Below are 55,048 nucleotides of genomic sequence, written 5' to 3'. Positions count from 1 at the left end.
GTGGACCGGACCGACCCCGAGTACCGGGCCTGGCTGAAGGAGGCCGTCCGCCGGGTGCAGGCCGACGCCAACCGGTCCGCCGACACCCACCTGCTGCGCTTCCCGCTGCCCGCCGAGTGGGGCGTCGACCTGTACCTCAAGGACGAGTCGACGCACCCGACCGGCAGCCTCAAGCACCGGCTGGCCCGTTCGCTGTTCCTGTACGGGCTGTGCAACGGCTGGATCCGGCCCGGCGCCCCGGTGATCGAGGCGTCCAGCGGCTCCACCGCGGTCTCCGAGGCGTACTTCGCCCAGCTGGTCGGCGTCCCGTTCGTCGCCGTGATGGCCCGCACCACCAGCCGGGCCAAGATCGAGCTGATCGAGTTCCACGGCGGCCGGTGCCACCTGGTCGACAACCCGGGCGAGGTCTACGCGGTGGCCGCCGCGCTCGCCACCGAGACCGGCGGCCACTACATGGACCAGTTCACCTACGCCGAGCGGGCCACCGACTGGCGCGGCAACAACAACATCGCCGAGTCGGTCTTCGCCCAGCTGCGGTTGGAACCCCACCCCGAGCCCGCCTGGATCGTCGCCACCGCGGGCACCGGCGGCACCTCCGCGACCATCGCCCGGTACGTCCACTACATGCAGTACGACACCCGGATCTGCGTCGCCGACCCGGAGAACTCCTGCTTCTTCGAGGGCTGGGTGCACCACGACCCGGACGCGCACTGTCCCACCGGCTCCCGGATCGAGGGCATCGGCCGCCCCCGGATGGAGCCCTCCTTCGTGCCCGGCGCGATCGACCGGATGATGAAGGTCCCCGACGCGGCCTCGATCGCCGCCGTCCACCTGCTGGCCGACGTCCTCGGCAAGAAGGCCGGCGCCTCCACCGGCACCGGCCTGTGGAGCGCGCTGCGGATCGTCGCCGAGATGCGCCGCGAGGGCCGCAGCGGCAGCGTCGTCACGCTGATCTGCGACCCGGGGGACCGGTACCTCGACAAGTACTACTCGGACGAGTGGCTCGCCGCCGAGCGGATCGACCCCCGACCGCACCGCGCCGCCCTGGAGGAGTTCCTCGCGGGCGGCGACTGGGCGGAGGGCTGAGCGCTCGTCAGTTCTCCTTGTCGGTCCGGCCGCCCCGCTCGGTGAGCAGCAGGACGGCGGTGACCACCACGAACACGGCGGTGGCGAAGTGCACCCCGAAGGCCGTGGCGGTGCTGCCGTGGCGCGCCAGGATGGTGGCGGCGTCGCCGAACGGGGTGACCGACTCGGCGAGCAGCGCCCAGCCGAGCGCCCGGCGGTGCCCGGTCAGCAGCAGGGCCAGCGGGACGAGGCCGGAGACGATGTCCCGGATGCCCTTGAGGTCGAGGAAGGCCGCGGCCTCGCCCTGCGGCCACACCGGCAGGCCGAAGCCGGAGGCGGTGCTCTCCGGGGAGACCAGGAAGCTGATGCCGATGTAGCCGATGCCCAGGGCGACCAGGGCGGTGAACACGGTGGCGAGGTTGACGCGCAGTCGGCTGCTGGCCGGGCGGGCGGTGGTGGCGGTGGTGCCGGTGAGTGCGGACATGGTGGTTCCCCCTGGAGCGGTGTGCGGTGCGGAGCGGTGTGCGCCGCCGTTTTTCTAGCGGCGCTAGCGACAGGAATGATGCTAGACCGACGATTCGTCAGATGTCTAGCGCTGCTAGGATTCCGTTCATGGCTATCAAGGAACGCAGGGCGCGCGAACGCGCCGAACGGGAACGGCTGATCGTCCGGGCCGCCCGCGAACTCGCCGAGGCCGAGGGCTGGGACGCCGTCACCACCCGCCGCCTCGCCGAACGCATCGAGTACAGCCAGCCCGTCCTGTACAGCCACTTCAGCGGCAAGGACGCCATCGTCGCCGCCGTCGCGGTCGAGGGCTGCGCCGAACTCGCCACCCTGCTGCGGGCCGCCGCCGCGGACGTCGCGGACCCGCGCGAGGCGTTCGCCGCCGTCGCCCGCGCCTACCTCGCCTTCGCCGCGGCCAACCCCGCCCTCTACGACGCGATCTTCACCCTCCCCAGCACCCTCCCCTTCGGCACCCCCGAAGCCCCCGCCCCCCTGCACGACGCCTTCGCCGCCATCGCCGAACCCGCCACCCGCAGCGCCCGGGCCACCGGCCACGACCCCGACGGCTACACCGAACTCGCCTGGTCCGCCCTGCACGGCATGGTCACCCTCGCCCGCACCGGCCGGCTGCGCCCCGACCTCGACCGGCCCCGGATCGACGCGTTCAACGCCGTCTTCTGAGCCCGCGGTACGGGCCCGTACCGCCGGGCCCGTGCCAGCACGCTGCCAGCCCCGTACCAGCGGTGCCCCCGAAGGTGGGCACGTCGGTACGCGAGAGCTGGAGGACGCGGTGGTGGAAGCGGTTCGTTCGGCCCGCCGGTGGTGGGCACTGGGGGCACTGGTGGTGAGCGTGCTGGTGGTCGGCCTGGACGGGACGGTCATCAACGTGGCCCTGCCCACCCTCGCCCGCGAACTCGGCACGGACAGCACGCAGTTGCTCTGGATCGGCGGCGGCTACCTGCTGACCTTCAGCGTGGCGATGCTCCCCGTGGGCCGGCTCGGCGACCGGCTCGGCCACCGGCGGGTGCTCACTGCGGGCGTCGCCCTGTTCGGCGCCGCCTCGCTCGCCGGCGCCTTCACCGGCTCCGCGGGCGCGGTGATCGCGGTGCGCGCCGCGATGGGCCTCGGCGCCGCGATGATCATGCCGGTCTCGATGGCGCTGCTCCCGAAGGTCTTCCCCGCCGAGGAGGTCCCCCGGGCCATCGCGGTCTGGACGGCCGCCGCCGCCCTCGGCATGCCCGCCGGGCCGGTGATCGGCGGCTGGCTGCTGAACCACTTCTGGTGGGGCTCGGTCTTCCTGTTCAACGTCCCCGTGGCGGCGGCCGCCCTGCTCGCGGGCGCCCTGCTGCTCCCCGCCGACGGCCCGCGCGACCGGACCCGCAGCGCACCGTTCGACTGGCCCGGCACGCTCCTCGGCACCACCGGGACCACCGCCCTGGTCTACGGCACCATCCTGGTCCCGGCCGACGGCTGGACCTCCCCGACGGTGCTCCTCCCGCTGGCCGCCGCCGCCCTGCTGCTGGCCGGCTTCCTCCGGCAGCAGCGCCGGGCCGCCGAACCCCTGCTCGACCTCGGGCTGTTCGCCGACCGCCGGTTCTCCTGGGGGACCCTGACCGCCGTCCTCGGCAACTTCACCGTGATGGGCATCCTGTTCGTCGTCCCCCAGTACCTGGAGGCCGTCCAGGGCTACGACGCCCTCGGCACCGGACTGCGGGTGCTCCCGCTGATCGGCGGCCTGATGCTGTCCGCCGCGCTCAGCGAGACCCTGGTCCCGAGGATCGGCGCCCGCGCCGTGGTGCCCGCCGGACTGACCCTGCTCGCCGCAGGGGTCCTGCTCGGCACGCGGGCCGCACCCGACAGCGGGTACGGGTCCACCGCGCTGTGGCTGGCCGTGGTCGGCGTCGGCTTCGGCCTGACCGTCGTGCCCGCGACCAGCCTGGTGATGGCCTCGCTGCCCGAGACCCGCACCGGCGTCGGCACCAGCGTCCTGGAAACCCTGCAACAGGTCGGCGGCGTCCTCGGCGTCGCGGCCCTCGGCAGCCTGCTCAGCGCCGGCTACCTGGCCCGGATCGACGTCACCGCCCTCCCGGCCCCCGCCGCGACGGCCGCCCGCGACTCGGTGACCGGCGCGACCGCCGTCGCCGCCGAACTCCACGACGGCGCCCTGCTCTCCTCCGCCCACACCGCCTTCGTCCACGGCATGTCCGCCGTCCTCACCGCCTCCGGCGCGGTCGCCCTCCTGGCGGCGGGCCTGGCGGCGGCCTTCCTCCCGAAGAAATAAGGACGGCGGGAGGCGAAATCAGGGGCTCGGGGAACGGCGAGTCGATGCTGCGCATGGGCCCCGTCAGGGGCCCGGGGAACGGCGGGTCCGTGTTGCTGACGGCCGGAGCCCATCGAAGTGTTCGTGCTGCTGCGTGTCTTTAACGGAACCGGAAGCAGACGCGCGCTCCGGCAGTGCACCGTCAGCAGCCACGGGCTCGCCGTTCCCCGAGCCCCTGGCGGGGGCTCTCGCCGTTCCCCGAGCCCCTGGCGGGGCCCTCTCACTGCTCGCAGCCGGCGGCGGCCGCTCGCATCCAGTGGTCGCCGATCCGCACGAACTCCCTCCGGCTGCGGTCGAGTTGCTCGGCGGCCTCGGCGGGCCGCTCCTCGGCGAGGGCGATCCGGCCGAGTACGAGGCCGGCGGCGGCGGAGGTCCACGGGTCGGGGTGGTCGAGCAGGGCGCGCAGTTCGCGCAGGGCGGTCGGCCGGTCGTCCAGCAGGAGGGCGCAGCAGGGGGCGAGCAGGGGCAGGACGGGGTGGGCGGGGCGGTCCGGCAGGTGGTCGCGGACGGTGGCCGCGGCCTGCCGGAGGGCCGCCGGGTCGTGGTCGGGGCCGGCGCCGAGGGCGGGGAGCAGGACGGCGAGCGCGGTGCAGAGCGCGTGGGCGTCCGCGAGGCCGGGCGGGACGTGGGGGCCGACCAGGTCGCGGACGGCGCGCGTCCAGTGGCCGGCCTCGCCGATGTGGTCGCAGATCGTCCAGAACCAGGCCAGGGCGCCCGCCAGCCGCAGCGCGCCCGCCGTGTCGCCGGTGGCGGTCAGGTGGCCGAGGGCGGCGTGCAGGTCGTCCCGTTCCGCGTTCAACCGGGCCGACCAGTGGGCCTGTTCGGGGCCGCGCAGCCGGGGTTCGGCCCGTTCGGCCAGGGCGAGGAAGCAGGCGGCGTGCGCGTCCCGGGTGGGGGCGGCGGTGCCGGCGGTGGCGGCCTTCTCGGCGGCGTACGCCCGGACGGTCTCCAGCAGGTGGTAGCGGACCCCGCCGTCCGGGCCGTCGGTCGCCGCCCGGACCAGGGACTTGTCGGTCAGGGCGGCGATCACCTCGACCACGTCGGCTCCCGGGGCCCGCGGGCCGCAGACCAGTTCGGCGTGCTCGGGCGTGGCCCCGCCGGCGAACACCGACAGGGCCGCCAGCACCGCGCGTTCGTCGGCGTCCAGCAGGTCCCAGCTCCAGTCGACCACGGCCCGCAGCGTCCGGTGCCTGGGCAGGGCGGAGCGGTCGCCGCCGGTCAGCAGCCGGAAGCGGTCGTCGAGCCGTTCGGCGACCTGGCGCAGCGTCAGGGAGCGGGTGCGGGCGGCCGCGAGTTCGATCGCCAGCGGGATGCCGTCCAGCGCCCGGCAGATGGCGGTGACCAGCGGCGCCGTCCCCGGGTCGATCCGGAAGCCGGGGCGGACGGCGGCGGCCCGGTCCGCGAACAGCCGCACCGCCGGGGAGTCGGCGGCCGCCGCGTCGTCGGCCGGGGGCAGCGGCAGCGAGGGCACCGGGCAGAGCGATTCGCCGGTGACGCCCAGCGGCTCCCGGCTGGTGGCCAGCACCCGGACGTGCGGGGCCCGGGAGAGCAGGCCGGCCGCCAACTCGGCCGCCGCGTCCAGCAGGTGCTCGCAGTTGTCCAGCACCAGCAGCAGCCGGCGCCGCTCCAGGGCCTCCGCCAGCCGTCCGACCGGGGTGGCCAGCGGGGCGAGCGGCTCGCCGACCCGCAGCGCGTCCGGGACGCCGAGCGCCTGCAGCGCGGCCTGCGGGACCTCGGTGGGCGAGGTGACCGGGGCCAGCGGCACCAGCCACACGCCGTCCGGGAAGTCCGCGGCCAGCCCCGCCGCGACCTCCAGCGCCAGCCGGGTCTTGCCCGCCCCGCCGGGGCCGGTCAGCGTCACCAGCCTGGTGGTTGCCAGCAGTTGGCGGACGGTCGCGGACTCCCGCTCGCGGCCGACGAAACTGGTCAGCGCCAGCGGCAGGTGGGAGCGGCGCGCCGACGGCTCCGGCGCGGGTGCTGTGGCCGGACCTGGAGCCGGGGCCGCCGCGGGGGTCTTCGCGGGGGTCTTCGCGGGGGTCTTCGCGGGGGTCTTCGCTGGGGTCAACTCGCCTCGCAACAGGGCGAGGTGGAGCGCGGACAGTTCGGGGGAGGGGTCCACGCCGAGCCGTTCGGCCAGTTCGCGCCGGGTCTCCTCGTACCGCTCCAGCGCGGCCGCCGGGCGTCCCGCCGCCGCCAGGGCCCGCATCAACTGGCCGTGCAGCCGCTCGCGCAGCGGGTGCGCGGCCGCCAGCTCCGCCAACTCGGCGACCAGCGCGGCTCCCTGGCCGAGCGTCAACTCCGCCGCCACCCGTTCCTCGACGGCGGTCAGCCGCAACTCCTCCCAGCGCCGGGCCGCCAGGGACGCGAACGGCTCGTCGGCGAACTCCGCGAGCGCCGGGCCGCGCCACAGCCCCAGCGCCCGCCGCAGCACCGGCAGCCGTTCCGCCGGGGCGGCCAGGCCGCGCGCCGCCGCCAGCAGCCGTTCGAACTCCAGCGCGTCGACCTCGCCCGCCCCCGCCGCCAGCCGGTAGCCGCCCGACCCGGCCGGCACCACGTCCCGTCCGCCCAGCGCCCGCAGCCGGGACACCAGCGTCTGCAGCGCGTTCCCCGGTACGGCGGGCGGCTCCGCGCCCCACAGGTCCGCCACCAGCCGCTCGGAGGAGACCACCCGGCCCGCGTCCACCACCAGCCGCACCAGCAGCCCCCGCAGCCGCGCCCCCGCGACCTCCGCGCCCCGGACCTCCAGCGGCCCCAGCACACCGATCAGCACGCGATCACCCCCGCCGGCCAGTCTGCCACCCCGGCGGCCGGCTCCCCGCCCGTCCCCGACGGCCGGGACGGTCAGGGGACGCCCAGCAGCCCCAGGAGCAGCAGCGGGACGGCGGCGGCGGCCAGCGCGCCCCGGGCGACCGGGGAATCGGGCGGGTGGAGGAGGAGCAGGCCGGCCGCCGCCCCGCCGAGGACGGTCACCGCCACGCTGCCGGCCAGTCCCAGCCCCAGGAGCAGCAGTAGCGCGGTGGCGGCGGCCAGCAGTCCCTGGGCGGTCGCGGCGACCGGCAGGCCGAGGAGGTACAGGCCGGTCGCCACCCCGGCGAGGACGGCCGCGGTGCCCGCCAGCCCCAGCGCGACCCGGTGCGCGGGCGTGGTCTCCCGCCTGCCCTGGAGCACCTCGAAGCTGCCGTGCAGGAACCACCCGGCCACGGCCACGGCCTCGCCCGCCACCAGCAGCAGCGCCAGGCCCGCGTCGAACAGCCACCGCAGCATCCGGGTGCCCCCTCCCGCCGATTCCCGCCGACCATTCAACACCCTTGCCGAGCAGGCCCGGTGGCGGTTGTGGCGGTCCGCACCCCGTCCGCGCGCGGTGGACCCTCAGGCCGACGGCTTGTGCAGGAGTAGGAGTTCGGCGGGCTGCGGCACCGGGCGGGGTGCGGTCCCGGCGTCGGAGAACACGGACGGCGGCCCCGCTCGGGTCGGCTCTCGGTCGGTGTCAGTCGAAGCGGTGCGGGTCGAACCGGGCGACGGGCAGGCGGGTGGAGCCGTCGCAGGCGAAGTCCGCCGCGATCTCGCCGATCACGGTGGCGAACTTGAAGCCGTGCCCGGAGAACCCGCCCAGCAGGGTGAGGCCGGGCAGTTCGCGGCGGCCCCCGACCAGGAAGTGGCGGTCCGGGGTGAGCGAGTACATGCAGGAGGCCATCCGGACCGGGTACGGGTCCACGCCGAGCAGGGTGTCGCCGACCGCCTCCGCGAAGCGCTCGGCGTCCTGCCGGTCGGGTGGGCGGTGGCCGGCCGCCGGGTCGGCGGGCTCGTCGATGCCGGGCCAGGTGTGCAGGCCGACCTTGACGGTCGCGCCGTCGAGGGACGGGAAGCCGTAGCTGCCGTGCTCGCCGCTGGAGTCGGAGCGGGCGAAGATCGGGAACCGGTCGGGGGCGAAGGCGGCCGGGTCCCGGTGGCCGAACCAGCCCATCACCCGCCGTTCGACGGTGAGCAGCCCCGCGGTGCCTGGCAGCAGCTGCCGCAGCCAGCCGCCCGCCGCCACCACCACGTGGCGGGCCGTCAGCTCGCGGTCGTCGAGCACCACCCGCGGGCGCTCCGGGTCGGGCACGACCTCCCGGACGGCCGCCTCGGCGAACACCTCGGCCCCGCTCGCCACCGCGGCCTCCACGGCCGTGGTGACGGCGAGTTCGGGCCGCAGCAGGCCGGCCTCCTCCTCGTAGAAGCCCCGCAGGTCGTCGGTCACCCGGAACTGCGGGAAGTCCCGGCGCAGGTCCTCGGCGGACAGCAGGTCGTACGTGAGCCCGTGCGCCCTGGCCGAGGCCAGCGGCCCGGCGATCACCGAGGAGTCGGTTGGCCCGACCATCAGACCGCCGGTCCGCGCCAGCAGGCTCCGGCCGGAGACCCGCTCCAACTCCTGCCAGAGCTTCCAGGACCGCTTCACCAGCGGCACGTACGCGGCGCCCTCGGCGTAGGCGGTGCGGATGATGCGGGACTCGCCGTGGCTGGCGCCGTGGTCGTGCCCCGGGGTGAACTGCTCGATGCCGATCGCCCCGACCCCGCGCCGGGCCAGCTGCCAGAGGGTCTGGCTGCCCATCGCGCCGAGTCCGACGACGATCACGTCCGCATCCACCGAAGTGGTCATAGTTCGACAGCTCCACACTCGTGCCGGAATCGCCCGGACCGGTCGGTCACGTGCCGGTTCGGCCCGGTCGCGGACGCGTTCGAACACCGGGGCACCGCCGTCCCCCATGCTGCCCGGTCCGAATCGAGTGCACCAGGGCATCAAACATTCTGCTGCGAAAGGAAATTGAGCGAAGCTGCCGGCTACCGGCCGGAGCCCGCCGGGGCGTCGAGGCCGCCGGTGCGGACGGCGGTCACGAAGGCGGACCAGGCGGCGGCGGGGAAGAGGAGGGCGGGGCCCTGCGGGTCCTTGGAGTCGCGGACGGGGACGGTACCGGGGAAGTCGTTTGAGACCTCGACGCAGCTTCCGGCTTCGGCGCTGTGGGAGCTCTTGCGCCAAGCGGCGCTGCGCAGGTCATCCATGTTCGAAATCTCTCCGTACTTTGCGAATGAACTCGATGCTCGCAGCCCGGGACAAAGCCTCGCCCTGCAGGTAATCGTACTCACTGATCCACTCCGCCAGCGTCTCCGGATCGCGTTCGAGGTAGCCGCGACGCTGGGTCTCGCCGTAGCCGATCATGGACCTGTCGGGCATGGTCAGCAACACAATTGGGTGCGCGAACGACCTGGCCTCGGGGAGAGAGAACGGTGCCACCTGGATCCTGAAGCGGGGACGGACGGCCATAGCCTCCAGGTGGTGAAGTTGAGCCACCATGACGTCCCGGCCACCGACCGGTCGCCGTAGTGCTGCCTCGTCGATCACTGCCTGGTAGAGCGGTGCCGGAATGCGGTCGAGGTTCCGCTGCCTGTGGAACAGCAGCTCGCATCGCTGGTCGGCCTGCTCCTGAGTTGCGATGCCTCGATGCACGGCTCCCGCTTGGTAAGCGCGTTCGTAGTCGTGGGTCCGGAGCAGGTTCGGAATGACGCTGTTCTCGAACATGCGAATCGTCGTTGCCTTCGCCTCGTTGCGCACCAGTTCGGGGAAGCCCTCGAACAAGGCGTGCTGGCTCGCCGCGCTCCGCCCCCGGAGGAACTGTTCGCCCGAACCAAACACCCGGTCAAGTGTGGTTGCAATCCGTTGACTTGGTTTCCTCCGGCCGTGCTCGACCGCCGAGATGTACGACGACGTACAGCCGACCAGGGACGCCAAGTGCTCCTGCGTCCACTCGCGCTGCTCCCTTGACGTGCGGAGCAGTGCCCCGATTCCGTCCGCCGGGGACGTCTCGGGGTCAAGTTCCCTCTTGTTCACGGTGATTCGACCTACCAAACAAACCGCTGGAGACAAGTTGAACAGTCTCGAAGCCTAGAGGACAGTGGGCGCTCCCGGTAGCCATTGCGTTACGGAGCGGAACCGCTCGGCAACGTGCTGGTGTCCCGTGCCTGCACGGGTCCGCCGGGTGCTGATCTCGGCCAGCAGAACTGGCCACCGCCCCATCGTGGTTGGGGCGGACGAGGGTGGTGGTGGTCCAGGCGGTCCACCACTCCCACGGGCGAGCGCGCGGAGCGGGCGGGCCGCGCGACGGCGCGTTCGGGGGCGTGCGGGAGAGGAGCGGTGCCGTGGGCAGCGGATCCGATCCGCCCGGGCCGGCCGGAGCCGTGCTCGCCCGTTCCTCCCGTACGAGAATTCGCGAGGTCACAGCCATGCCTGATCACCCGTACCCGGGCCCGAAAGCCAGGTTGACGATCCGGGTCTACCGGAGGCGGCCCGACGGTGGCGAGGTCGAGGTCTCCTCCTGTTTCTCGGACGAAGAAGAGATCCCGCCGCTGGTCTCGGCGCTGAGCTGGCCGGCCTGCGCCTGCCCGCGTTGCGCCGCCGTGGCCGAAGTGGCCTGAACGCACCAAGAAAGGAATCCAAGTGCTGTACACCGGACAACCGCTGGTGGCCGTCGACGTCCTGCAGCGGTTCCTGCGTGGCGGGTTCACCGACTCCGAGCAGGCCGCCGACTCGCTGGAACGGGCGTTCCTGGCGGCCAGGTTGGACCCGCCGGCCGGCCTCTCGCCGGTCTACCGCGACGACGTCCCGCCGGAGCTGGCCGGCCTCGCGCTGGGGTGCGTCGGACTGCCCTGGGCGCAGCGGCTGTCCGAGGCGCTGCTCGAACTGGCGGTGCTGCGCGGTGAGTTCCCCGCTCCCGTCCGGCTCGCGGCCCCGGAGCTGGGCACCGAGGCCCGTTCCGCGCTGGGGGTGGCCTCGTGAGCGGTGACGTGTTGCGGCAACGTGCCTGGGAGATCGCCGAGCAGCTCGCCGAGGCGGGTGGCGGGGAGGCCAGGCTGACCGTCATCCCGGACGGCTACCGCGTCGAGCTGCGGATCTTCCGCCCCGAGGACGGCTCACCCAGCCCCGAGGACCACATGGCGGTGCTCAAGGCCCTCGCCCTGGGCGACCGCTGGGGCCACCGCTACTCCCCGCCCTCCCGCAACAACGGCACCGCCCGCGAACTCGTCTGGAGCGAGGTCCACCACAAACCGTCGGAACAGCAGGGCAGTTGAGGGCGGCAGCCGGGTCCCGTCAGGGGTTCGCGGTGCGGCGGCCGCCGTACGAGGCGGTCAGGGCGTCGGCGACGGTCTCCGCGTCCGCCTGGGCCGGCTCGGCGGGGTACTCGGGGAGCAGGTCGTCCCAGACGGGCAGCCAGGAGCCGAGCATCTGGACCTGGCCGGCCGGGCGGGCGAAGAACCAGAGGTGCAGGTGGGCGGCGCCGTCGCCGAGGCGGTAGACGTGGGCGCGGGCTATGTGCGGCAGGGCCTCGACCAGGCGGACGACCCGGGTGGTGAGCACGCCCAGTTCGGCGGCCAGTTCGTCGGGGAGCGCCGCCAGGTCGTAGTGGTCGCGGGGGTACAGCATCAGGGCCAGCGGCACGCCGACGCCGGTGACCCGGGCCAGCCGCCAGTGCTCGGTGAACCACAGGCCCTCGTCCCGGGCCGCGCACATGTGGCAGTCGGCCGGGTCCTCGCCGTGGCGCGCAGGCTCGGGCAGCACCGGCGGGCGCAGCGGCGAGACGCGCAGCCCTTCCGGTTCGAACGGGCTGACCTCCCAGGCGGTCATCCGGGCCAGCGGGAGCCGGAGTTCGCCGTCGGCGGCCGCGCGGGCGTGGGCGTGGAACTCGTCAGGTGTCATTGCCATGATCGGCAGACTAGTGTCCCGGGCCTAGTGTCCCGGGCCTAGTGTCCCGGGCCCCGGGTTCCGTCCACGCGTGCGGGCCCGGGTCGGGCCGCCGAACGGGCGGCGGCCCGCACCCGCGCGCGGCCCCAGTCGCCCAGGGGGGCCAGCGCCCCGTTGAGCCGGACGCCGTCCTCCGTCAGCGAGTACTCGACCCGCGGGGGCACCTCGTCGTACGACTCGCGGTGCACGACGCCGTCCGCCTCCAGTTCGCGCAGGTGGGCGGCGAGCACCTTCTCGGTCACCCCGGGCAGCATCCGCCGGAGTTCGCCGAACCGGCGGTGCGGCTGCTCGTGCAGGGCCCAGAGGACCAGCACCTTCCACTTGCCGCCGATCACCTCCAGCGCCGTGTCGATCCCGCAGATGTGCCCGTCCGGCGTGCCCGGACGATTGACGGTCGTCATCGCGTCCTCCCCTGACCTGCTCGCTCACCCCGGGGTAACCACCCACTCCGAAGTGCGTACTTGATCACTTCCGGTCCGGCGACCAGCCTAACCGTCATGACAGAGAACGCCGTTGGGCACCGCACCGAGAACCCGGCCGAAGCCGCCACCGGCCACACCCCCGGGAGCGCCCCGAAGACCCCGCTCACCCTGCTCGGCCTCGGCGCGATGGGCACCGCGCTCGGTCGGGCCTGGCTCGCCGCCGGACACCCGCTGACCGTCTGGAACCGCACCGCCGCCCGAGCCGGGACCCTCGCGGCCGAGGGCGCGACGGTCGCCGCGAGCGCCGCCGAAGCGGTCGCCGCCAACGGCCTGGTGGTCGTCTGCCTGCTGGACGACGACTCGGTCGAACAGGCCCTGGCCGAGGCCGACTTGACCGGGCGGGATGTGGTGAACCTGGTCACCGGCACCCCCGGCCAGGCGCGCGACCGGGCCGCCTGGGCCGCCGCCCGCGGCGCCCGCTACCTGGACGGCGGGATCATGGCCGTCCCGCCGATGATCGGGGTGCCGGAGGCCGGCGGGTACGTCTTCTACAGCGGCTCGCCCGAACTCTTCGCGCAGCACCGCGCCACCCTCGCCGTCCCGGCCGGCGCCCGCTGGGTCGGCGAGGACCCGGGGTTCGCCGCGCTGCACGACGTGGCGCTGCTCAGCGCCATGTACGGCATGTTCGCCGGTGCCGCGCACGCCTTCGCGCTGATCGGCCGGGAGTCCGTCGCACCCTCCGCGCTCGCCCCGCTGCTCGCCGACTGGCTGACCGCGATGGCCCCGGCCGTTCACCAGACCGCCGCCCAACTGGAGTCCGGGGACTACGCGTTGGGCGTCGTCTCCAACCTGGGCATGCAGGTGGCCGGCGTGCCGACCTTCCTGCGCACCGCCGAGGAGCAGCGGGTCAGCCCCGAACTGCTCTCCCCCTACTTCGCGTTGATGCGCCGACGACTGGAGGCGGGGAGCGCCGGGGAGGACCTCACCGGCGTGGTCGACCTGCTGCGGCGCTGACCCCGGCACGGCCGGGCCGGGTCGGCGTCCACGGGCGCGGCGGCGGGACGCGCCGCCCTTCCGGTGCGAACGGGCCGGCGTGCCGGTCGGTCACCCGGGCCGGATGACCGCGTCCGCGGAAAGCGGCGACGTGCTGTTCACGGTGAAGTAGCCGACGGCGCCGGTGAGATCGGCGAAACACCCCGTCTGGCCGGACCGCAGCGGGACGTATCCGGGCCGGTCCGGCTGTGTCTCCAGCGCGGCGCCGCACTGGTCGAGCGTCGGCGGGTCCGTCCCGTTCCAGGGGACGAGGAACTCGCCACCGATCACCTGCGGCGAGCACGCCCCGCACAGGTACAGCGCGTTCCTCGGCAGGAGCGTGAAGGCGGGCGCGGCCACCACCGGGAGGTTCTCCAGGCCGGGCTGCGGGGGAAAGGTCAACGTCCCCCGCCACGGTGGCGGGGCGGGCGTGCTGCTGGTCGGCGGGGCGTTCCCCACCGACTGAGCCGGAGCGGGGATGGCGCCGTCAATCTGGCCACCGGAGGTGCTGTCCGGGATGGGCGAGACCGAAGCGGACGGTGCGGGCTGGGTGACGACCGGACGCGAGGGGCGGAGGTTCGTCGATGCGAGGAAACCGACGAGCAGGGCCAGGCAGGCCCCGGCGACGACCCACCTCCGTGACCGGAACCTCCTGCCCGTGGCCACCACGCGGTAGGCCACGACCAGCTCGCCGGAGCTGGAGCGCCTGGGGCGCACGGTGCCCACCGGGCGGATTCCACGCCTCGGTGGCCGTGCAGGCACGGTGCGGGTGCGGGAGGTCGGACCTGGGGTCCGACCTCCCGCACGGACTTCGGTACCGCTCTCCGGCGGAGCGGTCCGGGCCGCGCGCGAAGACGGACCGCCGACCGCCGGGACGTCGAGCAGCGACGCCAGGAAGCGCCGCCACCAGGTGCCGCCGACTGCCCGTCCCGGCAGTGGCTCCGGCTCCGGCTGCGTCCCGGGGACGGGGTGGGGTGCGGCGGACAGGAGGGAGTCCAGGTAACGCCGGGTGAAACTCAACTCCCCACCTTCCCGGTCGCCCCGGCCTGGGGCTGGACGGGCAACGACGGATGTTCCGGAGCGGATGGGACGGTCACCGGGGTGTTCTGGTTCCGTTCACCCGCGTCCGGGCTCCCGCCTCGGACGACCTCCTGCGCCGAGCGCATGGCCCCCAACTGCCGCAGCAGGGCGGGAGCCGAGGCGCCGGCGGCCACGGCCGCGTACAAGCCGGTGATCTGGGAGTGGAGCAGCCAACCCGCCAGGGCCCCGAGCAGCAACCGGCTGACGGCCGCCGCCAGGTCCGCCGACGGATCCACAAAATCGCGCAACTGCGGGAGCTTGCGGCGCTTGGCGTCCCGGGCCCGCCGCCGGGCGGCCTGCCAGGCCAGCACGCGTTCGTTGAACACCAGAGCTTCGATCAGTGCGCCGCCGACCGCCCCGTAGGCTACGCCGTGGATCCAGTCCACCCGGCCCCCATCCGTCGCGGACATGATTCAGCAGCCGGCGGCGCGGATCAACCGGGTCCGCGCAAGCCGTGCGATTCGCAACACGACTGACACGGTGCGGAGTTGGGGAAATACGGGCAGATGTCGGACTACGGTCGAACCACCCCGCCGGGCCGCGTCGCCGCTCGTTCCCGGCGGCCCGTCAGTGCAGGTCGGCCGTGAGCGGGTGCGTGTGGTCGGTCGGGCAGGTGAAGATCCGCAGCTCGCCCCAGCGGCCGACGACGATGCCCGCCGTGTCGTCGCTGGCGATCGTGAAGAGCAGCGTCATCGGGGTTCCGCAGGGCCCGCAGGTGAGCGTGCTGGGGTGGCTGAGGTGCCAGGTCGGCCAGCCGCCGAGTTTCCAGCCGCGGACCCGAGTGATCACGTCCTGGCCATCAGGGTCGGTGTCCCGAACCAACTGCTGCAGGGCGGGCCGGAGTTCGGGCGGAAGCTCCTCGCGGTAGGGGAAGTCGGTCAGGTGCTCCACCGAGAAGACGCACGGTTCCGGCAGGAACTCGTCCTCGTAGTGCTCCGACGGCTCCGGGGGGAGCGCCGTCCCGGCCGCGGAGAGTGCGGCGGCATCGCGCCAGCGGAGTACGACCACCGGGCACAGGTCGGCCTGACCGGCCGGCGGGTTCCAGTGCTCGACGGGGCACCAGAGCACCTGCAGCAGGTCCGCCCCCACGGGCCACCACGGGCCGGGCACGTCCCGGGAGTGGAACTGGGCGAGCGGGACCATCGCCAGTGGCCCGCACCCGTGCGGCCCGTCCTCCTCCTCGACCGGGCACACCGGCCACGGCTCGTCGGCGGGCCACAGCAGCGGGCCGCCGACCGAGCTGTCGGCGGGCCCGGGCGCCCCGGGTTCGAGCCACAGCCGGGCGGCCGGGCGGCCGTGTGGGGCGAGTTCCGGTACGCGCGCCAGGATCTCCTCCGTGGAGGGGCGCTGATGGTCCACCGATGAGCCTTCCGGTCCGGGCGCGACGAACGAACGCGCACACGCTACCGCCGGCCGGCCCGGCCGGGGCGTCGGAACCGTGCGCGGGGGCCGAAGCGGGCCGGTGGGACGACCGCTGGAAACCGCCGTGACGCCGCCGCCCGGCGGCTGCGACAATCGCGCCCATGAACGAAGCTGACGACCCGGCACCGGCCCTCCGCCCGCCGCGGATCACCCGCCTGGAGTGGGGGCTGATGGAGGTCGAGGGCCTCGCCCCCGGCAAGGACTTCGTGCTGTACCCGGGCGGCGGCCACCCCTGGGACTGGAACGTCCACGGCACCCGGCACGTCCCCGGCGTCCAGCCCGGCGACGCGCGGGAACTCCTCGACCGGGGCGCCGAGGCGGTCGTCCTCACCCTCGGCATGGACCGCGTCCTGCGGATCGACCCGGCCACCCTGGAACTCCTCGCCGCCGCCGGGGCGGAGGTGCACACCGCCGACACCCGCGCCGCCGTCGAGCTCTACCACGCCCTCGCCGCGACCCGCCCGACCGGCGCCCTCTTCCACTCCACCTGCTGACGCCCCGCCGAGACCCGCTCCCCGCCCTGGTGGTCAGATGCCCGCAGAACACGCCACCTTCTCCGTCCACCGGGCCCTGCCGCAGGTGGAACTCCTGGACGCCCGCTACGTCGAGTACGCCTTCGGCCGGCACACCCACGACACGTACGTGATCGCCGCCATCACCGAGGGCGTCGAGGAGTTCCAGTACGGCGGCGGCACCGAACGCGCCGGAGCCGGAACCGTCGCGCTCGTCAACCCCGAGATCGTCGTCACCGGCCACGCCGGAGTGCCCGAGGGCTGGGGCTACCGGGTGCTCTACGCGCCCGTCGACAGCGTGCTCGACGCCGCCGCCGACCTGCGGCCCGCCGGAGCCGGGACGCCCGCCTTCACCACCGCCGTCACCGGCGACCGCGAACTGGCCCGCCTCGTCCACGCCGTGCACGGGGCCGCCGGACGGGACGACCCGCTCGCCGCCTCCACCGCCTTCCGCCTGCTGGTCGCCCGCCTGCTGCGCACCCACGCCGCACCCCGCCGCGCCGCGCGGGTCGCCCCCGCCGGGGCCCTCGCCGTCGCCCGCGCCCGCGAACTGCTGCACGCCCGGCTCGTCGACCCGCCCAGCCTGGACGAGTTGGCCGCCGCCGTCGGCGCCCGGCCCTTCCCGCTGCTGCGCGCCTTCCGCGACACCCACGGCCTGCCGCCGCACGCCTGGCTCAACCAGCAGCGCGTCACCGCCGCCCGCTCGCTGCTGCGCCGCGACGTGCCACCCGCCGAAGTCGCCGTCGCCGTCGGCTTCGTCGACCAGGCGCACCTGGCCCGGCACTTCCGCCGCAGCGTCGGCGTCCCGCCCGGGGCCTACCGCCGGGCCGTGCAGGAACGTACAAGACCCCCGGCGCCCGCCCGCGCCACCGTGGGGGCATGACCGTCACCACCCAACCGCCCGGCACCGGCGGGCCCACCGCACGGCCCACCCGGGCCGTACTCCGGGACTCCCTCACCGTCGGGGTCAGCGTCGGCATCTCCGGGGTCGCCTTCGGTGCGGCCGGAGCCGGCGCCCACCTGACCGTGACCCAGACCTGCGCGCTCAGCCTGCTGCTCTTCACCGGGGCCAGCCAGTTCGCGCTGGTCGCCGCCCTCGCCGCGGGCGCCGCCCCGGTGGCCGCCGTCGCCGGGGCGCTGCTGCTCGGCGTCCGCAACGCCTTCTACGGCATGCGACTGGCCGAACGCCTCCAACTCCCGTCCGCGCTGCGCCCGCTGGCCGCGCACCTGGTCATCGACGAGACCGCCGCCGTCACCCTCGCCCAGCCCGACCGGCGCACCGCCCGCCTCGGCTTCACCACCACCGGCGTCAGCATCTTCGCCCTGTGGAACCTCACCACCCTGCTCGGCGCGCTCGGCGCCGACGCCCTCGGCGACCCCGCCCGCTACGGCCTGGACGCCGCCGGACCCGCCGTCTTCCTGGCCCTGCTCGCCCCCCGGCTGCGCGACCCGCACGAACGCCGGGTGGCCGCCGCCGCCGTCCTGCTGGTCCTGGCCGGGACGCTGCTGCTGCCCACCGGCGTCCCCGTCCTGCTCGCCCTGGCCGCCGTGCCACTGGCCGTCCGCCGGGGGAGGGCCGCCCGATGACCGTCTGGACCGCCCTCCTGGCCACCGCCGCCGGCTGCTACCTGCTCAAACTCCTCGGCCTCTGCGTCCCCGGCCGCCTCCTCGACCGCCCGGCCGTGCGCACCTTCGCCACCCTGGCCCCCGTCGCCCTGCTCGCCGCCCTCACCGCCCAGCAGACCCTCACCCACGGCCACCACCTCACCCTCGACGCCCGCGCCGCCGGCCTCGCCGCCGCCGCCCTGGCCCTCTGGCGCCGGGCCCCGTTCCTCCTGGTGGTGCTCGTCGCGGTCACCGTCACCGCCCTGGTCCGACTGGCCTGAACGGAGCCCCGCCGGGGGTGCGCGTCCAGGGGCCCCCGGATGAGCTTCCCGCCGTTCGAGGCTATGCGCCCGGGAGGTCGGCGGGGACGAGGAGTTGGAGGTCCTCGGTGGTGGGGGAGGGGAGGTGGGCGACCCGGGAGGCGTGGCGTTCGACCATGGTTTCGAAGACCTGGCGGGCGGTGCGGCCGTTGCCGAAGCCGGTGGAGCGGTCGATGGCGGTGAAGTGGCCGAGCAGGGCCGACTCGGTGGCGTCGGAGAGGCGGTACTCGTGTTCGGCGGCCTGGGCGCGGGCGATGTCGAGCAGTTCGTCGGCGGTGTAGTCGGGGAAGGTGACGGTGCGGGAGAAGCGGGAGGAGAGGCCGGGGTTGGCGGCCAGGAAGCGTTCCATCTCGGCGGTGTAGCCCGCCACGATGACCACCACCTCGTCCCGGTGGTCCTCCATCAGTTTCACCAGGGTGTCGATCGCCTCCCGGCCGAAGTCCCGGCCGCCGTCCTCGGGGGCGAGCGCGTACGCCTCGTCGATGAACAGCACGCCGCCGCGGGCCCGGTCGAAGGCGGCGGCGGTGCGGATCGCGGTGGAGCCGATGTGCTCGCCGACCAGGTCCAGCCGGGCCACCTCGACCAGGTGGCCGCGCTGCAGGACGCCGAGCGAGGCGAGGATCTCGCCGTAGAGGCGGGCCACCGTGGTCTTGCCGGTGCCGGGGGCGCCGGTGAACACCAGGTGGCGGCGCGGGGAGGGCGCCTTGAGGCCGGCGCGCTGGCGGGCCCGGCCGACCGAGATCAGGTCGATCAGGGTGCGCACCTCCTGCTTGACGGTGGCCAGGCCGACCAGGGAGTCCAGTTCGGCCAGCGCCACCTCCGCCGGGCGGCAGTCCGGGATCGGGGCGATGACGGCGGCGGCGGGCAGGGCGGAAGAGGAGAGCTGGACCAGGGTGGCCAGCGGGGGAGCGGCCGGGGCGGCGGGGCCGGCCGGGCCCGGGACGCCGGGGACGGCGGGCAGCGCGGGCAGCGGCGCCGCGTCGTCCGAGGTGCAGCCCTCGGCGACCGGGCCCGGCTCGGAGAACTCGAACCCGGCCCGGGCGTTGCGCTCGGCCCGGCAGCGCACCAGCTTCGTCCGGCAGCCGTCGATCACGTGGAAGCCGAAGCCGCCGCCCTGCGAGACCCGGACCTCCTCGAACTCGCCGCGGCCCTGCGCCGACACGTACACCCCGGCCTCGCCGGCGCCGCGCACCGTGCAGTCGCGCAGCACCGGGTCGGCGCCCTTGGTGACGATCACGCCGGTGGCCACGTCCGCGATCTCGCAGTCGGTCAGCAGGCCGCCGGAGCCGTGGTCGCGGAACCACAGGCCGGTGCCCGCGCCCTGGATCCGGCAGCCCGCCAGGTCGGCGGCCGCGCCGCCGCTGACCGACACCGCCGAGGAGCGGATGCCGGTGAACGAGCAGTCCCGGACGGCCGCCGAGGAGCCCTGGTCGAGGACGAACAGCGCGTCGGGCAGGTCGTCCAGGGCGCAGTCGGCCAGCTCCAGGGCGGCGCCGTCGCTCACCCACAGCGCCGGGTAGTCGCCCTGCGCGGAGTGGAACCGGCAGCCCTCGGCGAGCACCTTCGTCCCGCCGTCCCACACCGAGAGCGCACCCCGGCCGAAGCCGTGCACGGTGACCTGGCGCAGCGTCAGCTTGGAGCCGCCGCGCAGGTCGGCCGCGTTCTCCGGCACCTCGTGGATCCGGCAGGAGGACAGCTCCAGTTCGGCGCCGGTGTCCAGGCTCAGCCCGTTGCCGGAGACCCGGTGCACCGTGCAGTCGGTGAGCCGGCCCACCGCCTGCGCCTCGGCCTGCACGCCCGAGCCGCGCACCTCGGACACCTCGCAGCCGGTCAGCTCCGCCAGCGTCCCCGGGTCGGCCAGCAGGACGCCCGCGCCGCCGGCCCGGCGGACCTTCAGCCGCTCCGCGCGCAGCCGGGAGCCGGCCAGCACCGCCACCCCGCTCTGCCCGGCCGCCGTCACCTCGCAGTCCAGCAGTTCGGCGCGGGCCCGGGCGCGCAGCCGCACCCCGAGCCCGGACGGGTTCTCCACCACGCAGTTGACCAGTTGGCCGCGGGCCCCGTCGGCCAGCTCCACGCCCACCGCGGAGGAGGTCTCCACCCGGCAGTCGGCCAGCACCGCGCCGTCCGCACCCGTCAGCAGCACCGCCGGGGTCGAGCGGTCGGAGCCCTCCACGACCAGGCCGCGGACGGTCGCGGCCGCCGTCACGGTCAGCGCGGTGCCGCCGCGCACCGCGCTCTCCGGGGGCGAGATCCGCACGCTGCCCGGGCCCTGCTCGGCGACCAGCGTGACCGGCTTGTCGACCAGCACGGCCTCGCGGAACGTCCCCGCGCGCACCGTCAGGGTGTCACCGGGCTCGGCGACCTCCAGGGCCTCGCGGAGCGTGGCGTACTCCCCGCCGCGGCGGCGCCAACGCGAGGCGCTGTCCTGCGTGACCCGGACCCTGAGCTCACCCATGGCGATCTGTCATCCCCGCCTTCGTCGTTGCGTCGGTTGCGTCGAGACGCTGCGCGATCGGCCCCACCGTAGCGCGCGGGGCGGACCCGGCGGGCCGCCGCCTCGGTCCGGTCCCGGTCCGCCGCCTCGGTCCGGTCCCGGTCCGGCGCCCGGTTCAACGACCGGAACGGGGGGTGGTTCCGGGTGCACGGAGCTGACGGCACCCGGCCGGGGCCGGGTCGGCGGCGGTCCGGCAGCGGCGCCGGGGCCGGGTCAGCGGCGGTCCGGCAGCGGCGCCGGGGCCCGCTCCAGCACCTCCACCGGGTCGCCGACCGCCAGCGCCCCCAGCACGTCCGCGGTCCCGGCCCCGGCCGGACGGACCGGCACCAGGTTCTGGCCGAACACCAGCTTCTTGCCGAAGCGGTGGTGCCGGCCCAGCGCCCGCAGCGGCTCCGGGCCGCGCCGCTCGCCGCTCTCCTGGTCGGTGGTGGTCACCACGCAGCGCCCGCACGGCTTGACCACCCGGAACTCCAGGCCGCCGATCCGGATCCGGCGCCAGCCGTCCTCGGCCCAGGCGGCGGTGCCGGAGACCACCAGGTTGGGGCGGAAGCGCTCCATCGGCAGCGGCGCGCCCTTGACCGGGTCGCCGGGGTGGTCGTCGGCGATCCGGGCGTTCAGCTCGTCCAGCGAGCCGGTGGTGGTGAGCAGCAGCGGGAAGCCGTCGGCCATCGAGACGGTCTCGTCGGGGGCGGCGTACTCCGGGTTGATCGGGCGGCTGGTGGCCGGGCGGTCCAGGTGCACCAGCCGCACCCCGCCGAGCTTCGCGGGCAGCCGCTCGGCCAGCCAGGCGGAGGTCTCCCCGGTGGCCTCGGCGGCGGAGAAGGCGGTGCCGAAGACGCTGACGGTGGTCTCGGGGGCGCCGGCGGCCAGCGTGGGCGCGGCCAGGGTGTGCACGGCGCCGTCCGGGCCGGTGAGGGTGAGCGAGGCGCCGTCGGCGGACGGGACGGGGCGGAACCGCCCGATCGAGGGTTCGTCGCGCTGGGTGAGCGCGGTGCCGTCGGCGTCCACCAGCATCCAGCGGCGGTCGCCGGTCAGGCCCCAGGGTTGGACCTCGGCGGACGGCGGGCTGAGCCGGTACATCGACTTGACCGGGTACAGGTGGAGCGAGGCGAGGCGCGGCATGCCGACCATCCTGCCAGGCGCGCGGCCGGCCCGGTACGGCGCTTCCCCGCGCCCCGGCGGGGAGCCGGGAGGCGGGGAAGCGGCGGGGCGTGCGGTGCCTGTCCGGGCGGGCTGCCCGTCCGGTGGGGTCCGGGGACGGGCGGCGGTGCTGCGGGCGGGCGGTGTGGGGGAGAGAAACGCGTCGTTGCGTGGTGACCTTGCCCCCCTACGAGGGGTTCTCAGCCGGCCTGCGGGTACTGCCGGTACTGCGGGTACTGCTGCGGGGCCGCCGCCGGGCGCAGGGTGTTGCCGCCGAACGACTGGTCGCCGAACGACTGCTGCTGCGGGGCCGGCTGGGCGCCGAACTGCTGCGAGTTGAAGGTCGGCGTGAAGCTCTGCGGCGCGGTCGCGAAGCCGTTGCCGGGGGCCTGCGGGGCGGGGTACCCCTGCGCGGGCTGCGGCTGGAACTGAGCGGCCGGGCGCTGGCCGGGCAGGAAGCCCTGCGGGGCGCTCGCGTAGCCGGGCTGCGGCTGCACCGGGGCGCTCTGGTAGCCGGGCTGGGCCGGGATGTACGGCGCCGGGGCCGGGGCCGGGGCGCTGCTCGGGCCGGGGCCGAGCGCGAGGCGGGCCGGGGGCAGGGCGGGCAGGTTCGACTGGGGGGAGTCGAAGCCGGTGCCGAAACCGCTGCCGTAGGCGGAGGACCAGGAGGAGGCCGGGAGGGCCGGGGGCACGTTGATGGGTGCGATCTGCGGGATGCCGCGCTCTGCGACCAAGCTGTCGTAGATGGGCGTGCCGGAGGAGAAGGACGGAGAGGGGTAGCCGACTCCGTCGTAGGAGCGGGGCGAGGTCATGGGGCATACCGTAAGCCCACAACGTGCCTGCTGAGGAGAGCGGAACGGCCTGGAGTTCAACTGTTTACAGACTCTTCGCTCGCTTAAATCGGGCATTGTCGGGCAGAGTTGGGCGAAAGGAGACCGCGTTTCGGTCATCCCGGATCCATCGTCCGTGCACCACCCGCTCACCCGGTGCCGGACAAAAGCCTCCGATCGGACGCCGGAAAGGCTCCGCCAAGGTTCCGTTAAGCCGGCGGTGGTCCAGACCGCCGCGGCGCCGCCCGGAACGGCCGGTGAACGGCCCCCGAACGCTCCCGGAACGGGCCCGGCCCGGGCGGCGGGGAGCCGTCCGGGCCGGGGTGGTGCGGTGGGTGCTGCGGTGGCTGCTCAGCGGGCGGCCGCGGCGGCGGCCTGGGCCGGGAAGCCCGGGCGGCCGGCCAGTTCGCTGGTGCAGTGGGCGCAGCGGGTGGCCGCGGCCGGGACGGTGCTGAGGCACTCGGGGCAGTCGGCCTTGGCCACCGGGGTGTCCTTGACCGGGTTGAAACGGTTCTGCAGTCGGCCGACCGGCATCACCACGGCGAAGTAGATCACCGCGGCGACCAGCACGAAGCTGATCAGGGCCTGGAGGAACGCGCCGTACGGGAAGGTGACCCCGGTGACGGTGAACGACTCCTTGCTGAAGTCGCCGACCGCGCCGGAGGCGATGCCGATCAGCGGGGTCAGGAAGGCCGCGACGAAACCGGTGACGACGGCGGTGAAGGCCGCGCCGATGACGATGCCGACCGCGAGGTCGACGACGTTGCCGCGCAGCAGGAAGCTGCGGAATCCCTTGAACATGACGGCCATCCTGACCCCCCAACCTCCCTGCGGTCCAACCGAGTTCACCTGATCCGACTAACGGCCGAACCGCCTTGCGAGGATCGCTCAGGCGGGCGTGACGCCCTCCCCGAGGGCTTCCCGGACCTCCGCCGCGAAGGGCTGGACACGCACCACCGCGTCCGCGACCCGGCGGACCGTCGCCGCGTCCATGTGCGACCACAGCGGGACGGTCAGCACCGAGGCCGCCAGCCGGTCGGTGCGCGGCAGCTCCTCCGCCTGCCCCAGGTGGGCGTACGCCCGCTGCCGGTGGACGGGCGGGAAGAAGTACCGGCGGGTGTCGACGCCCTCGGCCTTCAGCGCCGCGGCCAGCTGCCGGTTGTCCAGGCCGAACTCCCCGGCGTCCAGGATCAGCGTCAGGTCCTTGAAGGTCGAGGTGTCGCCCTCCTCCGGCAGGGCCAGCCGCAGGCCGGGCACCCCGGCGGCGGCCCGGGCGAACTCGGCCACCAGCGCGCCCCGGTGGGCCACCCGCTCGGGCAGCCCGGCCAGCCAGGTCAGGCCGACGGTGGCGTGCAGTTCGCTCATCCGGGCGTTCAGGCCGGGGAACAGGGTGTCGTAGTCGCCCGGGTTGCCGTAGTCCCGGGCGGTGCGCAGGGTCTGCGCGAGCGCCGCGTCCCGGGTGGCGACCAGGCCGCCCTCGCCCGCCACCGCGACCTTGGTCGGGCTCATCGAGAACACCTCGGCCAGGCCGAAGCCGCCCACCGGCACGCCGCGCCGCGCCGAACCCAGGCCGTGCGCCGCGTCGTACACCAGCGGCAGCCCGGCCGCGTCGGCGACCCGCTGCAGCTCCTCGGTCTGGCAGGGCGTCCCGTACACGTGGGTGGCCATCACCGCGACGGGGGAGTCGGCGGCCTTCAGCCGGGCCTCGGCGTCGGCCGGGTCGAGCGTGATGTCCCGCTCCCGGGCCTCCGCGAACAGCGGGCTGCCGCCCGCCCAGTGCGCGGCGTGCGCGGTCGCCGAGAAGGTGAACCCCGGCATCAGCACCGGCCGGCCCCCACCGACCCCCGCGGCCTGCAGCACCAGCATCAGCCCCGCCGTGCAGTTGGACACCGCCACCACGTGCGGAACCCGCATCAACTCGGCCGCCCGCTCCTCCAGTTCGCGCACCCGCGGACCGTTGGTGAGCATCCCGGAGTCCAGCACCTCGCCGAGCCGCCCGAGCAGCCCGTCCCGGTCGGGCACCCGCAGGCGGGTCAGCGGCAGGCCGTCGGGGAAGGCGGGCGCACCGCCGAGGACGGCGGGGCGGTTCTGGTCGGTCGTCATGAGGTCGAGCCCCCCTGGGTTCGTGACGGATCCGGAGCGCCGACGGCGACCGGAAGCTCGGGCCCTGATCGGGCGGCGGCGCCCCACTGGCCCGGCTGGGCCCGCCACAGCGGCGGTCTGCGCCGCCGCACCGGCCCGGCCTGGGCCGGTTTCGGGATCGCCAGCAGCACCAGCACCAGCGGCAGCACCTGCACCCGCTCGCGCGACAGGATGCCCATGTTGTTGATGGTCGAGAACGCCCAGCAGAACAGCAGCGTGTACACCACGGCGAAGGCCACGTACGAGCGCCGGACGAACAGCTTGGGGATCCGGGCCAGCTGCGGCCAGGCCCGGACGAACATCACCAGCAGCGCGAAGCACTCCACCGACTGGATCAGGTTCTGGACGTTCGACGCCTCGAACGGGAACGGCCGGAACAGCACGCTCACCACCGACATCGGCAGCTTCACCGGGTTCAGGCTGAACGCGGGCGCCGGCTCGTCCGCGGTGGCCGCGTTGATCACCGAGTCGCCCTGCGAGGTGCGCCGCGAGGTCTCCGACAGCACCTGGTTGACGGCGTCCCCGCCGGTGCCGTTCGTCCCGAAGAAGGTCGACACCTGCTGCAGCATCAGCGCCACGCCCACCGCCAGCACCGCCGCCGTCAGCACCGTGCGCAGCGGCCCCAGCGCCGACACCTGCCGCGGCCGCTGCCGCAGCAGGTACGCCACGCTCAGGCCCGCGCCCGCCAGCACCGTCACGTGCGGCCGCACCATCGCGGTGCCCAGCGAGCCCAGCGCGATGCACGCGAACGCGCCGAACCGCCGGTCCAGCAGCCGGGCCACCCCGTACGTGGTCAGGCCCAGGCAGAACATCATCCAGGCGTCCTTGCCGATGCTGGACGGCCAGAACAGCAGCGAGGGCAGGAAGAACACCAGCTTCGCGTAGCGCCGCGAGTCCGCCTCCGGGAAGGCGATCTGCAGCGCCCGCCAGAAGAACAGCAGCCCCCAGAAGCCCAGCCAGGAGAACACCAGGAAGCCGCCCACCAGGGTCGGCCCGGTCACCGCGTAGACCACGCCGGTGACGATGATGACGAAGCCCGTCCCCGCGACCTTCATCCCCAGGTCGTAGTGCAGCCCGGCGGTGAAGTCCGTGGTTGTCAGGTAGCGGGCCAGCTCGGAGCCCTTCTGGTGGTACATCTTGGCGTCCGCCGCGCCGCCGTACAGCACGAACGCCATCAGGTACCGGGGGAAGGCGCAGGCCAGCTTCGCCGCCATCGCCACCATCAGCAGCTTGAACACCCCGCGCTCCGGGTTGGCCGCCGCGACCCGGGCCAGCACCGGCGTGCCGATCGCCATCAGCGCGGGCGCCACCAGCAGCGCTCCCCAGGTGTCGTACGTGGTGTGCACCATCGCCAGCACGAACACCGTCACGTAGCCCAGCACCACCGCCCAGGCCAGCAGCGTCAGCCGGCCGCGCCGCAGGGACCCGCGCAGCCGGGCCGGCGCCAGCGAGCGGCCCGGCGGACGCGAGCGGGCCCGCCGGGCCGGGCGGAGCAAGCCGGCGAGCAGTGCCGCCATCAGAAGACCTCCAGGTCGCCGAGGCTGAACCGCCAGTCGGCGAGCGAGCGTTCGGCCGACAGCGGGCCGGTCGGGGTGCGGGCGGCCAGCACCATGCCGGTGCGCGGGGCCCGCACGCAGCCCGACCGCAGCCCGGCCGCGGCGGCCTCGGTGCCGGGGGCCAGGTGGGTGGCGGCGTGGTCGCAGCCGGAGGACGCCGCCGCCCGCAGCAGCTGCGCCGCCGCGGCCCGGTCGCCCGGGCGGACGATCAGCTCGGCCAGCGTGAACTCGGCCAGCGGTCCGCGCCGACGCGGCCGCCCGAACGCCAACCCGACCAGCTCGCCGCCCCGTTCGACGCTCACCACCCGGTAGTCCAGGCCCGGCGCCGCCCCGTACCGCCAGGCCAGGTACGGCGCGGTGCGCACGGTGTGCAGCCGCGGATCGGCCGCGTCGGCCCGCTCGCGCTCGGCGAGCAGTTCGGCCAGCTGCCCGGCCCGCCGGGCGCCCGGGTCGGCCAACCAGTCCGCGGCGGAAGGGAGTTCGCAGCGCGGCGGCCCCGAGGGCCCGGGCCGCCGGGACAGCGCCGCCCGGGCGCCCCGGGCGAAGGACACCGGCCGGGCCACCCGCAGCGCCACCGGGACGCGGCCCAGCTCCCGCCAGCCCATCTTCAGGTAGCCCGGCAGGCTGTTGCCGTTCGGCGTGTTGAACACCAACTCGGCGTCACCGGAGACCTGTTCGAGCAGCTCGGTGGTCAGCCGGCGGAAGATCCCGCGCCCCTGGAAGTCCGGGTGCGTCGCGGTGTCCACCGGCCGCACCGCCCGCACCTCGCGGCCGCCCTCCCCGCCGCCGTCCCGCCCGCGCCAGCACCAGCGCAGGAACAGCCGCACCCCCACCACCCGCCCGTCCGGCGCCACCGCGACCAGGCCCGGGCTCGACCCGAACGGGTTCTCCCGGTGCTTCCAGTCGAAGAACTCCGCGCTGCGCCGCCCGGTCGGGCCGCCCGCCAGCGAAGCCGTCAACAGCTCCAGCACCGCCGGCACGTCCGCCGACTCCAGCCCGCGGTACGTCAGTTCGCCACCCACGTCGTGCTCGTCCCCTCCGGACTACGCCCCACCACAGTCGGTTCAGTTCGCCAGGACCCGCGCGTACACCCGCTCGATCGCCCGCTGCGCGCCCGCCACGTCGAAGGACCCCGCCCGCTCCCGGGCCGCCGCGCCCATCCGCCCGCGCCGCACCGGATCGGCCAACTCGGCCAGCGCGTCGGCCAGTCGGGCCGGATCGCCGGGCGGCACCAGCCGGCCCTCCACGTCGTCGTCCAGGATCTCCGGCATGCCGCCGACCCGGGTCACCACCGACGGCAGCCCCGAGGCCATCGCCTCCATCAGCGCCACCGGCAGGCCCTCCTGGCGCGAACTCAGGCAGAACACGTCCCAGCCCGGCAGCAGCGCCGGGACGTCCGCACGCATCCCCGCGAACAGCACGCCGTCACCCGCCCGCGCCCGCAACTCGGCCTCCAGCGGCCCCGATCCGACCAGTACCAGCCGGGCGTCCGGCTCCTTGTCGCGCAGCAGCGCGAACGCCGCCAGCAGCGTCGCCTGGTCCTTCTTCGCGGTCAGGTTGCCGACCGTGCCGACCACCAACGCGTCCTCGGGCAGCCCGAGTTCGGCCCGCGCCGCGCGCCGCGCCGCCGGACCGGACGGCGCGCCGCCCAGGTCCGGGCCGTGGTGCACCACCGTCAGCCAGTCGCCCGCCCGGCGCCGCCCGACCCCCGCCGCCACCGCGTGCGACACCGCCACCACCGCGTCGTTGCGCCCGTACGTCAGCGCGTTCGCCCAGCGGGTCGGCAGCCGGTAGCGCTCCCACAGGTTGTGCTCGGTGTGCACCAGCCGCGGCCGCCGCCCGCCGCCCGGCCGCAGCAGCCGGGCCGCGACCGCCGGCACCGGCATGTGGGTGTGGACCAGGTCGTAGCGGCGCTCCGCCAGCAGCGCCCGCAGCCGCAGCGGCCAGCGCCGCCCCGGCGCGCCGCCCAGGCAGTGCACCGGCACGCCCGCCGCCTCCAGGGCCGGCACCAGCGCGTCCTTGTGCGGCAGCACGTACGCCACCTCGATGTCGTAGCGCGAACGGTCCGCGTGGCGCACGCAGTTGAGCAGCAACTGCTCCGCGCCGCCCCGGCCCAGGCCCTTGGCCAGCCAGAGCACCCTGGCCCGCGACCCCGTCACCGGTCCTCGCCCAGCCGCAGCTGCATGGTGGTCTCCACCGGCTCCTCCGGCGGCAGCTCCACCGGGCGGCGGCCCCAACTCGTCGTCCCGTCGGGCCGACCGCCCGGCTCGGCGGACCCGTACACCGGCTCGCCGCGCCGCCCGCCGTCCGCCCGCTGGTGCTCGGGCCGCTGGTGCTCGGGCCGGTGCGGCTCCACCCGCCGGTGCTCGGTCCGCCGCGGCTCCGGGCGCCGCGGCTCCGCGACCCGCTCCACCGGCTCCGGACGCGGCAGCGCCGGCCGGGACGGCTCCGGGCCCAGCGCCGGACGGCCGCCCAGCCGGCCCGGCAGCCGCAGCGAACGGTTGCGCCGCCCGGTGGCGACCTCCGTCCCCAGCAGCGCCACCCCCGCCACCGGCACCCCGGTGCGGGCCAGCAGCTCGGACACCCGGTCCGCCTCCTCCGGGCGCACGTTGCCCGCCATCAGCGTCACCAGCACCGCGTCCGCGTGCTGCACCAGGTCGTACGCGTCGTTCGCGTGCAGCAGCGGCGAGGAGTCGATCAGCACCACGTCCGCGTGCCGCCGGGCCAGCGCCAGCACCTCCCCGGCGCGCAGCACCAGCGCCGCCGGGTACGCCGTCGCGTGCCCGCCCGCGATCATCGCCACGTTCGGCACCCGGGTCTGCCGGATCAGGTCCACCGGGTCGGTCAGCTGCTCGCCGGACAGCAGCTCCGCCATGCCCGGGCCCTCGTCCATCCCGAAGTGCGCGTTCAGCTCCGGCTGCCGGAAGTCGCAGTCCAGCACCAGCACCTGGCGGCCGGTCTCGCCCAGCGCCGCCGCCAGGTTCGCCACCGTGGTGGTCCGCCCGTCGCCCGAACGCCCCGACATCACCAGCACCACCGGCGCCGGCTCCACCGCCCGCCGCACCCGCCGGTCGTCCGGGTCCAGCCCGCCCTGCCCGAACTGCGCGGACAGCGACTCCGGGCCGGTCAGCAGCAGCGTCGAGCGCAGCGAACGGAACGCCTCGGTCGCCGGATCCTCCGGCCGGGCCGTCACCAGCGGCTCGCGCAGCCGCCGCAGCCGCCGCGACAGCCGCGGGATCTCGCCGATCACCGGCAGGTTGAACGCCTCCTCGGTGCCGTCCCGGGTCCGCAGCCGGGTGTCCATCCGGGACAGCATCAGCGCCGCCACCACGCCCAGCGCCAGGCCCAGCACCACCGCCAGCGTCAGCCGCACCCCGCGCGAGGGCGAGGACAGCAGGCTGCCGCCCAGCTCCTTCGCGTCGATCGAACCCCACTGCTGGATCGCGTCGGTCTGGCTGTAGTTCTGCAGGTCGGCGATCGCCCCCAGGGTCTTGGTCAGCGCCGCCGTCGCCGTCGACAACTGCGGCTGCAGCTTGGCCTGATCGCTCGCGTTCGCCTTGCTGGACGCCTTCTGCAGGTCGTCCAGCTGCGACTGCTGGGCGTCCGCCTGGGTCCGCAGCCGCTTGATCGACTCGTCCGCGCTCTTCTTCGACTCCTGCGCGTACCCGGTGATCGTCGCCTCGGACAGCGCCGCCGCCAGCTCCACGCAGGACGCCTGGGTCGGACCGGTCGTGGTGAACAGCAGCATCTGGGTGGACTCCGCCGCCACCGTCCGGCGCGCCGTCAGCCCCGCCACGTCCGTCACGTGCAGCTTCTGCGCCGCCGCCGTGGTCACCGCCGAACCCTGCGCGTACGACAGCACCTGGTCCGCCCGCACGGTGTCCGCCGCGCCCGCGACCGGGGTGATCGCCACCTTGCACTGCCACTTGCCGTTGTCCACGGCGTCACCGGCCGGCGTCAGCAGGAAACCCACGACCAGCGCGGCGACCGTACAGGCCGCCAACAGCCGCCAGTACCGCCGCAGGACGGTGAACAGATTTGCCGGTTCCACCGGTTGGTTCCCCTCGCCTCGTCACGGAGCCCACGCGCCCCACGGCCGCACCCCGCCCCCGCGGGCGGCGCGCATCGGTACGGCCGGGCCGCGGGCGCCTCCGGCGACGGCAGCGGCAGCGGCAGAAAAGTGAACGTACAAGGCCGCCCCCACGGCCCTCCCCTGCGATCGATGCTTCCCGCCCCGGACCTGCGGCGCAAGCACTTTGGCCATACTGACACCTGCTGTTGGTCGGAATCAGGACGCACGCACGCGAACTGACGCGACGTCATCAAACGCCCGCCCGCCGGACCGGCCGCCACCCGCCCGACGGTTCGGCCACCGCCCGCCCGCACCCCGCCGGGCCGGTGCGCGCCCGGAGAACCCCGCCGCCCGCGCCCGGTCAGGCCAGCGCCCGCCCGTAGAACTCCACCATCCGCGCCGACACCCGCTCCAACGTGTACCCGGACCGGAAACGCGCCCGTGCCGCCTTCGCCCGCACCAGCGCCTCCCCGCGCTCCTCCAGCACCCGCAGCAGCGCCCCCGCCAGCGCCTCCGGCCGCTCCGGCGGCACCAGCAGCGCGCACTCCTCCCCGCCGCCCACCGTCTCCCGCAGCGCCGCCACGTCCGCGCACACCAGCGGCACCCCCACCCCCATCGCCTCCATCGCCGCGCTCCCCAACCCCTCCCAGCGCGACGGCACCGCGAACGCCTCCACCGCCGCCATCAGGTCGAACACGTCGTCCCGCGGCCCCAGGAACCGCACGCCCCCCGTCGCCGCCGCCAACTCCTCCAGCCGCCCGGTCTCGGCCCCCCGGCTGCCCGCCAGCAGCAGCACCGCGTCCGGCCGCGCCGCCCGCACCCGCGGCCACGCCGACACCAGCACGTCCAAGCCCTTCTGGTACTGCTGCCGGGCCGCCGCCAACACCACCGGCACCTCCTCGCCCAACCCCAGCCCCGCCCGCACCCGGGCCCGCCGCTCCGGCGTCACCGCCCCCAGCAGCAGCGGGTCCCGCCCCCGCGGCACCACGTCGATCCGCCGCCGCGACACCCGCAACCGGGCCGCCATCACCTCCGCCACGTGCTCCGTCAACGCGTGGAACCGCCGCACCCCCTGCGCCGTCACCGCGTCCACCGCCTGCGCCGCCCGCACCTTCCACGGGTTCAGCCCGCGCGCGTGCAGGTGCTCCGGCCCGTACGCCGAATTCACCAGGCTCGACACCACCGGCACCCGCGACCCGAGAGCGGCCGTCCGGCCCAGCACGTCCGACTCGTACAGCGTCGTGTGCACCAGGTCCGGCCGCAGCCGGCGCAACTCCGCCCGCAACCCCGCCACCCGGGCCCCCCGCGACCCCCGCAGCACCGGGTGCACCCCCGCGCCCGCCGCCCGCAACTCCTCCTGGAACCCGCCCGGCGACTCCTTCAGGAACGCCACGTGCAAATCCACCCCCGAACGGACCAGCAGCGGCGCCATCGCCACCAACCCCTGCTCCGCCCCGCCCACCCGACTCACGCTGTCGATCACGTACACCACGCGCACCGCGCCAACCCCCCCTCGCCCGGGCCACCCCCTGACCGCGCATCAGCATCCCAGCCCGACCCGTCCCACGTCCCCCGAAAGCGAAATCAGTGGCTCGGCAAAGCGTGCATCCAGGGGCTCGGGGAACGGCGAGTCCGTGGCTGCTGACGGTGCACTGCCGGAGCGCGCGTCTGCTTCCGGTTCTGTTCGAGACACGCAGCAGCACGGACACTCCGATGGGCTCCGGCCGTCAGCAGCACGGACCCGCCGTTCCCCGAGCCCCTGACGGGCCTCTCCCGGTACGCTCGGCGCCATGGCCGACCCGCGGGTACTCCACGTCATCACCGACCCCAGGGCCCGGGGCGCGCAGCGCCTCGCGCTGGACCTGCACCGGGAGTTGGCGCGCCGCGGCCAGTCCTCCGCGCTCGCCGCGCTGCACCCGCACCCCGACGCCGACCCCGGGGCGGCCGTCCCCGTGCTGGGCCCGTCCCGGCACCACCCGGCGACCCTGCGCGCCCTGCGCGCCCGCGCGCGGGACGCCGACGTGGTGGTCGCGCACGGCTCCTCGACCCTGCAGGCGTGCGCGCTGGGCCTGTTCGGGGCCCGCACCCCCTTCGTGTACGTCAACATCGGCGACCCCCGGCACTGGACGGCCGACCCGCTGCGCCGACTGCGGGTGGGCGCGTTCCTGCACCGGGCGGCGGCCGTCGCCGCGATCTCCCCGCACGCCGCGGACGTCCTGCGCACCCGCTTCCGGCTGCCCGCCCGCCGGCTGCGCACCCTGCCCAACGCCCGCCCCGCCGACCGCTTCCGGCCCGCCGCCGGCCCCGCCGAGAAGGCCGCCGCCCGGGTGGAACTCGGCCTGCCGGCCGGGGGCCCGCTGATCGCCTGGGTCGGCGCGCTCAGCCCCGAGAAGCGCCCCGACCTGGCGCTGGCCGCGCACGCCCTGCTGCCCGCCGACACCCACCTCGCGCTGGCGGGCGAGGGCCCGCTGCGCGCCACCCTCGCCCCGGGCCCGCGGGTCCACCCGCTCGGCCCGCTGGCCGACCCCGCGCCGCTCTACCGGGCCGCGGACCTCCTGTTGCTGACCAGCGACTCCGAGGGCGTCCCGGGCGTCCTGATCGAGGCGGCGCTGGCCGGCCTCCCGGCGGTGGCGACCGACGTCGGCTGGGTCTCCGACGTGGTCCGCCCCGGCGAGGGCGGCCTGCTCGTCCCGCCCGGCGACCCGGCGGCCCTCGCCGACGCGCTGCGCACCCTGCTGGCCGCCGACCGCACCCCGTACGCGGCCGCCGCCCGGGCCCGCGCACTGGCCCACTTCGACCTCGACACCGTCACCACCGGCTGGCAGCAGCTGCTGCGCGAGGTCGCCCGCTAGGCCGTCTCGGCCGCCACCCAGTCCAGGTAGCCGGCCGAGCCGGTGGCCACCGGCACTCCGATCACCTCCGGGGTCTGGTACGGGTGCCGTTCGACCAGGAACGCGGTCAGCCGTTCGGCCAGCTCGGCCCGGGTCTTGAGGTCGATCCGCCACTCGGCGCCCTCCTGCACCTCGCCGTCCCACCAGTACACCGAGCGGACCGGGTACACCTGCGCGCAGGCGGCCAGGCGTTCGCGCACCGCCGCGGCGGCCAGTTCGCGGGCCAGGGTCTCGTCCTCGTGGGTGGTGGTCAGCACCAGGAACTCACGGTTCGTCATGGGTCCCACGGTACGGCGGCGGCCGATCCGCCCCCCGGCGGCCGCCCCCCGACGGCCGGTCCCCCCGGCGGTCGGGCGAACCGTCCGGGGGCGCGCCCGTCCACCGGCCCGCGGGGGAGCGTCCGGAGAGGGTCTCGAACGCCCGACGGACGTTCGAGCCGCGCCGCCGCCGCACCGCCCCGGCATTGCTCCGATCCGGCGAATCCCGCCGACCGGGGCCCGATCTCCTGGAACGCCGCACGCCCCGCCTGCCAGGCTGCCGGGGTGAAGTCGCTGCTCAGAACCACTGTCCTGCTCGCCGTCGCCGGGGGCCTGCTGGCCGCCCCGACCGCCGCCGAGGCCGCGTCCGGCCTCGCCCCGTCCCGGCTGCCGCTCGGCCCGGCCGGCCAGCAACTGCCCTCCCTCGGGGGCCAGTTCGGCGCCGCCCGGCCGTCCGCACCGACCCAGCAGCACGCGCCGTCGCCCGCCGTCGCCCCGCTGGAGCAGGCCGCCCCGCCCGCGGCCGCGCCGGTGGTCCAACGCGCCCACGAGGCGGTCGAGTTCTTCTGGTACAACTGCTCGCACTCCGCCCTGCTGGAGCAGCCGCTCACCCGCTGGGCCGCCGAGCACCGGGCGGACGTCACGCTGCGCCGGGTCCCGGCGGTCTGGCCCGGCAGCCCGGACGAGGCCGAACAGCGGGCGCACGCACGGCTGTTCTACGCCCTGGACCGGCTCGGCGAGGTGGACCGCCTGCAGGCCGCGGTGTTCCGCGCCGTCCGCGAGCAGCACGCCGGCCTGACCACCGAGCAGGCCGCCGCCGACTGGGCCGCCGGGCAGGGCGTCGACGCGGCGAAGTTCCGGGCCGCGTACCGCTCCGCCGAGGTGGACCGGGCGGTGGAGGACGCCCCGAAGCTGTTCGCCCAGGACCAGGTCACCGAACTGCCCACCGTGGTGGTGGACGGCACCGGCCGCACCTCGCCGACCAGGGCCGGCGGCGTCGACGCCATGCCCGCCGCGCTCGACCGGCTGGTCGCCGAGCAGCCCGCCCGCTGACCGTCGCCGCCGCCGACTCCCTGGCCGGAACGGGCCGTTCGGTCCGGAACCGTCCCGTACCGGGCTGAGCTGCCGCAATCTTCACCGAACCCGCCCGCGGCCCGCACACTCTGTGTCATTGTGGTCCGCGGGTCGGCCGGGCAGGACCGGCGGCCCGGCCCCGACGACAGCGGTGCGCCCGGTTCCCCGGTCCGCCCGCACCCGGGGCCGGGGGAGGCCGTTCGGGCACGGAACCGGCGGCGGCAGACAGACGGCACAGGCACCAGGGGCGAGCACAGCCTCCGGGGAGGGCGGGAGTCCGTGGGGGGACAGCGCGCACAGGTCATCGACGAGCCGCGGGGCCAGGCCGCCCCGCCGGGCGCCCCGGTGCCCGCCGGACCGCCGCCCGAACTGGTCTTCAAACGCCGGCTGCGCCCCCTCCAGGTGGCCCGCGAGCTGTGGGCGGCGCGGGAGTTGGTGCGCGCCCTGGCCGAGCGCGACCTGCGCGCCCGGTACAAGCAGGCGGTGCTCGGCTTCGCCTGGGCGGTGCTCACCCCGCTGGCGCTCTGCGCGATCTTCACCCTGGTGTTCCACCGGGCGGTCAAGATCGAGACCGGCGCCGTCCCGTACACGCTGTTCGCCTACCTCGGCCTGATCGTCTGGCAGTTCTTCTCCAACACGATGAACCAGGGCGCGCTCAGCCTGGCCAACAACCTGAGCCTGCTGAACAAGGTGTACTGCCCGCGCGAGGTGTTCCCGCTCGCCACCATGCTGGTCGCCACCGTCGACATGGTGATCGGCGTCGGCGTGCTGGGCCTGATGTTCCTGGTGTTCTGGACGGCCCCCGCCGCGACCTTCCTCTGGGTGGTGCCGCTGCTGGGCATCCAGTTCGCCTTCACCTACGGCATCGCGCTGATCCTCTCGGTCGCCGTGGTCTACCTGCGCGACGTCCGCCACCTGCTGCCGATCATCACCCAGATGGGCGTCTTCGCCACCCCGGTCGCCTACCCGCTGGCCAAGATCCCGCAGCGGCTCCAGGAGGTCTACGTCGGCGTCAACCCGCTGGGCGCGGTCATCGAGGGCTACCGCAAGGCGCTGCTGTACGGCGAGGCGCCGGACGCCCGGATGACGCTGATCGCCGCGGCCAGTTCGCTGGTCTTCCTGGTCGGCGGGTACCTGGTCTTCAAGAAGCTGGAAACGGGGATCGCCGATGTCGCGTGACTACCCTCTGGGCACCATCCGCACCGAGCAGGTCTGGAAGCGGTTCCGCGCCGACCAGCAGCGGATGCTGCTGCGCGACCGGGTCGACCAGATGGCCCGCCGCTTGCGCGGCGACCGTGGCGAGGACTGGCGCTGGGCGCTGCGCGACATCAACCTGCACATCGAGCCCGGCGAGTCGGTCGGCCTGATCGGCTCCAACGGCTCCGGCAAGTCGACGCTGCTGAAGATGCTGACCCGGGTGATGTACCCGTACGCGGGCGTGATCGACGTGCGCGGCCGGATCGGCGCCCTGATCGAGATCCGGGCCGGCATCCACCCCGACCTGACCGGCCGGGAGAACATCTACCTGTTCGGCGCGCTGCTCGGCCTCAAGCGCCGCGAGGTCGCCGGGCGCTTCGACGACATCGTCGAGTTCGCCCGCCTCGGCGGCGCGATCGACCGGCAGGTGAAGTTCTACTCCTCCGGCATGCAGATGCGCCTGGGCTTCGCGGTCGCCGCCTACCTGGAGCCGCACGTCCTGCTGGTCGACGAGGTGCTCGCGGTCGGCGACGCGGTCTTCCAGCAGCGCTGCCTGGACCGGATGCGCGAGGTGGCCGAGCAGGGCACCACCATCGTCTTTGTCTCGCACGACCTGCCCGCGGTGCAGTCCATCTGCCGCCGCGGCGTCTGGCTGGAGCAGGGCACCGTCCGGGTGGACGCCGGGATCACCGACGCGCTGGCCGGCTACCGGGACTCCATCGAGGCCCAGTCCGAGGCGTCCGCCCGGGTCGGCGAACCGCTGCAGCTGCTCAAGTACGAGGTGCGCGGCGAGGACGCCGAGGACACCACCCTGCACACCGACGAGCCGGTCACCGTCGAACTCACCCTCGGCGGCGACTACCGCGGCGACGCCACCCTGCACCTGGGCGTCAGCGAGGGCACCTCCAGCCCGATCTTCCAGATCAGCCACGAGATCCGGATGACCGGCGGCGACCACAAGGTGGCCTGCGTCATCCCCCGGCTGCCGCTGCCGCGCGGCCGCTACACGCTGTGGACGGGCGTCTACTCGATCGGCAGGACCGACGGCGGGACGCTGATGAGCTGGCACTCCGCCGGGCAGTTCGACGTCTTCGGCCCGATGCTCGACACCCCGCCGCGCGCCGTCGTGATGGCCGCGCCCGTCTTCGTCCCGCACCAGTGGGAGGACTGAGCATGCGTTCCGTCCGGGTCCTGGTCCACCTGAACAACCTCGCCCTCGGCGGGGCCCAGCTCAACGCCGTCGACATCGCCCGCACCCTGCGCGACCGCGGCCACCAGCCGGTGCTGTTCGCCCAGGGCGTCGACGGGCCGGCCCCGCTGGTCGAGCTCGCCGCCGGGCACGGCCTGGACCTGGTGGTCGCGGGCGACCCGGGCACCCCGCACGCGGTGGTCCGGGCCCGGCTCGCCAAGCTCGCCGACGAGCACGGCTCCCAGGTGGTGCACGCCTGGGAGGTCCGGGCCGCCCGCAACGCCTACTTCGGCCCCGGCCGGCAGGGCCGGCTCCCGATCGTCACCACCTTCTACGGCATCCGGATGCTCCGCGGCATGCCCCGCTACCAGCCGCTGGTGCTCGGCCTGGGCGCCCTGATGCCGGACGGCCGGGCCTTCGGGCACCGCGACCTGCGGCTGATCGAGCCCCCCGTCGACACCGGCTCCGACGCGCCGGGCGCGGTCTCCGGCGCCGCGTTCCGCGCCGAAGTGGGCGCCGCCGACGGCCAGTTGCTGCTCTGCGTGGTCACCCGGCTGGTCGCCGGCCTGGAGAAGGACGCCGGGGTCTCCCGCACGATCGCCGCCGTCCGGCTGCTCGACGACCCGAAGCTGGTCCTCGCGGTGGTCGGCGGCGGCCCCAGCGAGGAGCACCTGCGGGCCGAGGCCGCCGCCGTCAACGAGGAGCTCGGCCGCCAGGCGGTCGTCCTGACCGGCCAGCGCCCCGACCCGCGCCCCGCCTACCAGGCCGCCGACATCGTCCTCGGCATGGGCGGTTCGGCCCTGCGCGGCCTGGCCTTCGGCAAGCCCGTCATCGTGCACGGCGCGGCCGGCTACACCGCGATCCACGAACCCGGCCCGCTGGTCGAACCGCACGCCTCCCGCTGCATGTACGGCCACGGCGACCACCCCGCCGACGCCAAGGCGCTGGCCGCCCAGATCCGCGCCCTCGCCGACGCCCCCGACCGCCGTGCGGAGCTGGGGAGTTGGGGCCGGGAGTGGGTGGTCGGCCGGTTCTCGCTGGACCACGTCTCCACCGCCTTCGAGGAGGTCTACCGCGAGCTGGTCCGCCGGCCCCCGGGCCGCACCGCCTGGCTCCGCGACCTGGAGCAGATGTCCAGGTACGAGTTCGTGAAGCCCACCGCCCGCCGCCTGCTGGGCCGTTGACGGCCCGCCCGCCCCGCCGTCCTCCCGGTCGTCCGGCCCGCTGACGGCCCGTCGGTCAGGGCGCGTCCAGCAAGTGCTGGACGGTGTCGGCGATCCAGTCGGTCAGCTCCGCGCGGTCGCCGAGGTCGTCGCGGAGCACCCGCAGCCGGGCGGAGACGCCGAGCACGAAGGTGTCGACCGCCCGGGCGCGGGCGAGCGCCTCCGGTTCGGTCAGGCCGTAGCGCAGCAGTTGCCGCCGCAGCGGCTCCAGCGACTCCCGGTCGAGGAACGCCGCCAGCGCCTCGGCCGCCTCGCCGCGTTCGCCCGCGGCGCGGAGCAGGACGAGCAGCGGGTCCTCGCCCTCCATGCCGGTCCACCGCGCCACGATGCCCTCGGCCAGCCGGCGTCCGAGCGAGCCGCGCGGTCCCGCGAACACCCGCTCCAGGTCGAGCCGGACCTCGGTGGCGGCGACGAAGAGCCCCTCCTTGCCGCCGAAGTACCGGGTGATCAGGTTCGGCGACACCTCCGCCGCGGCGGCGACGGCCCGCACCGTCGTGCCCGCGAACCCGGCCCGGGCGAACTCGCGCCGCGCCGCGGCGAGGATCCGCTCGCGGGTGCGCGAGGCGTCCTTGGGTCGTGCCGTCGTGCTGTCCATGGCCCCAGGGTAGCGTCGGCCCATCCCGTGTGTACGCGTGAACACATGATGTGTATGGTTGTACACATGCCGCTGCCCTTCGCCCCCGTGCCCGAAGCCGACCTGGACGACCTGCGCCGGCGCCTCGCCGCGACCCGGCGGCCGCCGCTGCCCCCGGCCACGGGCTGGGAGCGCGGCACGGACCCGGACTTCCTCGCCCGCCTGCTCGCCCACTGGCGCGACCGCTACGACTGGCGCGCCCACGAGGCCCGGATCCTCGCCCTGCCCTGGGAGAGCGTCGAGACCGGCACCGGCCCGCTGCGCCTCGTCCACCAGCGGGCCGACCCGGACGCCCCCACCGTGGTCCTGCTGCACGGCTGGCCCGACTCGGTGCTCCGGTACGAACGGGTGCTCCCGCTGCTCGCCGACCTGAACGTGCTGGTCCCCGCCCTCCCCGGCTTCCCGTTCTCGGCCGGACCGCCGCGGCCCGGCACCTCGGCCGCCGCGATGGCCGCGGCGGTGGCCGACGCGCTCCACCGCCTCGGCCACCGCCGCTACGTCCTCTCCGGCGGCGACCTCGGCGCGGACGTCGCCGAGCACCTCGCCGCCACCCACCCCGACCGGGTCGCCGCCCTGCACCTGACCAACGTCTCGCCGCTGCACGCGGTCTTCGCCGACCGCTCGGCCCTGGGCCCCGAGGAGCTCGCCCACCTCGACGCCGCCACCGCCTGGCAGCGCGCCGAGGGCGGCTACATCGCCCAGCAGTCCACCAAGCCGCACACGCTGGCCCCCGCCCTGGCCGACTCGCCCGCCGGGCTCGCCTCCTGGATCGCCGAGAAGCTGCGGAGCTGGTCGCACGTCCCGTTCACCGAGGACGACCTGCTCACCTGGATCAGCGCCTACTGGTTCACCGACACCATCGGCACCTCGTTCGCGCCCTACGCCGAGTTCGTGCCGCCCGTCCCGTACGTCGCCACCCCGACCGTCCTCAGCGCCTTCGCCCACGACACCAAGCCCGCCCCCTGCGGCTTCGCCGCCCGGTACGTCGACCTCCGGGAGTTCGTCGAGCACGCGGACGGCGGCCACTTCGCGGCCTGGGAGCAGCCGCACGCGTACGCGCAGGACCTCCGCCGCGCCATCGCCCTCGCGGAGCACGAGGGCCGCCGGCCGGTCAGGACGCCCGGCGCAGCACCAGCGTGACGAAGCCGAAGCAGTCGCGGTAGCCGGTCAGCCACTCCTCGCGGTGCTCGGCCGCCGTCCGCAGGGCCTGATCGCGGTCGGGGCCCGGCTGCTGCTCCAGGGCCCAGTCGGTGAGCGAGCCGGTCCAGGCCCACTCGTAGGCGTCGAGTTCCGTGCGGCTGGAGGTGTGCCCGGCGACCGGCAGCCAGCCGGCCGCCCGGACCGCCCCGACCGTCCCGGCCAGGTCGCGGACCCCGTCGCCGAACAACTCCCGTGCCAGGTCGGATGGTTCGCCCTCCCAGTAGGTCTCGCCGAGCAGCACCGCCCCGCCCGGGGCGAGCAGCGGCCCGATCGCCTCCAGGGCCGGCCCGATCCCCCCGAAGGCGTACGCCGCGCCCACGCACAGCACCGCGTCGAACGGCTCGGACGCGGTGAACTCCCGCACGTCGTGGTGGTGCAGGCCGATCCGCCGGTCGACGCCGAGCCGCTGCGCGCTGCGCAGGGCGGCGCGCAGCGCCCCGGCGTCGGTGTCCACGCCGACCGCGCGCAGCGCCGGGTGCGCGGCCAACGCCCGCACCGCCCAAGGGGCTTCGCCGCAGCCGAGGTCGAGCAGCCGACCGCCCGAGCGGCCGCGCAGCAGCCGCTCCAGCAGCTCCCGCACCGACTCGTCGGACAGCGGGGCGGCGATCGGGTGGTCGCGGTGCGCGATCCGGGAGATCTCCTGGCGTTCCATCGTCGGATCCTGCCCGCCGCGCCGCGCGGCTATTCGGCCCGCTGCGGCCGCGGGTAGGTGCGCCCCTTCCAGGCGGCGCCGCGGCCGCGCCAGTGCTGGACGGCCGAGTCGACCGTCATCAGCAGGTACAGCAGCGCGGTGAACGGCAGCAGCGCCGCGGCGGCGACCGGCTGCCCGTAGTAACGGAGCATCGGCGCGTACGTCCCGGCCATCACCGCCCAGGCGGCCAGCCCCGCCCCGGCGGTCCACCACGCCCCGGCCGCGGCCCCGGCCAGCGCGGCCACCGGCGGCACCAGGTAGACCAGCGCCAGGCCCGCCACCGTGCCGGCCAGCAGCGGCGGCGAGTAGCGCAGCTGGGCGTAGGCGCTGCGCGAGACCATCCGCCACAGCGGACCCAGGCCGGGGTAGGGGCGGACGGACTCGACCCGGTCGGCGAGGCCCAGCCAGGTCCGGCCGCCGGTGCGCTTGACCGCCCGGGCCAGCGACACGTCGTCGATGACCGCGCCGCGGATCGCCGCCACCCCGCCCGCCCGCTCCAGCGCGCGCCGCCGCACCAGCGAGCAGCCGCCGGCCGCCGCGGCCGTCCGGGACCGGGTGCGGTTGGAGCGGCGGAACGGGTACAGCTGCGCGAAGAAGTACACGAACGCCGGGACGATCAGCCGCTCCCAGCCGCTCTCCACCCGCAGCCGGGCCATCTGCGAGACCAGGTCGAGGCCGCCGCCCTCGCCCGCCGCGACCAGCGCCCGCAGCGAGCCCGGCCGGTGCGCGATGTCGGCGTCCGTCAGCAGCAGCCACTCGGCGTCCGCCCCGGCCCGCTCCACGCCGTGCCGCAGCGCCCACAGCTTGCCCGTCCAGCCCGCCGGCAGCGGCGGGGGAGTGGTCACCGTCAGCTCCAGCCCGCCGACGCGCCGCGCCAGCTCCCGGGCGAGCCCACCGGTGCCGTCGGTGCTGTGGTCGTCGACCAGCACCACCCGGGCCCGCCCCGGGTACTCCTGGGCGAGCAGCCCGGGCAGCGACAGCGGCAGCACCTCCGCCTCGTCCCGGGCCGGGACCAGCACCACCACCGACGGCCAGGACGCGGGCTCGCCGCCGCCCCCCGGCAACCGCTGGTCGGTGCGCCAGAACCCGCCGTGGCACACCGCCAGCCACAGCCACGCCAGCAGCGACACCACCGAGACCCACCACAGGACCGTCACCCGGGCAGTCTGCCCGATCCGGCCCCGACCGACCCCGAGGCACGACGGCCCGGGCGGACGGGCCCCGACCGGGGGGAGGGCGCCGGGCTCAGACCCGGGCGGCGGCCGTCAGCAGCGCGCCCTGCGGGTACGCCAGCGCCTCGGGCGGCAGCGCCGCCGGGCGGCCCGAGTGCAGGACGGTCAGCGTGCCGCCGCCGGTCGGCGTGCCGGGGGCGAGCCGGCGGAGGGTCTGCGCGGCGATCGCGCCCGCCGAGCCGTGCAGCCGGACCGGGCCCGGGAGCGCGGCGGCGATCCGGTCGTCGATCAGTTCGTAGTGGGTGCAGCCCAGCACCACGTCGGTGGTCCCGGCGGGGGTGCGGGCGGCGGCCGAGGCGACCGCCGCGGCGATCGCGGCCCCGTCGGCCCGCTCCACCGCCTCGGCCAGCTCCGGGCAGGCCACCTCGTGGACCCGCGCGGCCCCGCCGAACTCGGCGATCAGCCCGCGCTGGTAGGCGCTGCCGGTGGTCCGCGAGGTCGCCCAGATCGCCACCACCCCGCCGGTCGCGGCGGCCGGCTTGATCGCCGGGACCGTCCCGATCACCGGCAGCCCGGGCTCGAACTCCGCCCGCAACCGGGCCAGCGCGTGCACCGTCGCCGTGTTGCAGGCCACCACCAGTGCCTCCGGCCGGTACTCCACCGCGGCCCGGGCGCAGGCCAGCGCGCGCTCGGTGATGTCCCCGGGCGTCCGCGGCCCCCAGGGCATGCCGTCCGGGTCGCCCGACACCACCAGATCCGCGTCGGGCCGGGCCCGGCGGATCGCGGCGGCGGCGGCGAGCAGTCCGATTCCGGAGTCCACGAGGGCGATCTTCACGAGCACCGACTCTACCCCGAACAAGAGCCCCCGCCGGGGGCCCGGGGAACGGCGAGGCCCGGTCTGCGGGCGGTTCACTGCCGCCCAGCGCATCGGCTTCCGGTTCTGTTCAAGCACGCAGCAGCACGGACTCGCCGTTCCCCGAACCCCTGGTGGTGCGCACCCCCTGCTCCGTTTGAATGACCGTATGACCACGCCCGCGCGTGTTCCCGGTCGGGGGCGGCGCGTCCGCAGAGGCTTGGGTCTCATGGGACAGCTGACAGCATCGAACGAGCGGGCGCCGGACGACGACCGGGTGTCGGGGACGGCCTACACCAACCTGGTGGTCGCCACCATCGGTTTCGCGCTGACCTTCTGGGCGTGGAACCTGATCGCCCCGCTGGCGGGCGAGTTCAACAAGACACTGCACATGACCTCGTTCGCGCAGTCGTTCCTGGTCGCCGTCCCGGTGATCGTCGGCTCGCTGGGCCGCGTCCCGGTCGGTGCGCTGACCGACCGCTTCGGGGCCCGGCTGATGTTCCCGCTGATGTCGGCGCTGACCATCGTCCCGGTGCTGCTGCTGATCCCGGCCCGCGAGTCGTACGGGGCGCTGCTGGCGGTCGGCTTCTTCCTCGGGCTCGGCGGCACCACCTTCGCGATCGGCGTGCCGCTGGTGAACTCCTGGTTCCCGCCGAGCAAGCGCGGCCTGGGCGTCGGGGTGTTCGGCATGGGCATGGGCGGTGTCGCGCTGTCCGGCTACTTCACCCCCCGGCTGTGGAAGCACGGCCACGACCTGCCGTTCTGGGTGATGGCCATCGCCCTGGCCGCCTACACGGTGGTCTCGTTCCTGCTGCTGCGCGACCGCCCCGACCGGGTGGTCCCGACCGCCTCGCTGGCCTCCCGGCTCGGCAGGGCCGGGAGGCTGCGGGTGACCTGGGAGCTGTCCGCGCTGTACGCGATCGGCTTCGGCGGGATCGTCGCGTTCGGCGTCTACCTGCCGACGTACCTGAAGACCTGGTACGAGCTGTCCGCGACCGACGCCGGGACGAAGGCCGCCGGGTTCGCCCTGGTCACGGTCGTCTTCCGGCCGTTCGGCGGCTGGCTGTCGGACCGGGTCCACCCGGCCGTGGTGACCTGCTGGGCGCTGGCGATCACCGCGCTGTTCGCCGTCGTGCAGGCGTTCGACCCGGAGCTCAGCCCGATCGGCACGATCGCCTTCATGGTGATGGCGGCCGGCCTCGGCACCACCAGCGGAGCGGTGTTCGCGCTGGTCGCCCAGGTCACCCCGGTCGCCCAGGTCGGTTCGGTGACCGGCATCGTCGGCGCCGTCGGCGGCCTCGGCGGCTTCGTCCCGCCGCTGGTGATGGGCGCCATCTACAGCGCCAAGGGCAGCTACTCGATCGGCTTCATGCTGCTCTCCGACCTCGCCCTGGCCGGCGCCGTCTACGCGATCGGCCGGATGCGCGGCATCCGCCCCACCGGCACCACCGCCTGACCGGGCCCGGACGCGGACCCGGACACGCCCGAGGCCCGCACCCCCCTTCCTGCGGGGGGTGCGGGCCTCGGGCCGTTCGCTACGCCTGCGCGCCCAGCAGCCGCTGCACCGCGGGCTCCAGGCCGGACAGGATGGTGTCGAAGCGGCGGGTCGAGGTGGTCGAGTCGACCTGGAGGCGGCTGATCCGCAGCGGGTGCGCGGGCAGCCGGGGGCCCAGCCGGTGGTCGGACAGGAAGCCCAGCCGGTAGCCGAGCCGGCGCAGCACCGCGTCCGCCCGCTCGTCGAAACCGCCGTCGGGGTAGGCGAACGCCGACGGCGCCTCGCCCAGCCAGCCGGTCAGCACCCGGTGCGCGCCGGCGATCTCCGCCTGCACCGTCGCCTCGTCGCAGCGCCGCAGCGAGGGGTGCCCCAGGGTGTGGTTGCCGATCGTGACGGCCGCCTCCCGCAGGGTCAGCAGGTCCTCCGGGCGCAGCTGCTCCTGGGCCGGCGGGCGGCGGCCCGCGGAGACCCGCAGCTCGGCCAGGCTGCGCCGGCGGTCCGGGTCGGGCATCGCCTTCAGCAGCGCCAGCACCCGGTCGGGGGAGCCGCCGCCGGGCAGCATCCGGGCCCGGCCGCCGTGCCGGGCCAGGAACGCCGCCTCGTGCCACCAGAACGGCTTCTCGGTGCCGACCAGCTCGGCGATCACGAACGCCGCCGCCGGGATCCGCCGGGCCACCAGCTCCGGCAGGGCGTGCCGCAGCACGGTCCGGTCCGGGTCGTCGAAGGTCACCAGCACCGAGCGCGGCGGCAGCGGCCGCCCCTCGGCCAGCGCCCGCTCCACGTCCGGCACCGACACCGGGGTGGCCAGCCGCCGCAGCCGGTCCAGCTGGGCGCCGAACGAGGCCGGGTCGGTGATCCCGTGGTACGCCAGCACGGCCAGCCGCTGCGCCGCGCGGGCCCGGAACAGCGGCTGGGCCGGACTGAAGCGCAGCCAGCTGCCCCGGTCCCGTTCCCGGGGTCGGCGCGGGGCGGCGGCGGACGGTACGACGGGCTGGGGCGGGGCGCAGACGGCAGCGGTGGCAGCGGTGGCGGTGGCGTACGACACGGTTCCCCCCTCGGTCGCCGGCAAGCGGCGTGGCGGTACCGTCGGCAGGCGGAGCCCGGCCTCCGACCCCGGGCGCGGCGGCTCCGCACCCGAGTGATCTAGCCCGCGGCGGGTACTCCCTACCCCGCACGCCGGACGGCTCCTGGATCGCTCAATGTAGTGGAGACCCGCGAGGTCCCGGGATGGTTGTACGCCGGACGGCGAGATTTCGCGGGCGCTCCGGCGGGCCGTCCGGGAACGGCGCGCGGACGGTTCGGAGGACCTCGCGGACGGGTGGGCCGGGACGGGCCGGGCGGGTCCGCGCAAGGGTCCGACGGCCGTGGTCGGTTCCCCCGCGCCGGGTTACCGTGGATGGCATGGCAGACACCCGAAGTGACCGCGCCGCTACCCGCTGGCCCGCGCTGTTCGGCGGCTGTGCGCTGCGCCGCCACCAGCCGCTGCTGGCCCTGCTCGGCCTGGTCTGCGTGGGGGCGGGCATCGCGGTGGCGGTGCTGGTCCCGGAGAGCGACGGCCCGGCCTGGGCGATGGCGGTGACCGGCTGCCTGGCCGCCGGGCTGCTGCTGCTGGTCCGGATCGGCGTCGCGCTGCTCCGCCCGGGCGGCGGCGCCACCCCCTGAGCGGGCCACCCGCCACCCGTCCGCCCGCCACCCCGTCCGCCGGGCACCCGCCCGTCCCGCCGACCGGAAAACGTCCTCCAACGGGACAGGACCGGTCGGACCGGCTTATTTTCGGCCTACCTACGCACTTCTTTCACGTTTCGGGGGCAGGAGCCCCACAGTTCCCCCTACTGTGATTCGCATCGCCCGCGTCGACCGCGGGCCGGGGGAGTCACAGGTCCGGTGCGGGGGCACCGCGAGGGGGATTCATGGCGAGCAGCGCCGGCGACGCCGGAGGCATCCGCTCCAAGGTCAAGCAGCAGTTGGCCCGCGCGGCCGGCCGGGTGCCCGGCGAGGGCGCCACCGTGCTCATCTACCACCGGGTCGGCGGCGGCACCACCGACGAACTCGACCTGGCCGCGGCCGACTTCACCGCCCAGGTCGACCTGCTCGCCGAACTGCCGCCCGGCCGGGTGGTCTCCCTGGACACCGCCGCCGACCGGCTCGAAGCCGGCCTGCGCACCCCCAGCACCGTCCTCACCTTCGACGACGGCTTCGCCGACACCCACGAGACGGCCTGGCCGCTGCTCCGGGAACGCGGCCTCCCGTTCACGATCTACCTGGCCAGCGGCCTGGTCGGCGGCCCGATGCGCTGGGAGGGCTCCACCGCCAAGGGCGCCCCCGCCACCGGCCTCAGCTGGGAGCAACTGCGCGAGATGACCGCCTCCGGGCTGTGCACCGTCGCCAACCACACCCGCAGCCACGCCCGCCCCGAACTGCTCACCACCACCGAGCTCGACGCCTGCGGCGACGACGTCGAGGAGCACCTCGGCACCCGCCCCCGGCACTTCGCCTACACCTGGGGCCGCCCCGTCCCGCACATGGACGCCGCGCTGCGGGCCCGCTTCCGCACCTCCGCCACCGGCCGGGTCGGCCGGAACCTGCCCGGCTACGACCCGGTCCGCTTCCACCGCGTCCCGGTCCGGCGCACCGACCCGATCGACTTCTTCCGGGCCAAGCTGTACGGCCGGCTCGTCCCCGAGCGCGCCTACGCCCGGATCGTCGCCGCCGCGAAGGCGGTGGGCGCCGGTGCCTGAGCAGTTCCCCCTCCGCCTGCGCGGCGAGGGCGGCCGACCGCTGAAGGTCGCCCACCTCACCACCGTCGACATGTCGCTGCACCTGCTGCTCGCCACCGAACTCACCGTCGACGTCGAGCACGGCCTGCACGCCTACGGCCTCAGCGCGCCCGGCCCCTACCTGGAGCGGATCGAGCAGATCGGCGTCCGGCACCGGCCGCTGCCCTCGCTCACCCGGGCCTGGCAGCCGCGCGCCGACCTCGCCGCCGCCCGCGAACTGCTCACCGCGCTGCGCGAGATCCGCCCCGACGTGCTGCACACCCACAACCCGAAGACCGGCGTGCTCGGCCGGGTGCTGGGCCGGCTCGCCCGCGTCCCGGTGGTCGTCAACACCTGCCACGGCCTGTGGGCGCAGGCCCACGACCCGTTCGCCAAACGGCTCGCCGTGCTCGGCGCCGAGGCACTGGCCGCCCGCTTCTCGCACGCCGAGCTCTACCAGAACGCCGAGGACCGCGCCACGCTCGCCAGGTGGGGCGTCCCGGCGAAACGTTCCCGCGTGGTCGGCAACGGCATCGACCTCGACCGCTTCCCCGCCCCCGGCCCGGCCCGGGACGCCCTGCGCGCCCGGCTGCGCACCGAACTCGGCCTCGCCGAGGACGAACTGCTGGTCGGCGGAGTCGGCCGCCGGGTCGCCGAGAAGGGCATCCGCGAGTACGCCGAAGCCGCCCGCGCGCTGGCCGGCAAGGCCCGCTTCGTGTGGATCGGCCCCGACGACCCCGACAAGCCCGACGCCCTGCGCGCCGCCGAGGCCGGCCTGGAGTTCCTCGGCGCCCGCGACGACATGCCCGCCGTGTACGCCGCCCTCGACGTCTTCGTCCTCCCCTCCTACCGGGAGGGCTTCTCCCGCTCCGGCATGGAGGCCGCCGCCAGCGGCCTGCCGATGCTGCTCAGCGACATCCGCGGCTGCCGCGAGATCGGCACCCACGACCAGCACCTGCTGCTCGCCCCGGCGGCCGACGCCGCCGCCCTGACCACCGCGCTCGACCGGCTCCTCACCGAGCCCGGCCTGCGGACCCGCCTGGGTGCGGCGGCCCGCCGCCGCGCCCTCGACCAGTTCGACCAGCGCGCGGTCGCCCGGGTCTCGCTGGAGACCTACGCCGCCGTCGCCCGCCACCGCGGGCTGCGCTGGACCACCGACTGAGCACCGCACCACCGCACCACCTGCGCGCCGAGCAGCCCCGAGCGCGCCCACAACACCACAACGCACCAACCCAGTTGGGGGAGAAATGAAGCGAGGGGGGGACCTCGCGGTCACCGCGCTGGCCGGGATCATCGCCGTCCCGCTCGGCCTGCTGATCGCCCTCCTGATCCGTGCCACCATGGGCGGTCCGGTGATCTTCCGACAGACCCGCACCGGCCGGTACGGCCAGGAGTTCCGCATCCTCAAGTTCCGCACCATGCGCGACAAGCACCACGAGGACGAGCCCGACGCCCCGCGCATCACCCGCCTCGGCGCGCTGCTGCGCAAGACCAGCCTGGACGAACTCCCGCAACTGTGGAACGTCGTCCGCGGCGACATGGGCGTCATCGGCCCGCGCCCCACCCTGCCCGAGCAGGTCGCCCACTACTCCGAACGCCAGCGCGGCCGACTCGCCCTGCGCCCCGGCCTCACCGGCTGGGCCCAGGTCCGCGGCCGCAACTCCATCACCTGGCCCGAACGCATCGAACTCGACCTCTGGTACATCGAGCACCACAGCCTCGCCCTCGACCTGCGGATCCTCGCCCTCACCGCGAAGATGCTGCTGCGCCCCACCGGCATCACCGCCGCCGGCGGCGTCAACCCCGGCTTCCCGGTCCCCGTCGAGGCACCCGCCCCGGCCGCCCCCCGGATCGTGCTGCCCCGGCAGGCCACCGCGACCGCGCCCCGGCTGGCCCGGGAGGAACTGCGCGGCTGAGGGAACCCGAGCACGACGATCCGGCCGGACGGCAGCGGGCGACCGCGACCGCCCGGCCGGGTACTTTCCCTGACGGATCATCGATGTCCCCACTCAGGACGGAGCACGGCGCATGGTGTGGATCGCGGGCGCGGGCGGGGTCGGACGCGAGGCGCTGGACGTGGCGCTCGCCGCGGGCACGGCGGTGTCCGGCTTCCTGGACGACCGGCTGGCCGGCGGCGAGGTGCGCGGCCTGCCCGTCCGCGAGCCCACCGAACTGCCGCACGGCGCACCGTACGTGATCGGCATCGCCGACCCGGCCGTGCGGGCCCGGCTGGCCGTGCTGCTGGACGCGGCGGGCGGCCACCCCGTCACCCTGGTGCACCCCCGGGCGATCATCGCCCCGGAGACCGAACTCGCCCCCGGCTGCCTGGTGATGGGCGGCGCGCACGTCTCCAGCAGCGTCCGGCTCGGCCCGCACAGCCAGGTGCACTACAACGCCACCGTCGGCCACGACAGCCTGCTCGGCGCCCGGGTCACCGTCTACCCCGGCGCGAACGTCTCCGGCGCCGTCCGGCTGGAGGACGACAGCACCGTCGGCTCCGGCGCCGTGGTCCTCCAGGGCCGCACCGTCGGCCGCGCCGCCTTCGTCGGCGCCGCCGCCACCGTCACCCGCGACGTCCCCCCCGCCACCACCGTCATCGGCACCCCCGCCCGCCCCCTGACCCGCTGACCCCGCCCCAGGCCGCCCCCGTCCGTCGGTCGGAACACCGCCCCGCCGGGCCACGCGCAGCGCAAGGGCTCCCCGCCCCGCCCCCGCCCGGAGGGCGTCACAACCGCCGGCCGCCCCCGTCCGTCGGCCGGAACACCGCCCCGCCGGGCCGCGCGCAGCGCATAGGCTCCGGGGCATGGGAATTCCTGCGTTTCTGGCGGAGCTGCGCCAGGTGGTCGGCCACCGGCCGCTGTGGTTGTCCGGGGTGTCGGCGGTGGTCCTGGACGAGGACGGGCGGGTGCTGCTCGGGCGGCGGGCCGACAACGGCAGGTGGGCGCTGATCGGCGGCATCATCGATCCGGGGGAGCAGCCCGCGGACACCGTGGTGCGCGAGTGCCTGGAGGAGACGGGCGTGACGGTGCGGCCCGAGCAGCTGGTCGCGGTGGGCGTCTCCCCGATGATCGAGTACCCGAACGGCGACCGCAGCCAGTACCTCGACCTGGTCTTCCGCTGCCGGCTGCTGTCCGGCGAGGCCCGGGTCAACGACGACGAGTCGCTGGAGGTCGGCTGGTTCCACCCGGACGCGCTGCCCGACGTCGGCGATCGGGCCCGCGACCACGTCGCCCGCGCGCTGGCCGGAAAGGACACGGCGCACTTCGAGCTGACCGAGCTCCACTGAGCCGGGGGCGCGCGCCGAGCGTGCGCCCCCGCCGCGGCACTAGAGGGTCCGGAACCAGTCCGCGGTGCGCCGCAGGCCCTCGTCCAGCGGGACGGGCAGCACGTCCGGGAAGAGCTCGCGCAGCCGCGCGTTGTCGGCCTGCGAGTCCCGGACGTCCCCCGGTCGCGGGTCGACGTGCTCGGCGGCGACCGGGGCGCCCAGCACCCCGCCCATCAGGTCGATCAGTTCCAGCAGCGAGGTGCGCGTCCCGAAGGCCAGGTTCACCGGGTCCGCGGAGACCACCCGGCGCAGCACCGCCTCGGCGAGCACCTGGGTGACCGTGCCGACGTAGGTGAAGTCGCGGCTCTGCCGCCCGTCCCCGTGCACCGTCACCGGCCGCCCGGCCAGCGCCGCGTCCAGGAACGCGGGCACCACGGCGGCGTACGCGTGCCCGGCGGCCTGCAGCGGCCCGAACACGTTGAAGAAGCGCAGCGGCAGCACGCCCAGGTCGTAGCAGTGGTGGTACGCGCCGAGGTAGGACTCGGCGGCCAGCTTGGAGACCGCGTACGGGCTCATCGGCACCGGGCGCATCGACTCGCGCTTGGGCAGCTCCCGGTTGGCGCCGTAGACCGAGGAGGAGGACGCCGCCGCCACGTACAGGCCGCCCGCCCGGCGGGCCGCCTCCAGCACCTCCAGGGTGCCGGTGGCGTTGACCCGGTGGCTGGCCAGCGGGGCGGCGATCGAGCGCGGCACCGAGGGCAGCGCCGCCAGGTGCACCACCGCGTCGGCGCCGGTGAACGCCGCGTCCAGCAGGGCCGGGTCGAGGATGCTGCCCTCGAAGAAGGTGACGTCCACCCCCGCCAGGTTGGCCTTGCTGCCGGTGGACAGGTCGTCCACCACCCGGACCTCCGCCACCTCCGGACGGGATGTCAACTCCCTGGCCAGGTTGGCTCCGATGAACCCCGCCCCGCCGGTGACCACCACGCGCATCGACCCGCACCACCCCTCGATCGGGCCCGGGGACTCCCCCCGCCGGGCCGGTGCGGCCGACTCTAGCGGCGCGGCCGGGCCCGGCGTACACGAAATCCGCACAGTCGCGGCCAAACCAACCCATCGGACGGATTCCGGCCGACGGGCGGGGGAGGGGGCCGTCAGCGCTTCGGCCGACGGGCGGTCTCCTCCGCCGCGTCCAGCACCGCCGCCAGGTCGCCGCCCGCGGTCGCGGTCGCCGCCGCGGCCACCGCGCCCTCCACGAACGGGGCGTCCGCGAAGCGGGTGGGGAACGGCAGGCCGTGCTCGTCGGCCGCCGCCAGCACGGTCAGCACCGTGCGCACCGGGCCGTCCAGGTCGCACAGCACCGCCACGCCGTGGCCCTGGTCGACCCGCCGGGCCGCCGCCGCGACCAGCGCCGCGCTGCTGCCCGGCCCGTCCGCGAGCGCGCCGCCGGTCGCCGCGACCGGCGCCGGGTCGCCCCCCTCCAGCAGGGCCAGCGCCAGCGTCCGCACCGCGTCCGCGAGTTCCTGGCTCTGCGACACCAGCACCAGGCCCACCCGCCCGTGCCCGGCCGGCCGGGAGGGCCGCGGCACGGTCGGCGCGGGCACGGTCACGGTGCCCGTCGCGGCGCCCACCGGCGGCGCCGAGGGCGCGGTGGTGATCGGGATGACGTCGGCGCGGCTGCCGTCCCGCTGGTCCATCGGCTGCTCCCGGGTGGGTGGCTGACTGCTCGTCACCCCATCCTCACCCGGCCGCCGCCCGGAACGCGGCCCCTAGCACAGGTGTCGCCGCCGGAGGGCCGGATCGGCGCAGTCGCCCCGCCCGCGGGCCCGCCGGGGAGGAACGCCCGGACCGGACGGCCCCGACTGGCTACGCTGGTGCCCGAACAGGCAGGCAGGGCGGAACGGAAGGACGTGCGGATGACGCCGGCAGAAGCGGCCCAGGCGGCGGAAGAGCGCCGCAAGATCGAACTGGACGTGAGCGGCGCCGAGTGGCTGAACGCCCCGGGGGACGAGGAGGGCGTGCAGATCGCCTTCGTCCAGGGGTACATCGCGATGCGCAACGGCGCGGAGCCCGACGGCCCGTCGCTGATCTTCACCCCCGCCGAGTGGCGGGCCTTCGTGCTGGGCGCCCGGGACGGCGAGTTCGACATCCAGCCGCAGGAAGCGCCGCAGCAGCAGGGCGAGTAGGCGGGCGCGCACCGGCCCGAACCGGCCGCCTCCGGGACGGCCGGTTCGGGCCGGTGCGGAGACGGCCGGTCCGGGAACCGCGCAGCCCAGAAACCCGCGCGTAGGTGACGAGTGGGCATACGCCGAGGTTACAAAAGAGTTCTGATGGGCCGAATCTTGTTGACTGGTCGACAAGCCTGCCAGCACAGTAAGAGCAGGCAGACGCCGTGCCTACCGCCCCCACGCGGTATAGGCACGGCGCCCGCTTGTGCTGCCCGTCAACGGCGCCGCTGACGGGCCCTCCCAACCCCTGCCGCACAGGGTGCGGCAGCCGTCACAACGGGAGTGACCCGACCGGGAAGAGCGACTCCCCGGCTGGGCCGGAGCCCGGATTCCGCACGCCCCCACGCGGCGGTGATCCGGGCAAGGTTCGCGAACGCGACGGCGAAGGGCCCGCGAACCTGGCTCTGGGTGTTCTGTGGATGATGTTGTGATGCCGATCCCGGGGGCGCCCCGGAGGCACTTCGAAGGTCCGGAGCCAGCCGGAATCACCCGCAGGCTCCAGGAACCGTCCAAGGACCATTGAATCAGCAAATGGTGCTCTGAGTTCACACGACCGCGTGCGCAGTGAGGGAATGCGCGCAAGGCACGCTGCGACAAGCCGCTCCCTGTGGATCTCGCCCCGGAGCGGCCGTCGTGCTGAACCGAACGTAGCCCGGACGGTTGCTCAGAGTCAACATTGGTCCCTGAGCGTAGATCTCGGCCTGATCGCGGACCCGCGCACCGGCCCCCGCCCACCGGGCACGTACGATGGGCCCATGTCATTTCTCCGCCGTCGCTCCGGACAGCCCGCCGGCCCGGACTTCGACGTACTGGCCATGGATCCGGGCGACTGGCCCGGCGACTTCGGTGCCATGATCCTGGCCGGTCAGGACGGATCCTGCCAAGGCATTTTCCTGCAGTACGACCTGCTCGGCGGCCGCGGCCCGGCCATGCTGATCGGCAACGTCCCGCAGGAGTCGCCCGCCCGCGAGAGCGAGGACGGCGTCCCGCTGGAGGCCCGGCAGCTGCTCGCCTCGCTGGAGAACGAGGAGCAGGTCGACTTCGTCTCGGCCGAGGACTTCCCGGTCATGCTCGGCGACGACCTGCTGATCGTCCGCAAGGTCAAGGTCACCGAGGGGCGGCTCTACTGCTCCCAGTTCGGCCGCAGCGACGGCGTCCAGGTCACCATCGCCTCCTGGGACCGGCCGATTTCGGACGATCTCTACCAGCTCCTCAAGCCGCTTCCGGCGGAGATGTTCCAGCAGGGCTGACACCCGATGCCCCGGCCGTTGCTGCTGACCCGACGCCTGCACGTGGACCTCCGGCGCACCGCCGGCGCGGTCTGTCCGGCTTCCTGACACCCCCACCGTCACGGACGCCCGACACCCACGCCGCCCGGCCCGGAGGCCCACCGCCATGACCCGCACCGCAGCGCAGCCGACCGTCCCCACCCCCGCCGCGACCGCCGGCACGACCGCGCCCGCCGAAGGCGCCGACGGCGCCGTCGAACGCGCGCTCGCCCGGCTGCCCCGGGTCGTCGACCTGCTGGCCGCCCGCGCCGCCGAGCACGACCGCGACGGCACCTTCCCCTACCAGGGGGTCGAGACCGTCCACGAAGCCGGACTGCTCACCCTCACCGTCGGCCGCCGCCACGGCGGACCCGGCGCCGGACTCGCCGACACCGTCCGGGTGCTGGCCAGACTCGGCCGCGGCGACGCCTCCGTCGCCCTGCTCACCGCGCAGACCCTGCTCCACCACGCCGAACAGGCCCGCACCGCGCCCTGGCCCGCCGCGCTCTACCGGCGGCTGCTCACCGAATCCCGCCGCGGCCCCGCCCTGGTCGGCACCCTGCGCGCCGCCGCCGGACGGCCGCCCGCCGTCACCGCGCACTGGCAGGGCAGCAGTTGGCGGCTCGGTGGCCGCGCCCCCTACTGCCCCGGCGCCGAAGCGCTCGCCTGGCTGGTCGTCGAGGCCCGCACCGCCGAGGCCCAGCCGCGCACCGGACTCTTCCTGCTCCGCGCCGACAGCTCCGGACTGGAGATCGACCCCGCCGCCGACCAGCTCGGCCTGCGCGCCGCCGCCGGACACGACGTCCTGCTGGAGGACGCCCGGGTCGGCGCCGACGCCGTCCTGCTGCCCCGGGGCGCCGCCCCCGCACCCGACCCGGTCGCCGCCGCCTGGCGGCAACTCGCCCTCGCCGCGATCCTGCTGGGCACCGCCCGGGCCGCCCTCGACTGGTCCGCCGCCCGGCTGCGCGACACCGCCGCCGCCCACCGCCGCCCGCTCGGCGAACTCGACGCCGCGCTCACCGGCGCCGAGGAACTCGTGCACGGCCTCGCCGCCCGCACCGACGCCGACCCGGCCGCCGCCACCCGGGCCCCCGCCGTCCAACTGCTCGCCGCCCGCACCGCGGGCGACACCGTGCAGCGGGCCCTCACCCTCACCGGCAGCGCCGGCCTCGACCGCCGCCACCCGCTGGAGCGCCACCTGCGCGACACCCTCAGCCTGCGCGCCCAACTGCCCGCCGAGGAAGCCGTGCTGGACGCCCTCGGCGAAGCCCTGCTGGGTGAACGCCCCGTGCATCCGCACCGCCCACGGCATCGCCGACAGCCCGGCCGCAGCCAGCACCCCGCCGATCAACGTGGAGAACAGCAGGTTCA

General features: G+C 75.4%; 57 protein-coding genes (1 of these 57 cut by a window edge). 28 read left to right on the top strand and 29 right to left on the bottom strand.

Going from position 1 to position 55,048, the window contains the following annotated elements:
* Positions 1–1,086, top strand: the 3' portion of a protein-coding gene (locus ACWEO5_RS14680) for a PLP-dependent cysteine synthase family protein (RefSeq protein WP_452162752.1). The gene continues 21 nt to the left of window position 1, outside the view; 1,086 of the gene's 1,107 nt are visible here — the last part of the coding sequence; its start codon lies off the left edge, out of view; it ends in the stop codon at positions 1,084–1,086.
* A 7-nt stretch (positions 1,087–1,093) separates the two neighbouring features.
* Here ACWEO5_RS14680 and ACWEO5_RS14675 read toward each other — a convergent pair whose 3' ends face one another.
* Positions 1,094–1,549 carry a DUF4267 domain-containing protein gene (locus ACWEO5_RS14675; RefSeq protein ID WP_452162751.1) on the bottom strand — a complete coding sequence of 152 codons (456 nt, stop codon included), beginning with the start codon at positions 1,547–1,549 and terminating at the stop codon, positions 1,094–1,096.
* A 128-nt stretch (positions 1,550–1,677) separates the two neighbouring features.
* On the opposite strand from ACWEO5_RS14675, the gene ACWEO5_RS14670 reads away from it, so the two are divergent.
* Together ACWEO5_RS14670 and ACWEO5_RS14665 are read left to right on the top strand one after the other, a co-directional pair.
* Positions 1,678–2,250, top strand: a complete 573-nt coding sequence (locus tag ACWEO5_RS14670; RefSeq protein ID WP_452162750.1) for a TetR/AcrR family transcriptional regulator — start codon at positions 1,678–1,680, stop codon at positions 2,248–2,250.
* Between the two features lie 112 nt (positions 2,251–2,362).
* On the top strand, positions 2,363–3,850 hold the full coding sequence (locus tag ACWEO5_RS14665; RefSeq protein WP_452162749.1) for an MFS transporter: 1,488 nt from the start codon (positions 2,363–2,365) through the stop codon (positions 3,848–3,850).
* 259 nt (positions 3,851–4,109) lie between these two features.
* Here ACWEO5_RS14665 and ACWEO5_RS14660 read toward each other — a convergent pair whose 3' ends face one another.
* From ACWEO5_RS14660 to ACWEO5_RS14640, 5 genes are all read right to left on the bottom strand, one after another.
* Positions 4,110–6,659: an AfsR/SARP family transcriptional regulator gene (locus ACWEO5_RS14660; protein WP_452162748.1), complete on the bottom strand. Its 2,550-nt coding sequence runs from the start codon at positions 6,657–6,659 to the stop codon at positions 4,110–4,112.
* Positions 6,660–6,730: 71 nt separating this feature from the next.
* Positions 6,731–7,153 (bottom strand): hypothetical protein, encoded by a 423-nt coding sequence (locus ACWEO5_RS14655; RefSeq protein ID WP_452162747.1) that lies wholly within the window; start codon positions 7,151–7,153, stop codon positions 6,731–6,733.
* A gap of 223 nt (positions 7,154–7,376) precedes the next feature.
* Positions 7,377–8,525, bottom strand: a complete 1,149-nt coding sequence (gene solA / locus ACWEO5_RS14650) for an N-methyl-L-tryptophan oxidase (protein WP_452162746.1) — start codon at positions 8,523–8,525, stop codon at positions 7,377–7,379.
* A gap of 182 nt (positions 8,526–8,707) precedes the next feature.
* Complete coding sequence (locus tag ACWEO5_RS14645; RefSeq protein ID WP_452162745.1) at positions 8,708–8,926, bottom strand: DUF397 domain-containing protein; 219 nt, start codon at positions 8,924–8,926, stop codon at positions 8,708–8,710.
* Positions 8,919–9,752, bottom strand: coding sequence for a helix-turn-helix domain-containing protein (locus ACWEO5_RS14640; protein ID WP_452162744.1), 834 nt, complete (start codon positions 9,750–9,752; stop codon positions 8,919–8,921). Before ACWEO5_RS14640 ends, ACWEO5_RS14645 begins: the two co-directional genes overlap by 8 nt.
* 392 nt (positions 9,753–10,144) lie before the next feature.
* On the opposite strand from ACWEO5_RS14640, the gene ACWEO5_RS14635 reads away from it, so the two are divergent.
* Genes ACWEO5_RS14635 through ACWEO5_RS14625 form a run of 3 tightly spaced genes read left to right on the top strand, consistent with a single transcriptional unit; the run spans position 10,145 to position 10,990 of the window.
* A complete protein-coding gene (locus ACWEO5_RS14635; protein WP_452162743.1) occupies positions 10,145–10,336 on the top strand; it encodes a hypothetical protein in 192 nt (63 codons plus the stop codon).
* A gap of 22 nt (positions 10,337–10,358) precedes the next feature.
* The gene (locus ACWEO5_RS14630; protein WP_452162742.1) at positions 10,359–10,697 is read left to right on the top strand and encodes a hypothetical protein; all 339 of its coding nucleotides are present in this window, start codon (positions 10,359–10,361) and stop codon (positions 10,695–10,697) included.
* On the top strand, positions 10,694–10,990 hold the full coding sequence (locus ACWEO5_RS14625) for a hypothetical protein (RefSeq protein ID WP_452162741.1): 297 nt from the start codon (positions 10,694–10,696) through the stop codon (positions 10,988–10,990). Before ACWEO5_RS14630 ends, ACWEO5_RS14625 begins: the two co-directional genes overlap by 4 nt.
* 19 nt (positions 10,991–11,009) lie before the next feature.
* Here ACWEO5_RS14625 and ACWEO5_RS14620 read toward each other — a convergent pair whose 3' ends face one another.
* Positions 11,010–11,621, bottom strand: coding sequence for a hypothetical protein (locus ACWEO5_RS14620; RefSeq protein ID WP_452162740.1), 612 nt, complete (start codon positions 11,619–11,621; stop codon positions 11,010–11,012).
* A gap of 38 nt (positions 11,622–11,659) precedes the next feature.
* Positions 11,660–12,061 carry a winged helix-turn-helix transcriptional regulator gene (locus ACWEO5_RS14615; RefSeq protein ID WP_452162739.1) on the bottom strand — a complete coding sequence of 134 codons (402 nt, stop codon included), beginning with the start codon at positions 12,059–12,061 and terminating at the stop codon, positions 11,660–11,662.
* Between the two features lie 96 nt (positions 12,062–12,157).
* Between ACWEO5_RS14615 and ACWEO5_RS14610 the strand changes: the two genes are divergently transcribed.
* Positions 12,158–13,096, top strand: a complete 939-nt coding sequence (locus ACWEO5_RS14610) for an NAD(P)-dependent oxidoreductase (RefSeq protein ID WP_452162738.1) — start codon at positions 12,158–12,160, stop codon at positions 13,094–13,096.
* Between the two features lie 90 nt (positions 13,097–13,186).
* Here the strand turns inward: ACWEO5_RS14610 and ACWEO5_RS14605 are convergent, their stop codons facing one another.
* The 3 genes from ACWEO5_RS14605 to ACWEO5_RS14595 form a co-directional block, all read right to left on the bottom strand.
* A complete protein-coding gene (locus tag ACWEO5_RS14605; RefSeq protein WP_452162737.1) occupies positions 13,187–13,516 on the bottom strand; it encodes a hypothetical protein in 330 nt (109 codons plus the stop codon).
* A 614-nt stretch (positions 13,517–14,130) separates the two neighbouring features.
* A complete protein-coding gene (locus ACWEO5_RS14600) occupies positions 14,131–14,580 on the bottom strand; it encodes a hypothetical protein (RefSeq protein WP_452162736.1) in 450 nt (149 codons plus the stop codon).
* Between the two features lie 181 nt (positions 14,581–14,761).
* Positions 14,762–15,553, bottom strand: coding sequence for a hypothetical protein (locus ACWEO5_RS14595; RefSeq protein ID WP_452162735.1), 792 nt, complete (start codon positions 15,551–15,553; stop codon positions 14,762–14,764).
* 164 nt (positions 15,554–15,717) lie between these two features.
* Here ACWEO5_RS14595 and ACWEO5_RS14590 point away from each other — a divergent pair, with 164 nt between their 5' ends.
* The 4 genes from ACWEO5_RS14590 to ACWEO5_RS14575 are packed head-to-tail and all read left to right on the top strand — an operon-like array spanning position 15,718 to position 18,014.
* On the top strand, positions 15,718–16,110 hold the full coding sequence (locus tag ACWEO5_RS14590) for an MTH938/NDUFAF3 family protein (RefSeq protein WP_452162734.1): 393 nt from the start codon (positions 15,718–15,720) through the stop codon (positions 16,108–16,110).
* 37 nt (positions 16,111–16,147) lie between these two features.
* On the top strand, positions 16,148–17,011 hold the full coding sequence (locus tag ACWEO5_RS14585; protein WP_452162733.1) for an AraC family ligand binding domain-containing protein: 864 nt from the start codon (positions 16,148–16,150) through the stop codon (positions 17,009–17,011).
* A complete protein-coding gene (locus ACWEO5_RS14580) occupies positions 17,008–17,715 on the top strand; it encodes an AzlC family ABC transporter permease (RefSeq protein ID WP_452162732.1) in 708 nt (235 codons plus the stop codon). Before ACWEO5_RS14585 ends, ACWEO5_RS14580 begins: the two co-directional genes overlap by 4 nt.
* Positions 17,712–18,014: an AzlD domain-containing protein gene (locus tag ACWEO5_RS14575; protein ID WP_452162731.1), complete on the top strand. Its 303-nt coding sequence runs from the start codon at positions 17,712–17,714 to the stop codon at positions 18,012–18,014. Before ACWEO5_RS14580 ends, ACWEO5_RS14575 begins: the two co-directional genes overlap by 4 nt.
* A gap of 61 nt (positions 18,015–18,075) precedes the next feature.
* Here ACWEO5_RS14575 and ACWEO5_RS14570 read toward each other — a convergent pair whose 3' ends face one another.
* The 10 genes from ACWEO5_RS14570 to ACWEO5_RS14525 all read right to left on the bottom strand — a co-directional run bounded on the left by ACWEO5_RS14570 (position 18,076) and on the right by ACWEO5_RS14525 (position 31,785).
* A complete protein-coding gene (locus tag ACWEO5_RS14570) occupies positions 18,076–20,508 on the bottom strand; it encodes a right-handed parallel beta-helix repeat-containing protein (protein ID WP_452162730.1) in 2,433 nt (810 codons plus the stop codon).
* Between the two features lie 252 nt (positions 20,509–20,760).
* Entirely contained in the window at positions 20,761–21,669 is a 909-nt protein-coding gene (locus tag ACWEO5_RS14565; protein ID WP_452162729.1) for an MOSC domain-containing protein, read from the bottom strand.
* A gap of 218 nt (positions 21,670–21,887) precedes the next feature.
* A complete protein-coding gene (locus tag ACWEO5_RS14560) occupies positions 21,888–22,499 on the bottom strand; it encodes a DUF6643 family protein (RefSeq protein WP_452162728.1) in 612 nt (203 codons plus the stop codon).
* 369 nt (positions 22,500–22,868) lie between these two features.
* A complete protein-coding gene (gene mscL / locus ACWEO5_RS14555) occupies positions 22,869–23,318 on the bottom strand; it encodes a large conductance mechanosensitive channel protein MscL (protein ID WP_344551715.1) in 450 nt (149 codons plus the stop codon).
* Positions 23,319–23,405: 87 nt separating this feature from the next.
* Complete coding sequence (locus ACWEO5_RS14550) at positions 23,406–24,620, bottom strand: DegT/DnrJ/EryC1/StrS family aminotransferase (protein WP_452162727.1); 1,215 nt, start codon at positions 24,618–24,620, stop codon at positions 23,406–23,408.
* Positions 24,617–26,176: a hypothetical protein gene (locus ACWEO5_RS14545; protein ID WP_452162726.1), complete on the bottom strand. Its 1,560-nt coding sequence runs from the start codon at positions 26,174–26,176 to the stop codon at positions 24,617–24,619. The genes ACWEO5_RS14550 and ACWEO5_RS14545 overlap by 4 nt, the downstream gene beginning before the upstream one ends.
* Positions 26,176–27,237: a GNAT family N-acetyltransferase gene (locus ACWEO5_RS14540; protein WP_452162725.1), complete on the bottom strand. Its 1,062-nt coding sequence runs from the start codon at positions 27,235–27,237 to the stop codon at positions 26,176–26,178. Before ACWEO5_RS14540 ends, ACWEO5_RS14545 begins: the two co-directional genes overlap by 1 nt.
* Positions 27,238–27,279: 42 nt before the next feature.
* Positions 27,280–28,374, bottom strand: a complete 1,095-nt coding sequence (locus ACWEO5_RS14535) for a glycosyltransferase (protein ID WP_344551720.1) — start codon at positions 28,372–28,374, stop codon at positions 27,280–27,282.
* A complete protein-coding gene (locus ACWEO5_RS14530; protein WP_452162724.1) occupies positions 28,371–30,266 on the bottom strand; it encodes a nucleotide-binding protein in 1,896 nt (631 codons plus the stop codon). Before ACWEO5_RS14530 ends, ACWEO5_RS14535 begins: the two co-directional genes overlap by 4 nt.
* A 382-nt stretch (positions 30,267–30,648) precedes the next feature.
* Positions 30,649–31,785, bottom strand: a complete 1,137-nt coding sequence (locus ACWEO5_RS14525; protein WP_452162723.1) for a glycosyltransferase family 4 protein — start codon at positions 31,783–31,785, stop codon at positions 30,649–30,651.
* Between the two features lie 292 nt (positions 31,786–32,077).
* On the opposite strand from ACWEO5_RS14525, the gene ACWEO5_RS14520 reads away from it, so the two are divergent.
* Positions 32,078–33,139 carry a glycosyltransferase gene (locus tag ACWEO5_RS14520; protein WP_452162722.1) on the top strand — a complete coding sequence of 354 codons (1,062 nt, stop codon included), beginning with the start codon at positions 32,078–32,080 and terminating at the stop codon, positions 33,137–33,139.
* On the opposite strand, the gene cutA is transcribed toward ACWEO5_RS14520, so the two are convergent.
* Positions 33,136–33,456, bottom strand: a complete 321-nt coding sequence (gene cutA, locus ACWEO5_RS14515) for a divalent-cation tolerance protein CutA (protein ID WP_452162721.1) — start codon at positions 33,454–33,456, stop codon at positions 33,136–33,138. The genes ACWEO5_RS14520 and cutA overlap by 4 nt on opposite strands.
* 264 nt (positions 33,457–33,720) lie before the next feature.
* Between cutA and ACWEO5_RS14510 the strand changes: the two genes are divergently transcribed.
* The 4 genes from ACWEO5_RS14510 to ACWEO5_RS14495 all read left to right on the top strand — a co-directional run bounded on the left by ACWEO5_RS14510 (position 33,721) and on the right by ACWEO5_RS14495 (position 38,079).
* Positions 33,721–34,488, top strand: coding sequence for a thiol:disulfide interchange protein DsbA/DsbL (locus ACWEO5_RS14510; protein ID WP_452162720.1), 768 nt, complete (start codon positions 33,721–33,723; stop codon positions 34,486–34,488).
* Positions 34,489–34,788: 300 nt separating this feature from the next.
* On the top strand, positions 34,789–35,688 hold the full coding sequence (locus tag ACWEO5_RS14505) for an ABC transporter permease (protein ID WP_344551726.1): 900 nt from the start codon (positions 34,789–34,791) through the stop codon (positions 35,686–35,688).
* Positions 35,678–36,877 carry an ABC transporter ATP-binding protein gene (locus tag ACWEO5_RS14500; RefSeq protein ID WP_452162719.1) on the top strand — a complete coding sequence of 400 codons (1,200 nt, stop codon included), beginning with the start codon at positions 35,678–35,680 and terminating at the stop codon, positions 36,875–36,877. Before ACWEO5_RS14505 ends, ACWEO5_RS14500 begins: the two co-directional genes overlap by 11 nt.
* Before the next feature lie 2 nt (positions 36,878–36,879).
* Positions 36,880–38,079, top strand: a complete 1,200-nt coding sequence (locus ACWEO5_RS14495) for a glycosyltransferase (protein WP_452162718.1) — start codon at positions 36,880–36,882, stop codon at positions 38,077–38,079.
* Between the two features lie 55 nt (positions 38,080–38,134).
* On the opposite strand, the gene ACWEO5_RS14490 is transcribed toward ACWEO5_RS14495, so the two are convergent.
* On the bottom strand, positions 38,135–38,713 hold the full coding sequence (locus tag ACWEO5_RS14490; protein WP_344551729.1) for a TetR family transcriptional regulator: 579 nt from the start codon (positions 38,711–38,713) through the stop codon (positions 38,135–38,137).
* Positions 38,714–38,779: 66 nt separating this feature from the next.
* On the opposite strand from ACWEO5_RS14490, the gene ACWEO5_RS14485 reads away from it, so the two are divergent.
* Positions 38,780–39,892 (top strand): epoxide hydrolase family protein, encoded by a 1,113-nt coding sequence (locus ACWEO5_RS14485; protein WP_452162717.1) that lies wholly within the window; start codon positions 38,780–38,782, stop codon positions 39,890–39,892.
* On the opposite strand, the gene ACWEO5_RS14480 is transcribed toward ACWEO5_RS14485, so the two are convergent.
* From ACWEO5_RS14480 to ACWEO5_RS14470, 3 genes are all read right to left on the bottom strand, one after another.
* Positions 39,864–40,604 (bottom strand): SAM-dependent methyltransferase, encoded by a 741-nt coding sequence (locus ACWEO5_RS14480; RefSeq protein WP_452162716.1) that lies wholly within the window; start codon positions 40,602–40,604, stop codon positions 39,864–39,866. The genes ACWEO5_RS14485 and ACWEO5_RS14480 overlap by 29 nt on opposite strands.
* Positions 40,605–40,633: 29 nt before the next feature.
* The gene (locus ACWEO5_RS14475) at positions 40,634–41,818 is read right to left on the bottom strand and encodes a glycosyltransferase (protein ID WP_452162754.1); all 1,185 of its coding nucleotides are present in this window, start codon (positions 41,816–41,818) and stop codon (positions 40,634–40,636) included.
* Positions 41,819–41,888: 70 nt separating this feature from the next.
* A complete protein-coding gene (locus ACWEO5_RS14470; protein WP_452162715.1) occupies positions 41,889–42,650 on the bottom strand; it encodes a glutamate racemase in 762 nt (253 codons plus the stop codon).
* A 247-nt stretch (positions 42,651–42,897) separates the two neighbouring features.
* Between ACWEO5_RS14470 and ACWEO5_RS14465 the strand changes: the two genes are divergently transcribed.
* Positions 42,898–44,124 (top strand): MFS transporter, encoded by a 1,227-nt coding sequence (locus ACWEO5_RS14465; protein ID WP_452162714.1) that lies wholly within the window; start codon positions 42,898–42,900, stop codon positions 44,122–44,124.
* Between the two features lie 79 nt (positions 44,125–44,203).
* On the opposite strand, the gene ACWEO5_RS14460 is transcribed toward ACWEO5_RS14465, so the two are convergent.
* Complete coding sequence (locus tag ACWEO5_RS14460; protein ID WP_452162713.1) at positions 44,204–45,208, bottom strand: polysaccharide deacetylase family protein; 1,005 nt, start codon at positions 45,206–45,208, stop codon at positions 44,204–44,206.
* Positions 45,209–45,564: 356 nt separating this feature from the next.
* On the opposite strand from ACWEO5_RS14460, the gene ACWEO5_RS14455 reads away from it, so the two are divergent.
* The 6 genes from ACWEO5_RS14455 to ACWEO5_RS14430 all read left to right on the top strand — a co-directional run bounded on the left by ACWEO5_RS14455 (position 45,565) and on the right by ACWEO5_RS14430 (position 50,205).
* Positions 45,565–45,825, top strand: coding sequence for a hypothetical protein (locus tag ACWEO5_RS14455; protein ID WP_452162712.1), 261 nt, complete (start codon positions 45,565–45,567; stop codon positions 45,823–45,825).
* A gap of 248 nt (positions 45,826–46,073) precedes the next feature.
* Complete coding sequence (locus ACWEO5_RS14450; protein ID WP_452162711.1) at positions 46,074–46,901, top strand: polysaccharide deacetylase family protein; 828 nt, start codon at positions 46,074–46,076, stop codon at positions 46,899–46,901.
* A complete protein-coding gene (locus ACWEO5_RS14445; protein ID WP_452162710.1) occupies positions 46,894–48,081 on the top strand; it encodes a glycosyltransferase in 1,188 nt (395 codons plus the stop codon). The genes ACWEO5_RS14450 and ACWEO5_RS14445 overlap by 8 nt, the downstream gene beginning before the upstream one ends.
* A gap of 85 nt (positions 48,082–48,166) precedes the next feature.
* The gene (locus tag ACWEO5_RS14440) at positions 48,167–48,835 is read left to right on the top strand and encodes a sugar transferase (protein WP_452162709.1); all 669 of its coding nucleotides are present in this window, start codon (positions 48,167–48,169) and stop codon (positions 48,833–48,835) included.
* 112 nt (positions 48,836–48,947) lie between these two features.
* On the top strand, positions 48,948–49,547 hold the full coding sequence (locus tag ACWEO5_RS14435; RefSeq protein WP_452162708.1) for a NeuD/PglB/VioB family sugar acetyltransferase: 600 nt from the start codon (positions 48,948–48,950) through the stop codon (positions 49,545–49,547).
* A gap of 175 nt (positions 49,548–49,722) precedes the next feature.
* The gene (locus ACWEO5_RS14430) at positions 49,723–50,205 is read left to right on the top strand and encodes an NUDIX hydrolase (protein ID WP_344551740.1); all 483 of its coding nucleotides are present in this window, start codon (positions 49,723–49,725) and stop codon (positions 50,203–50,205) included.
* Positions 50,206–50,244: 39 nt separating this feature from the next.
* Here ACWEO5_RS14430 and ACWEO5_RS14425 read toward each other — a convergent pair whose 3' ends face one another.
* Positions 50,245–51,174 (bottom strand): NAD-dependent epimerase/dehydratase family protein, encoded by a 930-nt coding sequence (locus ACWEO5_RS14425; RefSeq protein ID WP_452162707.1) that lies wholly within the window; start codon positions 51,172–51,174, stop codon positions 50,245–50,247.
* A gap of 161 nt (positions 51,175–51,335) precedes the next feature.
* Positions 51,336–51,914, bottom strand: coding sequence for a PTS-dependent dihydroxyacetone kinase phosphotransferase subunit DhaM (locus ACWEO5_RS14420; RefSeq protein ID WP_452162706.1), 579 nt, complete (start codon positions 51,912–51,914; stop codon positions 51,336–51,338).
* A 183-nt stretch (positions 51,915–52,097) separates the two neighbouring features.
* Here ACWEO5_RS14420 and ACWEO5_RS14415 point away from each other — a divergent pair, with 183 nt between their 5' ends.
* The 4 genes from ACWEO5_RS14415 to ACWEO5_RS14400 form a co-directional block, all read left to right on the top strand.
* Complete coding sequence (locus tag ACWEO5_RS14415; RefSeq protein WP_344551743.1) at positions 52,098–52,367, top strand: DUF397 domain-containing protein; 270 nt, start codon at positions 52,098–52,100, stop codon at positions 52,365–52,367.
* 797 nt (positions 52,368–53,164) lie between these two features.
* On the top strand, positions 53,165–53,659 hold the full coding sequence (locus tag ACWEO5_RS14410; RefSeq protein WP_344551744.1) for a hypothetical protein: 495 nt from the start codon (positions 53,165–53,167) through the stop codon (positions 53,657–53,659).
* A gap of 6 nt (positions 53,660–53,665) precedes the next feature.
* Positions 53,666–53,746, top strand: coding sequence for a putative leader peptide (locus ACWEO5_RS14405; RefSeq protein WP_344551819.1), 81 nt, complete (start codon positions 53,666–53,668; stop codon positions 53,744–53,746).
* 58 nt (positions 53,747–53,804) lie between these two features.
* Positions 53,805–55,048: acyl-CoA dehydrogenase family protein (locus ACWEO5_RS14400; RefSeq protein WP_452162705.1), on the top strand; the 1,244-nt coding region annotated here is incomplete at its 3' end.

The organism is Kitasatospora sp. NPDC004272 (assembly GCF_053603035.1).
This window is presented reverse-complemented; position numbering and strand designations above follow the sequence as displayed.

Coding starts and splice junctions, on each gene's coding strand:
- ACWEO5_RS14560 (WP_452162728.1), bottom strand. CDS start 22,499: ATGACCTCGCCCCGCTCCTACGACGGAGTCGGCTACCCCTCTCCGTCC.
- solA (WP_452162746.1), bottom strand. CDS start 8,525: ATGACCACTTCGGTGGATGCGGACGTGATCGTCGTCGGACTCGGCGCG.
- ACWEO5_RS14620 (WP_452162740.1), bottom strand. CDS start 11,621: ATGGCAATGACACCTGACGAGTTCCACGCCCACGCCCGCGCGGCCGCC.
- ACWEO5_RS14655 (WP_452162747.1), bottom strand. CDS start 7,153: ATGCTGCGGTGGCTGTTCGACGCGGGCCTGGCGCTGCTGCTGGTGGCG.
- ACWEO5_RS14675 (WP_452162751.1), bottom strand. CDS start 1,549: ATGTCCGCACTCACCGGCACCACCGCCACCACCGCCCGCCCGGCCAGC.
- ACWEO5_RS14550 (WP_452162727.1), bottom strand. CDS start 24,620: ATGACGACCGACCAGAACCGCCCCGCCGTCCTCGGCGGTGCGCCCGCC.
- ACWEO5_RS14500 (WP_452162719.1), top strand. CDS start 35,678: ATGTCGCGTGACTACCCTCTGGGCACCATCCGCACCGAGCAGGTCTGG.
- cutA (WP_452162721.1), bottom strand. CDS start 33,456: ATGACGAACCGTGAGTTCCTGGTGCTGACCACCACCCACGAGGACGAG.
- ACWEO5_RS14575 (WP_452162731.1), top strand. CDS start 17,712: ATGACCGTCTGGACCGCCCTCCTGGCCACCGCCGCCGGCTGCTACCTG.
- ACWEO5_RS14450 (WP_452162711.1), top strand. CDS start 46,074: ATGGCGAGCAGCGCCGGCGACGCCGGAGGCATCCGCTCCAAGGTCAAG.
- ACWEO5_RS14565 (WP_452162729.1), bottom strand. CDS start 21,669: ATGCCGCGCCTCGCCTCGCTCCACCTGTACCCGGTCAAGTCGATGTAC.
- ACWEO5_RS14480 (WP_452162716.1), bottom strand. CDS start 40,604: ATGGAACGCCAGGAGATCTCCCGGATCGCGCACCGCGACCACCCGATC.
- ACWEO5_RS14495 (WP_452162718.1), top strand. CDS start 36,880: ATGCGTTCCGTCCGGGTCCTGGTCCACCTGAACAACCTCGCCCTCGGC.
- ACWEO5_RS14415 (WP_344551743.1), top strand. CDS start 52,098: ATGACGCCGGCAGAAGCGGCCCAGGCGGCGGAAGAGCGCCGCAAGATC.
- ACWEO5_RS14570 (WP_452162730.1), bottom strand. CDS start 20,508: ATGGGTGAGCTCAGGGTCCGGGTCACGCAGGACAGCGCCTCGCGTTGG.
- ACWEO5_RS14670 (WP_452162750.1), top strand. CDS start 1,678: ATGGCTATCAAGGAACGCAGGGCGCGCGAACGCGCCGAACGGGAACGG.
- ACWEO5_RS14590 (WP_452162734.1), top strand. CDS start 15,718: ATGAACGAAGCTGACGACCCGGCACCGGCCCTCCGCCCGCCGCGGATC.
- ACWEO5_RS14435 (WP_452162708.1), top strand. CDS start 48,948: ATGGTGTGGATCGCGGGCGCGGGCGGGGTCGGACGCGAGGCGCTGGAC.
- mscL (WP_344551715.1), bottom strand. CDS start 23,318: ATGTTCAAGGGATTCCGCAGCTTCCTGCTGCGCGGCAACGTCGTCGAC.
- ACWEO5_RS14485 (WP_452162717.1), top strand. CDS start 38,780: ATGCCGCTGCCCTTCGCCCCCGTGCCCGAAGCCGACCTGGACGACCTG.
- ACWEO5_RS14635 (WP_452162743.1), top strand. CDS start 10,145: ATGCCTGATCACCCGTACCCGGGCCCGAAAGCCAGGTTGACGATCCGG.
- ACWEO5_RS14410 (WP_344551744.1), top strand. CDS start 53,165: ATGTCATTTCTCCGCCGTCGCTCCGGACAGCCCGCCGGCCCGGACTTC.
- ACWEO5_RS14425 (WP_452162707.1), bottom strand. CDS start 51,174: ATGCGCGTGGTGGTCACCGGCGGGGCGGGGTTCATCGGAGCCAACCTG.
- ACWEO5_RS14520 (WP_452162722.1), top strand. CDS start 32,078: ATGGCCGACCCGCGGGTACTCCACGTCATCACCGACCCCAGGGCCCGG.
- ACWEO5_RS14405 (WP_344551819.1), top strand. CDS start 53,666: ATGCCCCGGCCGTTGCTGCTGACCCGACGCCTGCACGTGGACCTCCGG.
- ACWEO5_RS14490 (WP_344551729.1), bottom strand. CDS start 38,713: ATGGACAGCACGACGGCACGACCCAAGGACGCCTCGCGCACCCGCGAG.
- ACWEO5_RS14455 (WP_452162712.1), top strand. CDS start 45,565: ATGGCAGACACCCGAAGTGACCGCGCCGCTACCCGCTGGCCCGCGCTG.
- ACWEO5_RS14645 (WP_452162745.1), bottom strand. CDS start 8,926: ATGGATGACCTGCGCAGCGCCGCTTGGCGCAAGAGCTCCCACAGCGCC.
- ACWEO5_RS14440 (WP_452162709.1), top strand. CDS start 48,167: ATGAAGCGAGGGGGGGACCTCGCGGTCACCGCGCTGGCCGGGATCATC.
- ACWEO5_RS14610 (WP_452162738.1), top strand. CDS start 12,158: ATGACAGAGAACGCCGTTGGGCACCGCACCGAGAACCCGGCCGAAGCC.
- ACWEO5_RS14545 (WP_452162726.1), bottom strand. CDS start 26,176: ATGGCGGCACTGCTCGCCGGCTTGCTCCGCCCGGCCCGGCGGGCCCGC.
- ACWEO5_RS14615 (WP_452162739.1), bottom strand. CDS start 12,061: ATGACGACCGTCAATCGTCCGGGCACGCCGGACGGGCACATCTGCGGG.
- ACWEO5_RS14465 (WP_452162714.1), top strand. CDS start 42,898: ATGGGACAGCTGACAGCATCGAACGAGCGGGCGCCGGACGACGACCGG.
- ACWEO5_RS14580 (WP_452162732.1), top strand. CDS start 17,008: ATGACCGTCACCACCCAACCGCCCGGCACCGGCGGGCCCACCGCACGG.
- ACWEO5_RS14585 (WP_452162733.1), top strand. CDS start 16,148: ATGCCCGCAGAACACGCCACCTTCTCCGTCCACCGGGCCCTGCCGCAG.
- ACWEO5_RS14430 (WP_344551740.1), top strand. CDS start 49,723: ATGGGAATTCCTGCGTTTCTGGCGGAGCTGCGCCAGGTGGTCGGCCAC.